The sequence below is a fragment of the Kocuria sp. CPCC 205261 genome, assembly GCF_040981025.1.
In the GTDB taxonomy this organism is placed as follows: Bacteria; Actinomycetota; Actinomycetes; order Actinomycetales; family Micrococcaceae; genus Kocuria; species Kocuria marina.
Window position 1 is genome coordinate 1 of the sequence record NZ_JAVKPU010000014.1, and the last position, 57,671, is coordinate 57,671.

General features: G+C 69.4%; 48 protein-coding genes, 4 tRNA genes and 1 pseudogene (1 of these 53 running past the window's edge). 30 read left to right on the forward strand and 23 right to left on the reverse strand.

The window, feature by feature from the left end:
- Positions 1–71 precede the first annotated feature (71 nt).
- Positions 72–1,082, reverse strand: coding sequence for an A/G-specific adenine glycosylase (locus RF646_RS11925; protein ID WP_186317223.1), 1,011 nt, complete (start codon positions 1,080–1,082; stop codon positions 72–74).
- Here RF646_RS11925 and RF646_RS11930 point away from each other — a divergent pair.
- The gene (locus tag RF646_RS11930) at positions 1,081–1,806 is read left to right on the forward strand and encodes a hypothetical protein (RefSeq protein WP_144998940.1); all 726 of its coding nucleotides are present in this window, start codon (positions 1,081–1,083) and stop codon (positions 1,804–1,806) included. The two genes, RF646_RS11925 and RF646_RS11930, sit on opposite strands and share 2 nt — an antisense overlap.
- A 144-nt stretch (positions 1,807–1,950) precedes the next feature.
- On the opposite strand, the gene disA is transcribed toward RF646_RS11930, so the two are convergent.
- The 3 genes from disA to RF646_RS11945 all read right to left on the reverse strand — a co-directional run bounded on the left by disA (position 1,951) and on the right by RF646_RS11945 (position 5,742).
- Complete coding sequence (disA, locus tag RF646_RS11935; protein ID WP_085108129.1) at positions 1,951–3,027, reverse strand: DNA integrity scanning diadenylate cyclase DisA; 1,077 nt, start codon at positions 3,025–3,027, stop codon at positions 1,951–1,953.
- A 108-nt stretch (positions 3,028–3,135) separates the two neighbouring features.
- Positions 3,136–4,527, reverse strand: a complete 1,392-nt coding sequence (gene radA / locus RF646_RS11940) for a DNA repair protein RadA (protein ID WP_064846324.1) — start codon at positions 4,525–4,527, stop codon at positions 3,136–3,138.
- 57 nt (positions 4,528–4,584) lie between these two features.
- A complete protein-coding gene (locus tag RF646_RS11945) occupies positions 4,585–5,742 on the reverse strand; it encodes an aromatic acid exporter family protein (protein ID WP_085108132.1) in 1,158 nt (385 codons plus the stop codon).
- 252 nt (positions 5,743–5,994) lie between these two features.
- Here RF646_RS11945 and pstS point away from each other — a divergent pair, with 252 nt between their 5' ends.
- The 4 genes from pstS (at position 5,995) to pstB (ending at position 10,135) form a co-directional block, all read left to right on the forward strand.
- Positions 5,995–7,107, forward strand: coding sequence for a phosphate ABC transporter substrate-binding protein PstS (gene pstS, locus RF646_RS11950; RefSeq protein WP_368836082.1), 1,113 nt, complete (start codon positions 5,995–5,997; stop codon positions 7,105–7,107).
- A 149-nt stretch (positions 7,108–7,256) separates the two neighbouring features.
- Positions 7,257–8,204 (forward strand): phosphate ABC transporter permease subunit PstC, encoded by a 948-nt coding sequence (pstC, locus tag RF646_RS11955; protein WP_064846307.1) that lies wholly within the window; start codon positions 7,257–7,259, stop codon positions 8,202–8,204.
- Positions 8,204–9,319 carry a phosphate ABC transporter permease PstA gene (gene pstA / locus RF646_RS11960; protein ID WP_368836083.1) on the forward strand — a complete coding sequence of 372 codons (1,116 nt, stop codon included), beginning with the start codon at positions 8,204–8,206 and terminating at the stop codon, positions 9,317–9,319. The genes pstC and pstA overlap by 1 nt, the downstream gene beginning before the upstream one ends.
- Positions 9,320–9,355: 36 nt before the next feature.
- Positions 9,356–10,135 (forward strand): phosphate ABC transporter ATP-binding protein PstB, encoded by a 780-nt coding sequence (gene pstB / locus RF646_RS11965; RefSeq protein ID WP_064846305.1) that lies wholly within the window; start codon positions 9,356–9,358, stop codon positions 10,133–10,135.
- Between the two features lie 205 nt (positions 10,136–10,340).
- Here pstB and RF646_RS11970 read toward each other — a convergent pair whose 3' ends face one another.
- The 4 genes from RF646_RS11970 to glsA all read right to left on the reverse strand — a co-directional run bounded on the left by RF646_RS11970 (position 10,341) and on the right by glsA (position 14,761).
- A complete protein-coding gene (locus RF646_RS11970) occupies positions 10,341–11,372 on the reverse strand; it encodes an inorganic phosphate transporter (protein ID WP_035959146.1) in 1,032 nt (343 codons plus the stop codon).
- Between the two features lie 6 nt (positions 11,373–11,378).
- Positions 11,379–11,996 (reverse strand): hypothetical protein, encoded by a 618-nt coding sequence (locus tag RF646_RS11975; protein ID WP_035959144.1) that lies wholly within the window; start codon positions 11,994–11,996, stop codon positions 11,379–11,381.
- 259 nt (positions 11,997–12,255) lie between these two features.
- Positions 12,256–12,876 carry a hypothetical protein gene (locus RF646_RS11980; protein WP_035959140.1) on the reverse strand — a complete coding sequence of 207 codons (621 nt, stop codon included), beginning with the start codon at positions 12,874–12,876 and terminating at the stop codon, positions 12,256–12,258.
- Positions 12,877–12,919: 43 nt separating this feature from the next.
- A complete protein-coding gene (glsA, locus tag RF646_RS11985) occupies positions 12,920–14,761 on the reverse strand; it encodes a glutaminase A (RefSeq protein WP_368836084.1) in 1,842 nt (613 codons plus the stop codon).
- 278 nt (positions 14,762–15,039) lie between these two features.
- Here glsA and RF646_RS11990 point away from each other — a divergent pair.
- A tRNA-Lys gene (locus RF646_RS11990) sits at positions 15,040–15,115 on the forward strand.
- 143 nt (positions 15,116–15,258) lie between these two features.
- Here the strand turns inward: RF646_RS11990 and RF646_RS11995 are convergent.
- Positions 15,259–15,657 carry an SRPBCC family protein gene (locus tag RF646_RS11995; RefSeq protein WP_085108167.1) on the reverse strand — a complete coding sequence of 133 codons (399 nt, stop codon included), beginning with the start codon at positions 15,655–15,657 and terminating at the stop codon, positions 15,259–15,261.
- A 100-nt stretch (positions 15,658–15,757) separates the two neighbouring features.
- Between RF646_RS11995 and RF646_RS12000 the strand changes: the two genes are divergently transcribed.
- The 3 genes from RF646_RS12000 to RF646_RS12010 all read left to right on the forward strand — a co-directional run bounded on the left by RF646_RS12000 (position 15,758) and on the right by RF646_RS12010 (position 20,768).
- Positions 15,758–16,798, forward strand: a complete 1,041-nt coding sequence (locus tag RF646_RS12000; RefSeq protein WP_206069148.1) for a hypothetical protein — start codon at positions 15,758–15,760, stop codon at positions 16,796–16,798.
- A gap of 598 nt (positions 16,799–17,396) precedes the next feature.
- Positions 17,397–19,553 (forward strand): ATP-dependent DNA helicase RecQ, encoded by a 2,157-nt coding sequence (locus tag RF646_RS12005; RefSeq protein WP_368836085.1) that lies wholly within the window; start codon positions 17,397–17,399, stop codon positions 19,551–19,553.
- Positions 19,554–19,634: 81 nt separating this feature from the next.
- A complete protein-coding gene (locus RF646_RS12010; protein ID WP_368836086.1) occupies positions 19,635–20,768 on the forward strand; it encodes a glycosyltransferase in 1,134 nt (377 codons plus the stop codon).
- A gap of 22 nt (positions 20,769–20,790) precedes the next feature.
- On the opposite strand, the gene RF646_RS12015 is transcribed toward RF646_RS12010, so the two are convergent.
- The gene (locus RF646_RS12015) at positions 20,791–22,293 is read right to left on the reverse strand and encodes a lipopolysaccharide biosynthesis protein (RefSeq protein WP_368836087.1); all 1,503 of its coding nucleotides are present in this window, start codon (positions 22,291–22,293) and stop codon (positions 20,791–20,793) included.
- Between the two features lie 10 nt (positions 22,294–22,303).
- A complete protein-coding gene (locus RF646_RS12020; RefSeq protein WP_368836088.1) occupies positions 22,304–23,425 on the reverse strand; it encodes a glycosyltransferase in 1,122 nt (373 codons plus the stop codon).
- A 199-nt stretch (positions 23,426–23,624) separates the two neighbouring features.
- On the opposite strand from RF646_RS12020, the gene RF646_RS12025 reads away from it, so the two are divergent.
- Together RF646_RS12025 and RF646_RS12030 are read left to right on the forward strand one after the other, a co-directional pair.
- Positions 23,625–23,713: transfer RNA gene (locus RF646_RS12025), tRNA-Ser, on the forward strand.
- Positions 23,714–23,892: 179 nt separating this feature from the next.
- Complete coding sequence (locus RF646_RS12030; protein WP_368836089.1) at positions 23,893–25,851, forward strand: S8 family serine peptidase; 1,959 nt, start codon at positions 23,893–23,895, stop codon at positions 25,849–25,851.
- Positions 25,852–25,992: 141 nt separating this feature from the next.
- Here RF646_RS12030 and RF646_RS12035 read toward each other — a convergent pair whose 3' ends face one another.
- Positions 25,993–27,483 carry an MDR family MFS transporter gene (locus RF646_RS12035; RefSeq protein ID WP_144998954.1) on the reverse strand — a complete coding sequence of 497 codons (1,491 nt, stop codon included), beginning with the start codon at positions 27,481–27,483 and terminating at the stop codon, positions 25,993–25,995.
- Positions 27,484–27,729: 246 nt separating this feature from the next.
- Between RF646_RS12035 and RF646_RS12040 the strand changes: the two genes are divergently transcribed.
- The gene (locus tag RF646_RS12040) at positions 27,730–29,733 is read left to right on the forward strand and encodes an FAD/NAD(P)-binding protein (protein WP_368836090.1); all 2,004 of its coding nucleotides are present in this window, start codon (positions 27,730–27,732) and stop codon (positions 29,731–29,733) included.
- Between the two features lie 140 nt (positions 29,734–29,873).
- Here the strand turns inward: RF646_RS12040 and RF646_RS12045 are convergent, their stop codons facing one another.
- Positions 29,874–30,809, reverse strand: coding sequence for a sugar-binding transcriptional regulator (locus RF646_RS12045; protein WP_035960564.1), 936 nt, complete (start codon positions 30,807–30,809; stop codon positions 29,874–29,876).
- 33 nt (positions 30,810–30,842) lie between these two features.
- The gene (locus RF646_RS12050) at positions 30,843–32,060 is read right to left on the reverse strand and encodes a NupC/NupG family nucleoside CNT transporter (RefSeq protein WP_368836091.1); all 1,218 of its coding nucleotides are present in this window, start codon (positions 32,058–32,060) and stop codon (positions 30,843–30,845) included.
- A gap of 179 nt (positions 32,061–32,239) precedes the next feature.
- Between RF646_RS12050 and RF646_RS12055 the strand changes: the two genes are divergently transcribed.
- From RF646_RS12055 to RF646_RS12065, 3 genes are all read left to right on the forward strand, one after another.
- Positions 32,240–33,535 carry a thymidine phosphorylase gene (locus RF646_RS12055; protein ID WP_144998988.1) on the forward strand — a complete coding sequence of 432 codons (1,296 nt, stop codon included), beginning with the start codon at positions 32,240–32,242 and terminating at the stop codon, positions 33,533–33,535.
- A gap of 100 nt (positions 33,536–33,635) precedes the next feature.
- Positions 33,636–34,292: a deoxyribose-phosphate aldolase gene (deoC, locus tag RF646_RS12060; RefSeq protein WP_368836092.1), complete on the forward strand. Its 657-nt coding sequence runs from the start codon at positions 33,636–33,638 to the stop codon at positions 34,290–34,292.
- Positions 34,292–35,992, forward strand: coding sequence for a phospho-sugar mutase (locus RF646_RS12065; protein ID WP_368836093.1), 1,701 nt, complete (start codon positions 34,292–34,294; stop codon positions 35,990–35,992). The genes deoC and RF646_RS12065 overlap by 1 nt, the downstream gene beginning before the upstream one ends.
- A gap of 40 nt (positions 35,993–36,032) precedes the next feature.
- Here RF646_RS12065 and RF646_RS12070 read toward each other — a convergent pair.
- Positions 36,033–36,338, reverse strand: a pseudogene (locus RF646_RS12070) (sortase); the annotation flags it as partial.
- A 444-nt stretch (positions 36,339–36,782) separates the two neighbouring features.
- Positions 36,783–36,870, reverse strand: a tRNA-Ser gene (locus tag RF646_RS12075).
- A gap of 182 nt (positions 36,871–37,052) precedes the next feature.
- On the opposite strand from RF646_RS12075, the gene RF646_RS12080 reads away from it, so the two are divergent.
- The 4 genes from RF646_RS12080 to RF646_RS12095 all read left to right on the forward strand — a co-directional run bounded on the left by RF646_RS12080 (position 37,053) and on the right by RF646_RS12095 (position 41,293).
- A complete protein-coding gene (locus RF646_RS12080) occupies positions 37,053–38,036 on the forward strand; it encodes an NAD(P)H-quinone oxidoreductase (protein ID WP_368836094.1) in 984 nt (327 codons plus the stop codon).
- Positions 38,037–38,153: 117 nt separating this feature from the next.
- Positions 38,154–40,439, forward strand: coding sequence for a carbon starvation CstA family protein (locus RF646_RS12085; protein WP_368836095.1), 2,286 nt, complete (start codon positions 38,154–38,156; stop codon positions 40,437–40,439).
- Entirely contained in the window at positions 40,439–40,657 is a 219-nt protein-coding gene (locus tag RF646_RS12090; protein WP_085108305.1) for a YbdD/YjiX family protein, read from the forward strand. Before RF646_RS12085 ends, RF646_RS12090 begins: the two co-directional genes overlap by 1 nt.
- A gap of 51 nt (positions 40,658–40,708) precedes the next feature.
- The gene (locus tag RF646_RS12095) at positions 40,709–41,293 is read left to right on the forward strand and encodes a hypothetical protein (RefSeq protein ID WP_368836096.1); all 585 of its coding nucleotides are present in this window, start codon (positions 40,709–40,711) and stop codon (positions 41,291–41,293) included.
- A 519-nt stretch (positions 41,294–41,812) separates the two neighbouring features.
- On the opposite strand, the gene RF646_RS12100 is transcribed toward RF646_RS12095, so the two are convergent.
- The 4 genes from RF646_RS12100 to tmk form a co-directional block, all read right to left on the reverse strand.
- Positions 41,813–41,888: transfer RNA gene (locus RF646_RS12100), tRNA-Thr, on the reverse strand.
- Positions 41,889–42,014: 126 nt separating this feature from the next.
- Positions 42,015–43,583, reverse strand: a complete 1,569-nt coding sequence (locus RF646_RS12105) for an alpha/beta hydrolase (RefSeq protein ID WP_239318816.1) — start codon at positions 43,581–43,583, stop codon at positions 42,015–42,017.
- Positions 43,584–43,597: 14 nt separating this feature from the next.
- Positions 43,598–44,725, reverse strand: coding sequence for a DNA polymerase III subunit delta' (locus RF646_RS12110; protein WP_098054304.1), 1,128 nt, complete (start codon positions 44,723–44,725; stop codon positions 43,598–43,600).
- Positions 44,722–45,378 (reverse strand): dTMP kinase, encoded by a 657-nt coding sequence (gene tmk, locus RF646_RS12115; protein WP_368836097.1) that lies wholly within the window; start codon positions 45,376–45,378, stop codon positions 44,722–44,724. Before tmk ends, RF646_RS12110 begins: the two co-directional genes overlap by 4 nt.
- 93 nt (positions 45,379–45,471) lie before the next feature.
- On the opposite strand from tmk, the gene RF646_RS12120 reads away from it, so the two are divergent.
- Positions 45,472–46,602, forward strand: coding sequence for a PLP-dependent aspartate aminotransferase family protein (locus tag RF646_RS12120; RefSeq protein ID WP_368836098.1), 1,131 nt, complete (start codon positions 45,472–45,474; stop codon positions 46,600–46,602).
- A gap of 9 nt (positions 46,603–46,611) precedes the next feature.
- Positions 46,612–46,959: a DUF2516 family protein gene (locus RF646_RS12125; RefSeq protein WP_085108320.1), complete on the forward strand. Its 348-nt coding sequence runs from the start codon at positions 46,612–46,614 to the stop codon at positions 46,957–46,959.
- Positions 46,960–47,040: 81 nt separating this feature from the next.
- Here RF646_RS12125 and RF646_RS12130 read toward each other — a convergent pair whose 3' ends face one another.
- The gene (locus RF646_RS12130) at positions 47,041–47,856 is read right to left on the reverse strand and encodes a class I SAM-dependent methyltransferase (protein ID WP_144998972.1); all 816 of its coding nucleotides are present in this window, start codon (positions 47,854–47,856) and stop codon (positions 47,041–47,043) included.
- 68 nt (positions 47,857–47,924) lie between these two features.
- On the opposite strand from RF646_RS12130, the gene RF646_RS12135 reads away from it, so the two are divergent.
- The gene (locus RF646_RS12135) at positions 47,925–48,683 is read left to right on the forward strand and encodes a phosphoglyceromutase (RefSeq protein ID WP_064846279.1); all 759 of its coding nucleotides are present in this window, start codon (positions 47,925–47,927) and stop codon (positions 48,681–48,683) included.
- Between the two features lie 195 nt (positions 48,684–48,878).
- Here the strand turns inward: RF646_RS12135 and phoU are convergent, their stop codons facing one another.
- Positions 48,879–49,577 carry a phosphate signaling complex protein PhoU gene (gene phoU, locus RF646_RS12140; protein WP_085108323.1) on the reverse strand — a complete coding sequence of 233 codons (699 nt, stop codon included), beginning with the start codon at positions 49,575–49,577 and terminating at the stop codon, positions 48,879–48,881.
- Between the two features lie 233 nt (positions 49,578–49,810).
- Between phoU and RF646_RS12145 the strand changes: the two genes are divergently transcribed.
- On the forward strand, positions 49,811–50,998 hold the full coding sequence (locus RF646_RS12145; protein ID WP_064846277.1) for a cell wall metabolism sensor histidine kinase WalK: 1,188 nt from the start codon (positions 49,811–49,813) through the stop codon (positions 50,996–50,998).
- A complete protein-coding gene (locus tag RF646_RS12150) occupies positions 50,995–51,675 on the forward strand; it encodes a response regulator transcription factor (protein ID WP_085108326.1) in 681 nt (226 codons plus the stop codon). The genes RF646_RS12145 and RF646_RS12150 overlap by 4 nt, the downstream gene beginning before the upstream one ends.
- Positions 51,676–51,843: 168 nt before the next feature.
- Here RF646_RS12150 and RF646_RS12155 read toward each other — a convergent pair whose 3' ends face one another.
- Positions 51,844–52,383 carry a hypothetical protein gene (locus tag RF646_RS12155; RefSeq protein WP_368836099.1) on the reverse strand — a complete coding sequence of 180 codons (540 nt, stop codon included), beginning with the start codon at positions 52,381–52,383 and terminating at the stop codon, positions 51,844–51,846.
- Positions 52,384–52,683: 300 nt separating this feature from the next.
- Between RF646_RS12155 and RF646_RS12160 the strand changes: the two genes are divergently transcribed.
- From RF646_RS12160 to glgX, 6 genes are all read left to right on the forward strand, one after another.
- Complete coding sequence (locus RF646_RS12160) at positions 52,684–53,169, forward strand: CarD family transcriptional regulator (RefSeq protein WP_064846759.1); 486 nt, start codon at positions 52,684–52,686, stop codon at positions 53,167–53,169.
- 18 nt (positions 53,170–53,187) lie between these two features.
- Entirely contained in the window at positions 53,188–54,036 is an 849-nt protein-coding gene (locus RF646_RS12165) for a 2-C-methyl-D-erythritol 4-phosphate cytidylyltransferase (RefSeq protein ID WP_368836100.1), read from the forward strand.
- Positions 54,029–54,562, forward strand: a complete 534-nt coding sequence (gene ispF, locus RF646_RS12170; protein ID WP_085108329.1) for a 2-C-methyl-D-erythritol 2,4-cyclodiphosphate synthase — start codon at positions 54,029–54,031, stop codon at positions 54,560–54,562. Before RF646_RS12165 ends, ispF begins: the two co-directional genes overlap by 8 nt.
- 135 nt (positions 54,563–54,697) lie before the next feature.
- Positions 54,698–56,140, forward strand: a complete 1,443-nt coding sequence (gene cysS, locus RF646_RS12175) for a cysteine--tRNA ligase (RefSeq protein ID WP_368836101.1) — start codon at positions 54,698–54,700, stop codon at positions 56,138–56,140.
- Positions 56,141–56,224: 84 nt separating this feature from the next.
- A complete protein-coding gene (gene rlmB, locus RF646_RS12180; RefSeq protein ID WP_085108335.1) occupies positions 56,225–57,193 on the forward strand; it encodes a 23S rRNA (guanosine(2251)-2'-O)-methyltransferase RlmB in 969 nt (322 codons plus the stop codon).
- Positions 57,180–57,671, forward strand: the 5' end (the start) of a protein-coding gene (glgX, locus tag RF646_RS12185) for a glycogen debranching protein GlgX (protein ID WP_368836102.1). The gene runs 1,653 nt beyond the window's last position; only the first 492 of its 2,145 coding nucleotides appear in the window; the start codon lies at positions 57,180–57,182; the stop codon falls past the right edge of the window. Before rlmB ends, glgX begins: the two co-directional genes overlap by 14 nt.

The following is a 57,671-nucleotide window of genomic DNA, read 5'->3' on the forward strand; positions in this document are numbered from 1 at the left end:
ACCGGCAGCCAGCGAGATCCTCACCGCCACCGGCACCGAATGGCCAACACACTAAATTGGCACGACTCGGGTCACCCCGGAAGGCTGACCGCGCCGTCGTCCGAGGTGGCCAGACCGTCCGCGAGCAGTCCGTTCAACGCACGCTCCCGTTGTTCGGCGGGCGCGGGCAGCCGCCACAGGGCCCCGAGCCGTTCGATCACCACAGCGGGCGGGGCCGCGTGCTCCCCGGCGATCTGTTCCGAGCCCGCGAGGTCCGTGAGCAGCAAGTGCGCGGGAACGGGCTCGTCCGCGGCGCGCAGCACCGCCATCATGGCCCCGCGGACCTGGCGGTCCGTGCCGTGCCACAACTGGCCCCTGGGCGTCTCCTGCGCGGGAGGGCTGCCAGCCGCGACCCACGCGCAGTCCCACCGCACGGGGCACTCGTCGCAGCGCGGGGAACGCGTGGTGCAGATCAGTGCCCCCAGCTCCATCACGGCCTGGTTCCACGCGACCGATTCCGCGACGTCCTGCGGCAGGACGTCCTGCGCCAACCGGGTCTCCGCCGCGGTGAGGGAACGGGACGGCAGGGCCCGCCCGGAGAACACCCGGGCCTCGACCCGGCGGATGTTCGTGTCCACGACCGTGTGGCGCTGACCGAACGCGAACACGGCCACTGCCGCCGCGGTGTACGCGCCGATCCCGGGCAATGCCAACAGCTGTGCGTGGTCCTCGGGCACCCGCCCGTCGTGCTCTGCGGCGATGTTCTGGGCAGCCGCTTGCAGCCGCAGCGCGCGGCGCGGGTAGCCGAGCCTGTCCCACGCGCGCAGGACCTCCGCGGGCGACGCCGCCGCGAGATCGCCCGGTTCCGGCCACTGTTCGAGCCACCGGCGCCACACCGGCAGGACGCGCCCCACCGGGGTCTGCTGCAGCATGATCTCGCTCACGAGAACCTGCCACGGTGTGCGTTCGGGCGCGCGCCACGGCAGGTCGCGGGACGCCCGCCGGTACCACTCGATCACGGCTGCGTGAATGCCGTGAAGTCGCTCGTTGCGGGCTGGTGTGCGGCTCGAGTTCATAACTGTCCACGGTAGCCTGGAGACCATGGCTTCCGGTTCCGAACAGCACGATCCCCCCACGTCCCCCGCGGAATCCGCGGACACCGGGGGCAGGCTCCCGGAGCACGTTTACCGGCGACGCCGCATGGTCGCGCTCGCCGTGATCGTCGTCCTGGTCCTGGCCCTGCTGTGGGCAGTGGTCTCGGGCGTGCGCGCACTCACGGCACCGGACGCCGACGACACGAATGCCACGCAGCAGCCCGACGCCGCGGCGCAGCCGAGCACGGATCCCCAGAACAAGTTCGCGGACTTCACTGCCCGGCCCACACCGTCCGGGTCTGGTGCACCCGGCGCGTCCGGCAGCCCGAGTGCGAGCAGTACGGCGGCGCCGGAATGCGGCGCGGATCTGGCGGTGAGTGCCGCGACCGACGAACAGAGTTACGCGGCGGGCCAGAACCCGGTGCTTGAACTGACCCTCGAGAACAAGGGCCAGCATCCGTGCCGCGTGGACGCCGGTAGCAATCACATGGCCTTCGTGGTGACCTCCGGTGCGGACACCGTCTTTGATTCACGGCACTGCGCGGCAGCCGGTGAGGACCGTCAGATCACCCTGGACACGGGGCAGAAGGAGACCGCACGGCTCACGTGGAACCGGGTGCGCACCGCGGAGGGCTGCCCGGCCGGCCAGTCCGAGGCGCTCGCCGGGTACTACAACCTCACGACGTCGCTCGGGGACGTCGCGAGCCAGCAGGCCGTTTTCAGCCTGCAGTAAGTGGGCGACGGGCGGCTCGCGCAGATCCACTGGCGACGGCGGTCCCGGGGCTCGCGCGGCCGGCTGGCGGCCCTCGAGGTGACCATCGGTGGGCGATGCCCGGGCGGTGCACGGGCCGCGTCCGCGACCGGGCCACCCGGACTGCTACATGAACCGTTCCAGCAGGCTCGTCTCGGCCATACGGGACAAGGACTCGCGTACGGTGCGGGCACGCTGCTCACCGATGCCCTCCACGGACATCAGGTCCTCGAGGTTCGCGGCCATGAGCGACTGCAGGCCGTCGAACTGGGCCACGAGCCGTTTCGCCACCGCACGCGGCATGGACTTGATGCCCTCGAGCAGCCGGTAACCGTGGGGGTGCAGGTCCACCTCCAAGTTGCCCTGCGGCCCGGTGAGACCCGCGGCCACCGCGACCCGCTGCAGATCGATCAGTTCTGTGGACGACAACCGGGCGAGCCGGTCCAGGGACTCCGCGATCACCTCGGGCGTCGTGGCCTCGGGCAGGTAGTCCCGCAGGACTACGCCGGGCCCCGGTCCCGTCCCGGCCGTGAGCTCCTCGAGCTGCAGGGAGATCAGACGCCCGTCCGAGCCGAGTTCCAGGACGTACCACCCGATCTCGTCCGAGATCCTGCGCACCATCTCCATCCGCTGCAGCGTCAGGGCCACGTCGCGGGCGGTCACGGCGGCTTCGATCTCGAGCGCCGAGAGGCTGCCCAGGACCTGCTCGAGGCGGTTGCTGTAGTGCTCCAGGGTCTGCAGGGCCTGGTTCGCGCGGGCCATGATGGCCTGAGAACCGTCGATCGCGTAGCGGTAATCGGCCACGTAGATCGTGATGACGCTCATGGACTGGCTGACCGAGATCACGGGAACACCGGTCTGCTTGGCGGTGCGCTCGGCGGAGCGGTGACGCGTGCCGGACTCCTGGGTGCGGATGGACGCGTCCGGCATGAGCTGGACCCCGGCCTTGAGGATGCGGGTGGCTTCCTTGTCGCACACGATCGCCCCGTCCATCTTGGCGAGTTCGCGCAACTTGGTGGGGGTGAATTCGGTGTCGATGTCGAACCCGCCCGAACACAGCGACTCCACGGAGCGGTCGAATCCGAGCACGATGAGCGCGCCCGTGCGGCCCCGGAGGATGCGCTCCAGCCCCGTCCTCAGTTCGGTACCGGGGGAGACCCTGGCCAGGGTCCGTCTCAGGGCAGTCTCGTGCGATTTCACCACGGCCTCATTCTATGTGCGCTCGCCCCGCCCGAAGGCCAACATGCCCCGCGTGGCATGTGTGTTCGGACTCGGCCTTGCCCCGGCGGACTCGGCCGTACGGCGTCGGACTCAGCCCTGCCGCGGCGGGAAGAGCAGCTCCATGGCCTGTGAGACGGTGGTGACCTCACGCACGGAGAAGCCCGGAGGGATCTTGCCGGGTCCGTTGGGGGATGCCGGGACCACGGCGTGGGTGAAGCCCAGCCGGGCGACCTCCTGGATCCTGCGGTTGATCTCGGGTACGGGGCGGACCTCACCGGCCAGTCCGATCTCCCCGAAGCACACGAGCCGCTGGGGCAGCGGTCGATCCTGGGCGGCGGACGCGAGCGCCATGCACACCGCGAGGTCCGTGGCGGGTTCGGTGAGCCGCACACCGCCCACGGTGGACACGTAGCAGTCCATGGTCGCGAGGGCCACGCCCGCCCGGCGCTGCAACACCGCGAGCAGCATGGCCACCCGGGAACCGTCCAGGCCGGAGGTGGCCCGTCGGGGTTGCGCGGTGCTGGACTTGTCCAGCAGGGCCTGGACCTCCGCGAGCAGCGGCCTGCGCCCCTCCACGGTGACGCTCAGACATGTTCCCGCGACCGGGACGGGGGTGCGGGAGACGAACAGGCCGGACGGGTCCGAGACCGAGCGGATACCGTTCTCCTCGAGATCGAAGCACCCGACCTCGTCCGTGGGGCCGAACCGGTTCTTCACGGCCCGCAAGAGGCGGATGCGCGAGTGTTTGTCCCCCTCGAACTGACACACGACGTCCACGAGGTGTTCGAGCAACCGGGGACCGGCGATCGAACCCTCCTTGGTCACGTGGCCCACGAGCAGGGTGGTCATGTTCCGGGTCTTGGCGGCGTGGATGAGGCTCGCCGCGACCTCCCGCACCTGGCTCACCCCGCCCGCCGAACCCTCGATCTCCGGGCTCGCGAGGGTCTGCACCGAGTCCACGATCAACAGTTCCGGTTTTAAGTCCTTGACCTGCGCGAGCGCCGCGGAGAGGTCGGTCTCCGCGGTGAGGTACAGCTTTTCCGAGAGTGCATCGATGCGCTCGGCCCGCAGTTTGACCTGCGCCGCGGACTCCTCCCCGGTCACGTACAACACGGTGCGGGGATCGGGCCCGCCCGCCACCTTGGCGGCTGCGTCCAGGAGCAGCGTGGACTTACCCACGCCGGGTTCCCCCGCGATCAGGATGACCGCACCGGGCACGAGTCCGCCGCCCAGGACGCGGTCGAACTCGGTGACGCGCGTGGGGGTGAAGCGGGCCACCGAGGAATCCACCTGGCCGATGGGTTGAGCGGGCACCGCCACGCTGGCCGCGGCCCGGGTGCGCCCGTGTTCCAGGTTCGTGGAGATCTCCTGCACGGTGCCCCAGGACTGGCACTCACCGCACCGGCCCACCCATTTGGCCGTGGTCCAGCCGCATTCCGTGCACCGGTAGGAGACGGACGGCTTCCTGGTCTTCGCGCTCATGCTGTCACCGTAGGGGGCGGATCTGACGCGCATAAGCGGCACGGATCCATGGCTCGGTCACCGACCGCCCAGCGTGGGCAGGTACCGGATCGCCTCCTCGTGGGTGAGACCGGTGGACTCCAACAGGTCCACGACCAACGGACGGATCAGCAGCACGAGTGCCTCGCCCTCCATGGTCCGCACCCCCATGAGCCCGGGTTCCAGGCGACCGGCCACGGAGATCAGTTCATTGCGCGTCTGGCGCAGGTAGCTTTCACGGGTCTGGGGATGACTCGCGGAGAACGTGTGATCCAGGCTCAGGATGGCGTCGGAGAGATCGGCGAGGGCCTCGGAGAGGGAGGCCACGGCGTCGTCGGACAGGGAGACGCGGTTGAGGACGGACGCGAGGCGGCGTGCGAACACGCGCGAGTTGCGCACGGCGAGGTCCACGTACCGGATGCTCTCGCTCAGGTCGTCGATCTCGCGGCGGTGCCGGCGGTGCAGAGGGGATGCGTGGGCGATCTCCCGGGAGGCCGTGAGCCCCGAGCGCACCGAGTCCACGAGCGGCTGCGTCTGACGAGCCCGCACGAGGGCGTGCCACGCGAGGCGCGAATCGGTGTCCGAGACCGCACGGGAGCAGTCCGTGAGCACCTGGGTGAACTCCACGATGAGCTTGCTGAGGTCCTGGCGCGGTTCGCGGCGCGGGTCTTGGGGAATCACGTACGCGAGGAGCAGCGCGCACAGGCACCCCACCACGGCGTCGAAGGACCGCGCGAACACGCCGTCCTGCGATGGCGGGAGGAGCACCACCAGCACGGACTGCAGCCCCATCTGCGTGGTGAAGATCGCGCCGTTGTCAAGGAACCGGGCGAGCAAGAGGGACAGGAGCAACACGAGGGCCGCTTGCCACTCACCATGGCCCAGGACCTGGATGAGCAGATCGCCCATCACGATCCCCAGGGTGCACCCGATCGAGACCTCCAGCACCCGGCGGTAGCGCAGCCCGCCCTTGGCGTACCCCAGGGACACGAGCGCGGCGGTCGCGGCGAAGATGGGGCCTTGATGGCCCAGCAGCCGTTCCGCGATCACGTACGCGCCAACGGCCGCCACGGTCATCTGCACGGCCTGGAAGAAACCGGACGTCATGCGTGCCCAGCCGGAGCGCCCGCGCTTGCCCACGACCTCGGGAACACGACGGAATCGGGAGCGGTACGGAGCTGCTTCCGAGGACGTCATGGCTCCCATCCTAGGCGGGCGCCTCGGACGGACGCGTACCGCGCGGGACGCGTGACCGGGCGGCGCCGTGGCCAGGGGTGGCGCCGGTCACAGGGGTTGTTAACCGCCAGTTCACCTTCCCGGCCGCATCTGTCAATATCGCCTGCCTACGGTAATTCTCGGGCGCGCTGCGGACGCAGCGGCGTTGGACTCCAAGATCCGGTTGTCCGCACCCACCGGGCTCCCCGGTTCACGCTTTCGAAGGGAAATACAGTGAAGGTTTCGCATGTCGGCCGTTCGGCCGCAGTCCTGGCCATTGGTGCCCTCGCTCTCACCGCTTGCGGTTCCGACAACGCCACCGGCAACACCAACAGCGGCGGGGGCTCGGGCGAGAGCAGCGGCGTGTCCGGAACGCTGACCGGCATCGGGGCATCCTCCCAGCAGGCCGCCATGACCGCGTGGCAGAACGGCTTCCAGTCCGCTAACAGCGGCTCCACCGTGCAGTACTCCCCGGACGGCTCCGGCGCCGGGCGCAAGGCCTTCCTGGCGGGCGGCGCGAACTTCGCCGGCTCGGACGCCTACCTCTCCGACGACGAGGTCGAGCAGGCCAAGCAGCAGTGCGGCCCCGACGGCGCCATGGACCTCCCGGTCTACATCTCCCCGATCTCCGTGGCGTTCAACCTGCCCGGTATCGAGTCCCTGAACCTGGACGCCCCCACCATCGCCAAGATCTTCAAGGGTGAGATCAAGCGCTGGAACGCGGAGCAGATCAAGCAGCAGAACCCGGACGCCGATCTCCCGGACACCCCGATCACGGTGGTGCACCGCAGCGATGACTCCGGGACCACCGAGAACTTCACCGACTACCTGCACGAGGCCGCTCCGCAGGAGTGGACCAAGGACCCGGCACAGGCCTGGCCCTCCGAGTACGCGGCGGAGAACAACAAGGGCACCTCCGGCGTGGTCTCCACGACCTCCGGCACCGAGGGCGCCGTGACCTACGCGGACTCCTCCGCCGTGGGCGATCTCGGCACCGCCGCGATCAAGGTGGGCGACCAGTACGTGACCCACTCGCCTGAGGCCGCCGCCAAGGCCGTCGAGGTCTCCGCCCAGGCCGAGGGCCGCGGCGAGCACGACCTCGCGATCAACATCGGGCGCGACACCAAGGAATCCGGTGCGTACCCGCTCGTGCTGATCTCCTACCACATCGTGTGCTCCCAGTACGACTCCCAGGAGACCGCGGACCTGGTCAAGGCCTTCGAGAACTACGTGATCTCCGAGGACGGGCAGAAGGCCGCTGCGGACTCCGCCGGTTCCGCCCCGCTGAGCCAGACCCTGCGCGACCAGGCCAAGGCGGCCGTGGACTCCATCACCGCGAAGGGCTGATCCGCCCCGACGACGTGTGAGTGCGGCGCCGGCGTGTCATCGCGCGTCGGCGCCGCAGCCACGCACGCGGTCATCTCGGACCGCCACGTCCTACGCTGGCCGAATTCACCGCTCAGCTCGTTCCACACCTTGATCGAAGGGACTGGTTCATGTCCACCACCATCAGCGCCCAGAAACCGGGGACCCGCCAGTCCTCGGCCGGACGTGCCGGTGACTCCGTCTTCTCCGGACTCAGCCTGGCCGCCGGCATCCTGATCTTCGCGGTGCTCGCGGCCGTCGCGCTATTCCTGTTGCTGCAGGCGCTGCCCACGTTCGCCGCCCCCGCCGAGGAGATCACCGGTGGGCAGGGCTTCTTCCACTACATTTGGCCGCTCATCGTGGGCACGCTCATCGCCGCGGTGATCGCCCTGCTGATCGCCACACCCGTGGGCATCCTGGTGGCGCTCTACATCTCCCACTACGCACCGGCCAAGATCTCCAAGCCGGTGGGCTACGTGATCGACCTGCTCGCGGCCATTCCCTCCGTGATCTACGGCGCGTGGGGTGCCACGGTGCTCGCGCCGGCGCTCGTACCGCTGTACAACTGGCTCACCGAGCACCTGGGCTTCATCCCCATCTTCGACGGGCCCGCGTCCCAGACGGGTAAGACCATGCTCACCGCAGGCATCGTGCTGGCCATCATGATCCTGCCGATCATCACGTCCATGTCCCGCGAGATCTTCACGCAGACGCCCAAGCTCCACGAGGAGGCCGCGCTGGCACTGGGGGCCACGCGGTGGGAGATGATCCGGATGGCCGTGCTGCCGTTCGCGCGCCCCGGGATCATCTCCTCGATCATGCTGGCCCTGGGCCGCGCGCTCGGCGAGACCATGGCGGTGGCCCTGGTGCTGTCCTCCGGGCCCATGATCGCGTCCCTGATCAAGTCCGGTAACCAGACGATCGCCGCGGAGATCGCGCTGAACTTCCCCGAGGCCTACGGCCTGCGGTTGTCCGAACTGATCGCGGCCGGTCTCGTGCTGTTCCTGATCACCCTCGTGGTCAACATGATCGCCCGCGCCATCATCGCTCGCTACAAGGAATTCTCGGGGGCCAACTGATGACCACGTCCACCCAACCCGGAACCTCACCCGTCCGCCAGTCAAGGCTCACCCGCGGTCAGCGCCCCAAGGGGCTCGTCCCCGTCATCGGCGTGGCCGCGATCGTGGCGGGGGCCGCGCTTGCCGCTCTGGTGGGGTTCAGCATCGCGCTGTGGGCCCTGTTCGCCACCGTGATCTTCCTGGTGGTCGGCCCGCTGGCCGTGGGCATGATCGAGGGTTCCCGCGCCGGGGCCGATTCGCTCATGACCTTCCTGGTCTATGCCGCCTTCATCCTCGCGGTGATCCCGCTGATCTCCGTGATCTGGACGGTGCTCGCCAACGGCATCCCCGGTCTGACCTCCAACATGTTGTTTACCTCCATGAACGGGGTCACGGGCTTCCACGACAACCAGGCCGATGCGCCCAGTCAGGTGATGGGCGGCGCCTACCACGCGATCATCGGTACGGTGTCCATCACGTTCTGGGCCACGCTCATGTCGGTGCCCGTGGGGTTGCTCACCGCGATCTACCTCGTGGAGTACTCCCGGGGCGGCTGGCTCGGCAAGGCCATCACGTTCTTCGTGGACGTCATGACCGGTATCCCGTCCATCGTGGCTGGTCTGTTCGCGGCCGCTCTGTTCGGCATGATCTTCGGCCCCTCGACCCGTACCGGGTTCGTGGCGGCGGTCGCGCTGACCGTGCTGATGATCCCCACGGTGGTCAAGAACACCGAGGAGATGCTGCGGATCGTGCCCAACGAACTGCGCGAGGCGTCCTACGCGCTGGGTGTGCGCAAGTGGCGGACCATCCTCAAGGTGGTCATCCCCACGGCCATCTCGGGTATCGCCTCGGGTGTGACCCTCGCGATCGCCCGTGTGATCGGTGAGACGGCGCCGCTGCTCGTGACCGCGGGCTTCGCCACGGCCATCAACTGGAACTCGTTCTCCGGCTGGATGACCACGCTGCCCACGTTCATCTACTACCAGATCATGACGCCCACCTCGCCCACGAACCCCGATCCGTCCCTGCAGCGGGCCTGGGCCGCGGCGCTGATCCTGATCGTGATCGTGATGCTGCTCAACCTCGTGGCACGCTTGATCGCCAGGGCCTTCGCTCCCAAGACCGCCGGCCGCTGAGTGCTGGCCGACCATTCGATCTAAGGAAACACACCCATGTCGAAACGAATCGACGTCGAAAACCTCAACGTCTACTACGGCGATTTCCTGGCGGTCCAGGACGTCAGCATGAACATCGAACCCCGCTCGGTCACCGCGTTCATCGGTCCCTCCGGTTGCGGCAAGTCCACGTTCCTGCGCACCCTCAACCGCATGCACGAGGTGATCCCGGGTGCTTACGCCCAGGGCAAGGTGCTGCTGGACGGAGACGATCTCTACGGCAAGGGCGTGGACCCCGTGACCGTGCGCTCCATGGTGGGCATGGTGTTCCAGCGCCCCAACCCGTTCCCCACGATGTCCATCCGCGACAACGTGCTCGCGGGCGTGAAGCTCAACAACAAGCGCATCTCGAGCAAGGACGCGGACGAGCTCGTGGAGAGCTCGCTGCGCGGCGCGAACCTCTGGAACGAGGTCAAGGACCGTTTGGACAAGCCCGGTTCCGGTCTCTCCGGTGGTCAGCAGCAGCGGCTGTGCATCGCCCGCGCAATCGCGGTCAAGCCGGACGTGATCCTCATGGACGAGCCGTGCTCCGCGCTGGACCCCATCTCCACGCTCGCGATCGAGGACCTGATCAACGAGATCAAGACCGATTACACCGTGGTGATCGTGACCCACAACATGCAGCAGGCGTCCCGTGTGTCGGACAAGACCGCGTTCTTCAACATCGAGGGCACGGGCAAGCCCGGCCGTCTGATCGAGTACGCGCCCACCACGGACATCTTCAACAACCCGCAGAAGAAGGACACCGAGGACTATGTGTCCGGCCGCTTCGGCTGATCCGCGTCCTCGCGCACGCGAACGGTGCCCTCCGTCTCGGAGGGCACCGTTCGCGTGCACGCCCGGGGGTACGACGGCGCTCCGGCCGGACCCGGGGTACGACGACGCACGCACCGGGAGCGCGCAGCGATCCGCACCGTGCGACGTCGTCAGCCTCCGCGTGCCCCGATCGTGACGCGTGCCCCGAGCGAACCGCGGGTACGGATCAGGCCGCGGGGACCTGGATCAGCGGGGAGGCCGCCAGGAACAGGATGGCGGAGACCAGGCCGCACACGGGGACCGTGGCGACCCACGAGGCGATGACCCGCAGCACGGTGGCGTGATACACGGTGCGGAACTTCTGGGCGGAACCCGCGCCCAGGATCGCCGCGGTGGTGGTCTGGGACGTAGAGAGCGGAATGGGGGAGAGGAACCCCCCTACGAACAGCAGGGCGCCGGACACCGTTTGCGCCGCCGCTCCGCGCAGGGGATCCAGCGTCACGATGCGTGCGGAGAGGGTGTAGGAGATCCGCCAGCCGCCCAGCAGGGTACCGAACGCGAGACACGCCCCCACGAGCACCGTGAGCCACACGGGGATGCTGTCCCGGGAGAGGTTGGGGTTCACGATCAGCAGGAGGACCAAGAGGATCCACAGCGTGCGCCGGGCGTGCTGGATCCCGTGTCCGAAGTGAATGGCCGCGGCACCCGTGGCCTGCACGACCCCGGCGCGGAAGTTCACGCGTCCCGGGGTCTCGTGGCGTACCAGGTACACGATGGGCACGACCAGCAGGAACGCGAGCCCGAACGCGATCACGGGGGAGATCAGCAGGGGCAGCAGCACGTTCCAGGAGAAGTAGGAGCCCATGGCCAGGTGCTCGTCGTAGAGCCCCGCGGCGCGTGCTCCGAGCAGAGCACCCACCACGGCGCCGCCGATCGCGGCGGTGGAGGACGTGGGCATGCGCCACCACCACGTGAGGAGGTCCCACCCGATGGCCGTGAACAGGGCGCACAACAGGGCCACCACGCCCGCGTCGTTGAGGGGGATGGGGATCTCGAACGAGATCAGCCGGTCCAGGACCAGCCCCACCAGGAGGGCGCCCATGAGGTTGAACACCGCTCCGGTCCACAGAGCCACACGGGGTGTCAGGGCGTTGAACCGTACGGGCAGGGCCACGGCGTTGGAGGCGTCGTGGAAACCGTTGACGACCGTTAAGACCAGGGTCAGGAGAATGCCTACGACGGCCAGTAACTCTGTCACGGCGAGTCAGGACTCTGCCACGAGGATCCGGCCCACCTCTGCGGAGACCTGGCCCAGGGCGCGTGCGGCATCGAAGAGCTGGCGGGCGGCGTCCATGCGGCGGATGGCCTGGGCCGTCTTGAACTGATCCAGCAAGCTCGCGCGGTACACCCGGTGGGTCCGTTCGGCCTGGCGTGTGAGACGGATCATCTCGAACCAGTAGTCGTCCAGCTCGTTCAAGCTGGTCAGCCGGCCCATGGCCTTGGTGGTCATGAGCGACATGTGCTGGATCACCGCGAGCTGCTCGGTCGCGTGCGAGGTGGGCCGCTCCAGCTTGTACAGCTGGTGGGTCTCGGCACTCGCCACGAGGCACTGGACGGCTCGCAACAGCCACTGCCCCAGGATGTAGACGTCCTGACGCGGGATGGGCACCACGTACGAGGAGCGCGTGGTGGTCATCAGGGAGAAGTAAAGGTTGGTGCAGCGGTCCTCGGTGTCCAGGAGGTCCGTGATGGGGCGCTGCCAGGTCTTGTCGATCTGCCCGATGTGTTCGGCGAGCTGATCCACCGCGGTGCCCACGCACTGGGACATCTGGACCAGGAGCTCGGTCACCCGCTCGTCCTCCGGGAAGATCCGAAAGGCCATCCGTTTCGTCCTCCCGTTGAACCGTTCACCTTTCGGCCGTCACTGTACCGAACGAAAGTTAACCGGGGAGACATGTGGATCTTGTTGAGGGGGGCGGTGCCGGACCGGGAGCGCCTCTCGGCGGAAGGCCGCTCGTAGCGGCTAAATGATGGAGCCCGGGGCTGCCACGGCCCGACACCTGCCTCCAGCATAATCCCCGACCCCGGGGGTGCCGCAAAGCGGTCCGTCCGGACGAGGACGCCCCGCGGAGGGCAGGCCCTTACTCGAGCGCACCCCTGCGCCACGCGGCGGCCGCGGACTCGAGTTCCTCCGCGGTGCGGATCAGGCGGGGGATGCGGCGCCACGGATCGCGCACGCCGAGGCTTGAGATGTCCAGCGTGCGTTCCTGGCCCGTGGCGATCACGCGGCAGAACGCGGCGGAGCGTTCGAGAGCGACGTCGAACTCGCCGTCGAACGCGCCGGAGAGGATGGCGTCCGCGACCTCGCAGATCTCCTCCGCGCCGGGCGGGTCCGCGACGCCCGCGACCACGTTGGACACCTGCGCGGTCTGCTTGCCCGCGGCGAACCAGCGGCCCATGCGGTAGGGGTCCTTGCGGGCGGCGGCGCGCAGCGCGTAGAGCCGCCACAGCGCACCCGGGAGGGACACCGCGGGGGCCTGCGCCCACATCTCCGCGATCCCCTCGAGACCCTGCTCGTCCGTGAGCCGAACGAGGCGATCGTGGACCACCGGATCCGCGGATTCCCGGCCCCGCGACACGAGCGCCTGCGCGGCCAGGTGGGCCGCCTCCGACACTCGGGCGGGGTCCGTGCCGCCCTCGTGGGCGTCGAACTTCTCGGGGGAGAACTTCACGGGCGAATGATGCGTGCGGCGTTCGGACATGCGCCCGAGTGTACGCCGCGCACCTTTCACGGGGCTCGGCGGATCAGTCGACCGTGTGCGTCTCCCCGGCCTGCTGACGCCAGCGTTCCTCGATGCGCAGCAGGGCCTGCTGGGACACCGCGCGCCACCACCGCAGGGCCAGCCGGGGGTCCTCCTCCTCGATCCCCTGGATCGCCTCCGGGGAGAGCCTGCGCGCGGAGACGTCCGTGAGCGCGGTGAAGCTCACCAGGTGGCGCATATTGGTACCCAGGGCGATCTCACCGAAGCTCATCCCCGGGCCGATCACCTCCAGTTCCACGCGGTCACCCTGCGGTGAGCGCCGGGAGACCTCCACGTTGCCGGACGTGACCATGTACACGCCGTTGAACTTCTGGCCCGTGCGCAACACCGTGGTCCCGGCCTTCCAGTCCACGGACTCGGTGCGTGAGCGGATGCGCTCCACGTCCTCCTCGCCGAGCGTGCTCAGCAGTTCGGAACGGGTGGAGTGCACCTTGTCCGGGGTGCACTCGGGGCCGCCGAAGCGCTCCAGGATCTGGTCCTCGGCCCACGTGAGGGCCTCGGCGCGCGTGGCGAAGACCGTGAGCGGGTGTTCCAGGTTCCGCGTGTTCTCACCGCTCTTCTCCGCGACGAGCACCATGTGGTGGCCCGTCTTCTCGATCTGTTCGGCGGTGCGGCTGAGCATGGGCAGGACGAAGCGGGCCATATCGTCCACCTGCCGGATGTCCACGAGCACGTAACTGGACCTGCGGGCGGCGTCGCGCACCGTGCGCACCGCGGTCTCGGCCCCGGCGAAGCGCAGATCGCCCTGCAGCTCGATGATCCGAGCGTCCTCGCCGTGCGCGTCGAGCACCTCGGTGGCGGCCTCGTTGCGCCGCACCAACGACGGCGCTTCCGCCAGGGTGTACTCGGAGCGCACCGTGGAGTGCCCGTTGCGTTCCGTGCGGGCGAAGTGCAGGTCCAGGTCCTTGGTGAGCCGTTCGCATGCGGCCACGCCGCGCACGGAGTTGCCGTGGCGGTCCAGGGGCGGGGAGAACACCGCGACCGCGAGCTGCCCCGGGAGCACGGTCACCACGCCGCCGCTGACCCCGGACTTGGCGGGCAGGCCCACGCGGATGGCCCAGCGCCCGGCGTCGTCGTACATCCCGCACGTGCTCATCACGGACAGCACGTCCGAGACGACCTCGGGGTCCAGGACGCGCTCGCCGGTCACGGGGTTGCGCCCGCCGGCCGCGAGCGTGGCACCCATGCGGGCCAGGTCCACGCAGTTGAGCATGATCGAGCACTGGCCGAAGTAGTCCTCGAGCGCGCCGGTGGGATCCCCCTCGATGATCCCCCGGGACGCGAGCAGCCAGCCCAGCGCGCGGTTGCGGTCCCCGGCCTTGTGCTCCTGCGACTGGATGTTCTTGTTGATCCGCAGCTGCCGGCCCGCGCATCGGGAATGCAACCGCAGGATCCGTTCCATGCGCGTGCCGTGGGACGTGTTGCGCACGAGGGACGTCGCCGCGATCGCGCCCGCGTTGATCATGGGGTTCGCGGGGCGTCCCGTCTCCGGCTGCAGTGAGATCTCGTTGAAGGCGTCACCGCTCGGTTCCACGTCGATCTTCTCGAACACACCCTCCGGGCCGCGGTCCGTGAGCGCCTGGGCATACGTGAAGGCCTTGGAGATGGACTGGATGCAGAATTCGAGCTTGGTGTCCCCGGCCTGGTAGAGCGCGCCGTCCACGGTGGCCACGGCGATCCCCACGATGTTCTCGTCCGCGGCCGCGAGCTCGGGGACGGAATTGTTCACCGTGCCGTCCGTCAGCGGGCGCAGGTCCTCCACCACGCGGCGCAGGTACTCGGTGACGGGGGAGGGGCCCAGCTTGGACATCGCAACGGTGCTCATGGGTCATTCCTCGAAGGCTCGGCGGGAACCCCGCGGCGGGCTGCGCACGCCCCGGGTGTCGTCTCCTCCCAGGGTCCCATATTGCGGACGGGCCCGGTCGACGACGACGCCGCGCGCTCGCCCACGGCGCGGTGGCTCGTCGCGCCGCGCGGTGCGGCCCGCTGGGCCCGCCCGTGGTTGCCGTCGGTGCCGCGCGGGAGGCCGCTTCCCGAACTGGAAATGCGCCCGCGCTGCGGTAGAGTAGCCGTGCTCGGTGGCGGGAACTCGCGGCTGGGCACGCGCCTTTAGCTCAGTTGGTAGAGCAGTGGACTTTTAATCCATGGGTCGTGGGTTCGAGCCCCACAGGGCGCACCACCTCCCGGAACCGGAGACCATGTGCCCCGTGGCGATCACGATCGCGCGGGGCATTTCCGTGTCCGCTCGCATTCCGGGCCCGGGGCAAGCGGCCTTCGGTGCCCCGGACCTGCCCGCGTGCAGCGCCTCTGGCCGAGTCGCGCTCAGTGCGCCGGGCCGACCCGTACGAGGCGCGCGAGCGCCCAGCCCATGAGCGGGCGGTAGGCCAGCAGGACGGGGGCGGGGCCCTGGATCCTGACGTCCGCGCGGGAACCGCCGCTCGGGGTAGGAGCGACATCGTGCGTGAGCTCCAGCGTCACGGGACCCACGCGCACGCGCCAGGACCACGAATGCAGGTTGGCGCGGACGCTCATCACACGGAACGCCGCGGGTACCACGCCGAGGGCCGTGACCACGCCCGAGGTGCCGGGGGCCAGGGTGGCGGAATCGGCGCGGACGTTCGTGAGGTGGGGAGCCCACACGGTCCACAGGTCGAGGCGCTCGTAGTGCTGCCACACGTCCGCCGGGCGAGCGGGGCCGGTGCGGGTCACGGTCATGTCCATGGCACCAGTGTGCCCGGGATCCGTGCGGACGGGGGCGTCACGCAACGGTAAGCCCACTGTCGATTGTGGGGCGAGCCGGCGGGCTGGGATCATGGGGCGCATGGACCCGGCCTATCGCGTAGACGTCTTCACCGATCCCGGGCTGTGCTCCGCGATCTTCAGTCGATTGCAGCAACGCCACGGCGGGGACGGCTTCGGGGACTACCAGCTCGTGCGCCGGGACAGGACCATCCCCCTGCGCCCCGACAACAGCCTGGACGTGGACGCCGTGCGCGCGTGGTCCCGCGAGGGCGAGGCCGATTTCCAGGTCGTGATCACGGAGATCCCCCGGCGGGCGGGCAAGCTGCCCAAGATGGCGGAGCTGCACTTCGAGGACGGGCTCGTGATCATCTCGCTGCCCGCGCTGGGCTGGCGGGGGCTCACGACCAAACTGGAACGCGCCATCTTCGACTCCCTGGACACCCTGGCCCATCAGGACCTCCCGGACGTCCAGGACCGGCGTGTGCGCTTCGGAGTGGTCCACGAGCAGGACGTGGACACCGGGCGTTCCGTGTTCATTGCGTCGCCGTGGTGGTGGCCAGGTCGCATCCGCCTGGTCCTGGGCATGGTGCGCACCAACCAGCCGTTCCAGGACGTCACCAAGCTCAAGCGCATGTGGGCGGCGGCGTCGGCCACCGGCGCGTTCGGCGTGTTCTACTCCTCCATCTGGCAGATGTCCCTGGCGTTGCCCTCGTGGCGGCTCGCCCTGATCTCGCTCCTGGCGGTTGGGGCCATGGTGGGGTGGCTGATGTTCAGCAACCGCCTGTGGGACCCGCCCCGGCGGCTCGGCAGTCGCGTGGAGGCCGCGATGTACAACGCCTCCACGATCGCCACGCTGCTCGTGACGGTTCTCACGTTCTACACCGTGCTCATGGCGGGGATCCTCGTGGCCGCTCTGGTGGTGATCGAAGTCGGATACATGCAATCCGTGATCGGAGTCTCTCCCTCGCTGAGCAACTACGTGGACATCGCGTGGCTCTCTGCTTCGCTCGGCACGATCGCCGGTGCTCTCGGGTCGAACTTCGACAGCCACGCGGACATCGAGCGGTTGACGCACGGTCAGCGGAACGCCGAGCGGGTCGAGAAGGACGACGACCACTGACACGGGTCCCCATGACGGGCATTTGGGGCGTCCGAGCTGTCCCCATTTTGCGCTACGAATCAGCGCCGCCGTCCGGTCGATTGCGCGCAATGGAAGCAGGGAATCGGCCTCCGACATGGGAGAACATACGCTTGAGTTGATTTGTCCACAAAACTGCGATGGGTCTTGCGCGACGCGGTGACCGCTGGAAATCCTGGAGCGGGCGTGCCAGCATATTCATGTCGCAACACGGGACATTCAGTGATGTGCGGTCATGACCGGGGGGAATACGGGCCGTACGTCCATGACGGATTCGTACGCGTTCCACGCTGGGGGGCGTGGTGTGTCCGGGTCACCCGTGAGGCGACGGTACGAGGTTCATGCCGGGGGGCATGTGCTTCGAGCGGACCTGATCCGCGCCGGTTCTCCGGCATATGCGTCCGCTGCGCCGCATGGACTCCTTCGGGGGAATGAGTCCTGGCGCAGCGGACGCAACGCGTTAAGGGGTCGTACGCCCGACCCGGCGCGTCATGGGGCCTGATGCAGAGGGCCGCACCTCGCGCCGTGGTGGGCGCTCCGGTCGCTTCTGCGTGTCCGAACCTGCTGGGACACTCGAGTCATGATCGCGCCTGCGCACGAGAACACCGCATCCCTCCGGGACCGAGCCCTGGATCACCTCCGTGAGCTCACGGGGAACCCGCACGCCGATTTCCACCCCGGCCAGTTCGAGGCCATCTCCGCACTCGTCCAGGAGCACCGGCGGGCACTCGTGGTGCAGCGCACCGGGTGGGGGAAATCGGCGGTGTACTTCCTGTCCGCGCTGTTGATGCGGGCCCAGGGCTACGGCCCCACGCTGATCATCTCCCCGCTGCTCGCACTCATGCGGGACCAGGTCGCGGCGGCCCAGCGCGCGGGTGTCCGCGCCGCGGCCATCTCGTCCGCCAATCCCACCGAGTGGGCGGAGATCTCCGCGGCCCTGGATCGCGGCGAGATCGACGTCCTGTTGGTGTCCCCGGAACGCCTCAACAATCCCCGTTTCCGGGACGAGCAACTCCCACAGCTCGTCTCCCGGCTCGGACTGCTCGTCGTGGACGAGGCCCACTGCATCTCGGACTGGGGTCACGACTTCCGTCCGGACTACCGGCGAATCAAGGACCTGCTCGCGGACCTCTCGGACTCGGTGGCCGTACTGGCCACCACGGCCACCGCCAATGAACGCGTGATCGAGGACGTCCGGGAGCAGCTTGGGGTGGGCTCCGGGTACCGCGGCGAGGTGTTCACCCTGCGCGGTCCGCTGTCCCGCGCGTCCCTGCGGCTCGGCGTGCTGCGACTGCCCTCCACCGCCACACGGCTCGCCTGGTTGCTCGAACACCTGGACCAGCTTCCGGGCAGCGGGATCATCTACGCGTTGACCATCGGGGCGGCGGAGGACACTGCCCGAGCGCTGACGGAGGCGGGCCATCCCGTGGCGGCCTACACCGGTCGCACGGACGCGGCGGAACGCGAGGAACTCGAGGTCGCCCTGAAAGAGAACCGGGTCAAGGCCCTTGTGGCCACGTCCGCGCTGGGCATGGGCTTCGACAAACCGGACCTGGGTTTCGTGGTGCACCTGGGAGCGCCGTCGTCCCCGGTGGCGTACTACCAGCAGGTGGGCCGCGCGGGGCGCGCGACCGACACCGCGGACGTCCTGCTGCTACCGGGCGGCGAGGACCGGGAGATCTGGGAGTACTTCGCCACCGCGTCCATGCCCACCGAGGAGAAGGCCACCGCGGTGCTCACCGCGCTCGCGGAGAACGGCGGCCCGTTGTCGGTCGCGGCTCTCGAGCCGCGGGTCAACATCAAACGCACCCCGCTCGAGCTGTTGCTCAAGGTGCTCGCGGTGGACGGCGCGGTGGAACGGGTCTCCGGCGGCTGGCAGAGCACGGGCCAGCCCTGGACCTACGACGCCCCGCGTTACGAGCGGGTGCGCAAGGCCAGGATCGCGGAACAGCAGGCCATGATGGATTACCAGTTCACGAGCGAGTGCCGCATGCGCTTCCTCACCCGTCAGCTCGACGACGCCACCGCGGAACCGTGCGGTCGGTGCGACGTGTGCGCCGGGCCGTGGTACCCCACCACCGTGCATTCCGACGCCTCCGCCGCCGCGGACGCCGCCCTGCACCGGGCCGGTGTCCCCGTGGAACCGCGCGCGCAGTGGCCCACTGGCATGGATCGATTGGGGTTGCAGGCCAAGGGGAAGATCCCGGAAACGGAACGCGCCGAACGCGGCCGCGCCCTGGCCCGGCTCACCGATCTCGGGTGGGGGCAGCGGTTGCGGGAGATCTTCCGATCGGACGAGCACGGCGATCCCGTGGATTCGGTGGTCACGGCGGACCTGGGACGCGCGAGCATCACCGTCCTGGCGCAGTGGGACTGGCAGGAACGGCCCACCGGGGTCGTGGCCATGCCGTCACTGTCCCGCCCACAGCTCGTGGACTCCCTGGCCCGCGGGCTGGCCTCCGCGGGGCACCTGCCGTTCTGGGGCTCGCTCGAACTGAACCCGGACGTCCCCCGCGGCTCCCACGGCGGCAACAGCGCCTACCGGCTCGCCGAGGTGTGGGACCGGTTCCTGGTCCCGGAGCCCCTCGCGGAACAGTTGGCGCGGGCGCCGCGGGCGAGCGTGCTGCTCGTGGACGACCTCGTAGACAGCCGGTGGAGCCTCACGGTCGCGGCCCGGCAGTTGCGCCTCGCCGGGGCGGACGCGGTGCTACCGTTCGTACTCGCCGCCCAGGGGTGAATCGGGCCGCCGCGGGATGGATCGGGCACTCTTAAGGGGACACCCAGGCGACGGGAAACGTGTGTAAATTATCCTTGCGACATGGTCGAACACCCGCAACCGCCGCTCGTGGACATCGTGATCCCGGTCCACTCCACCTCGCGACCTTTGCAGCGGGCCGTGTCCTCGGCATTGCGTGCGGCCCCCGGTGCGGCCCCCGGTCAGTGCCGGGTGACGGCGGTCGCGCATCATCTCACCGCCGAGCAGGTGCATTCCATGTTGAGCGTCGAGCAACGCGCCGTGGTGGACGTCATCGAGTCCGAGGACCGGGGGGGTACCGCGGCCGTGCCGCGCAACGAGGCGCTACGACGCACCAGCGCGCGCTACATCAGTTTCCTGGACAGCGACGACACCCTGGATCCCGGCGCGGTGACCCGGTGGCTCAGGATCGCCGAGCGGCGTGGTAGCGACCTGGTCATGCCCTTCCAGCACCACGAGAACCCGAGGGTGGACATCACCCCCATCGTCAGGCCGTTGCGCCGTTCGGATCTGGATCCCGTGAAGGACCGCCTGGGGTATCGCAGCACGGCATTCGGACTGATCCGTATGTCCGCGGTCAGGCGCACGGGGGCTCGCTTTGACGAGTCTGCGAGAACGGGTGAGGACCAGTCCTTCGTCATGGCCCTTTATACGGGGGCACACCGGATCGATCTCGCGCCCGGTCTCCCCGGGGTGCTGATGCATGCGGATGGTACGGACCGAATCTCGCGCCAGCTCCTCCCGATTCGAGAAACCGTGGCAGCCGCCCTGGATCTCGGTCGCGAACCCTGGTTCGCAGGGGTCCCGGACGAGCTGAAGCGGTCCTACATCCTCAAGTACATCCGCGTGAACTTCTTCCCCGCTCTGGAGCACGCCGTGCGCTCGGGGGCCTGGGACGCCCACTACGCGCGGTCGGCGAATGCCGTGTTCGAAGAACTGACGCAGTACGCGCCGCACGTGACGGACCAGCTCTCGCGCGCGGACCTGCGGGTCGCGCTGTTGTTGTCCCCGGGGGCGGGGGAGCGGGAGTTGCTCGCGGCCCTGGCCGAGCGACGTCGTTACACCACGCCGGGGGCGCTGCTCACCGAGCGCTGGACCCGGGTGCTGGGCCGGCAGGCACCCCTGCGGGTGGTCGCCGCGAGCGCCGTCCAGATGCTGCGTTACCGCTGGGCGCTCGCCGCGGGGTCGCGGAACTGAACCGACCGCCGTCGTGATGGGGTCAGGCGCGACGGAACCTGCGCATGACCATGGCCACACGCGGTGCGAGATCACGCCATGAGATCGCACACCACAGCGCCAGGAAAGCCACGGTCGCCAGGACGGTCACGAGCACGCCCTGGTGCGTGAACACGAGCCACAGCCCGGACAGGATCAGCACGTACCCCAACATCACCCGGAACATGAGACCGGACCATTTCATGCGGTCGTGGACCCACACAATGATCAGCGGCCCCACCGCACTGATGAGGCAGCCGACCAGGTACCCCATGGCCGCGGCCATGACACCGAGCCGCGGACCCCACCACAGGACGGTGGCGACGCCCAGGATCAGCCCGAGCGCGTTGCACGCCGCGAGCGCGCGGACCCCCCAGCTCTCTCCGCCGTTGAGCCGCGAGTTGGAGGCGTTGAAGCTCGTGGCGGAGACCGCGAAGAACAGGACGATGAGCAGGGGGACGGCCCCGGTGAACTCCTCGGCGCGGGCGTTGTAGAGCCCGTGGATCACGTATGGCGCCCAGAGGATGCCCACGCCGAACACGGGCAGGAACATGAGCACCATGACCCGCAGGATGGAGTCGAGCTGCTGTTTCATGCCGGCCATGTCCCCGGCGGTGAACATGCGGGCCACGGCCGGCGCGAGGGCCACGAGCATGGAGGAGGAGAGCATGCTGGCCGGCGTCGCGATGCTCACCGCGGCGGAGTACTGACCCACCGCGGCGGGGGTGTCGTAGTGCTTGCCGAGCATCATGGACAGCTGCAGCAGACCCGAAGCGGTGAGGATGTTGATGGACGCCCACGCCGTGAACGAGTTGATCTGCCGTTTGAGGGATGTGGGCAGCGGGCCGCCGGAACGGTGCGGCCAGCCCGGGATCGCGTAGATCAGGTAGCCCAGGCTCAGCGGCACCAGCAGCAGCGGTGTGAAACCACCCAGCAGCACCACGAGCAGGAGGGTCAGGGTGATCCCCGAGCTGATGCAGTCCCACACGGCCGTGGTCACGAACTGGTTGTTGCCGGTGCGCACACCGCGTACGAAGTTGTAGGCAGACAGCGCGATCACCAGCAGGCCCGCGGACAGCGCGTAGCTTGGGGGCAGGTGCAGGAAGTACGTGGCCACCACGACCGCCACCACGGCCAGCACCGCCGAGGCCAGGGCCGCGGTGCGTGACGTGTAGACCGCCACGGACAACTGCTCCTCGCGGTGTTGCTGACCGCGCGCCATGGCGATGAACTTGGCCGCCGCGTTGCCCGAGGCCTGCGGCCACAGCAGGACCAGGAACAGGGCCAGGGAGATGGCCAGGTTGACCCGCCCCAGGATCTCACTGCCCAGGATGTTGCCCACCAGCAGGCTGTATCCGAAACGGGAGAGTCCCTGCACGAACACGGCGATCACGGTTAACGCGAACGACGAACCGATGGGGTTGTCCCGGTTCTCGTGATTCGGTGGGGGGAAGAGGATTCCCCGCCACCGCCGAGAGGGGGAGCCTGAGGTGGGGGAGGATGTCACATCGTGGAGTTTATCGACTCGCGTGTCGACCGGACGCGTCCCGCGTCACGGCACGGTAGAGCCGGGAGAACTGCGCACCGATCTCCGCACGGGAGAACCGGGAGCGCACGGTGGCGGCGATGGCGGCCGGATCGGCCTCACGGAAGCGGTCCCGCGCGGTCTCGATCGCGTCCGCGAGTACGGAGACGTCCCAGCTGTGGGTGAGCACCGAGTTCTCGGGGGTGCAGTAGTCGTCGAACCCACCGCTCAGGGGGACCGCGGCGGGCCGTCCGGCCGCGATCGCCTCGGCAACCGCAGTGAAGAAGTTCTCCTGGGCGCTCGGGAGGAAGAAGATGTGCGCGTCGGAGAGCCGCTGGGCGATCTCCGCCGGGGGGACCGCCCCGGTCAGCTCGACCCGGTCCTCGATGCCCAGCTCACGGGCGGTCTCCGGGAGGGACTCCATGAGGGGGCCCTTGCCCACCAGGGTGTAGTGCACGTCCACTCCGCGGCGCACCAGTTCCGCGACGGTCTCCAACGCCAGGACAGGGCGTTTGCGTTCGATGAGTGCCCCCACGCCCACCAGTCGCAGGGGCGGGCTCGCCGGGAACTCGGCGGCCGGGTGAGGGTTCTCCACGACGCACGGCACCACGTGGGTCGCCCCGGGGCGGGAGAAGCGCGCCATCTCGGTGCACAGCTCGGCGGTCACGCCCGTGACCGCGTGAGGCAGTCGCAAGGCATGTCGCAGCCACGCCAACCGCTGCCACAGCGGATTCACACTCGCGGGATTGACCACTCCGTTCCAGTGCTCGGTGTGTACCCAGGGCAGCCGTCGCACGGCCCAGGCCGGTGCGCTCAGCAGGACCGCGGAGAACGCCATCGTGTGCAGCACGTCCGCGCCGCGCAGCCCGGCGGAGAGAACGCGGGTCACGTGCGCGTAGGAGCGCGGATCCGTCACGTCGAGCCACACGCGGGTGACAGGGATGCGCTGGTAGACCTCTTGCTCCGTGGTGCGCGTGCGTCGACCGATGTTCACGTGCACCACCGCGACGTCGTGGCCCGCGTCCTGCAGCGCCCAGCAGTGCTCCACGATGAAGGGGGTGCGGCTGGGGGTTTCCGCGTCGGGGAACCACGCGGTGACAACGAGTGATCGCACGGGACGAAGACCTTTCGGGCGGAAGCGGACGGAGCACAACGCCCCGCACTATGACTACCACGCCGGGGTGTGCTGCCGCTGCATCCCGGTGGGAACGACGCGCCCGCCGCTTTGACCGCTCGCGCACCGTGCCGATAAGCTGACGTCCGTTGTTTTGGGATGAGCTCGTTCTCATGGAACAGAGCATCACGAACGACACGGAGACGTGCCAGAGCGGCCGAATGGACTTCACTGCTAATGAAGGGTCCGGGTTAAACCGGACCGGGGGTTCAAATCCCCCCGTCTCCGCGAAATGTCGAGGGCCCCACACGTCATGTGGGGCCCTCGTTCGTGTCGGGGGTACCCTCGCGATATTTACATTGGTAAAGTCCGTGGCACTCGCAGTCCGGTGCTCCCGCCCACGGGCGTTAGCCACCTCGATCCGGTGCTGATCCCGCCTCCGCGAGCTGATTCCCGAGGGGGACATCATGCCACGACGCTCCGCACGAACACTTCTCACGTTGTCCGTCTCCGCGCTGTTGCTGGCCACGGCCGCACCCGCCTCGGCGGCACCCCCGGAGGGACCCACCCCGGAACAACAAGCTCAGACGAAACCCCCGACCGTGGGCGGCGTCGAATCCCTCGGAAGAGGAACGGGCGCCCAGGGCAAGGTCCTGGCGGAAACCGACCGGGTCGTGGTGAAGTTCAAGGACCACGTCCCCGAGGCGCAGAAGGAAGAGGTCCTGACCGAGGTGGAGACGGCCACCGAGATCGAGGACCCGGAGATCGTCAAGACCACGGGCAACGCCGAGCAGGTCGTGGAATCCGACACGATGCTCGACAAGGCGGAGCAGCAAGCGGTGGTCGAGACCCTCGAGAAGGACCCCGCCGTGGAATCGGCGGAACCGGACCTGATCGTGGTCAACGGGCTCGCGGCGCACACGGCGTCCGCCCCGAACGACCGCTACTGGAACTACCAGTGGGGTCCCCGCAACATCGGTGTGCCCTCCGCGTGGTCGCACGGCACGGGTAACGGCGTGGTGATCGGGATCGCGGACACGGGCCAGATCAACCACCCGGACCTCACTCAGCGCACGGTGCGCGGGTACGACTTCCTCTCGGACCTGTACCACTCGCGGGACGGCAACGGCCGGGACGGCAACCCGCAGGACGAGGGTGACTGGAGCCCCGGGCGGCCCAACTGGTGGCACGGTTCGCACGTGGCCGGGATCGCCGCGGCCCACACCAACAACCGCACGGGTATCGCCGCGGTGGCCCCGGACGCCCGGATCCAGCACGCCCGCGTCCTGGGAGCGGACGGCCGCGGGTACGTCTCGGACATCGCGGACGGTGTGATGTGGTCCGCGGGCATCGCCATCCCCGGGGTCCCGCGCAACACGACCCCCGCCAAGGTCGTGAACCTCTCCGAGGCGTGGGACGCTCCCACGTGCGCACCCGTCATGCAGAACGCGGTCAACCGCATGCACAAGATCGGGGTCCCGCTCGTGGTCGCGGCCGGGAACGCGGGCAAGAGCGCCAATCTCGCCGCCCCCGCCAACTGTGGCGGCGCGATCGTGGTCGCCGCGACGTCGTCCCAGAACCGGATCACCGGCTACTCCAACTGGGGGCCCATGGTGGACGTCGCAGCCCCGGGCGGGGACACCAACGCGCCGATCTGGTCCACGGTCAACACGGGGGCGTTCAGCCTGGGCGCTCCCTCGTACGGGGACCTGAGCGGGACGTCCATGGCGGCGCCGCACGTGTCCGGGGTGATCGCGCTCATGAAGGAACGCAACCCGAACATCGGCGTGGAGGCCATCCGCAAGACCCTGCGGGACACCGGCGTGAACGTGAACGGTTACCGCAAGGTGGACGCGGTGCGCGCCGCCCGCGCGGTGGCGCCCACCACGCGCGGGGCGATCGCCACGTACTACAAGTCCCACGGTGGGGCGGGCGTCTACGGCAATCCGACCACCGGGGAGCGGGACACGGGCGTGGGCGGCGTCGTGCAGCACTTCGTGAAGAACGGGCGCACCACCAAGCTCTACTGGTCCTCCCGCACTGGGGTGCGCGAGGTCCGCACGTGGACGGGCATCGGCTCGCGCCACGAGGGCCTGGGCGGTGCCCGCGCGGTGGGCATCCCGTTCAACAACGAGCAGCGCACCGCCACGGGAGGCTACTACCAAAGCTTCGTGGACCCGCGTTCGGGCAAGACCACCAAGATCCTGTGGAGCGCTCGCACGGGTGCGCAACCGATCGTCGAGAGCTCGGGCATCGGCCGGGTCTGGGTCCGCAAGGGGTACGAGACCAAGGCGGGGTACCCGATCTCCCCGGAGGTCCGCACGTCCACCGGCGCCTACCAGCGGTTCCAGAACATCAAGACGGGCGAGCGCACGCAGTACACCTGGACCCCGCGCGGGGGTGTCAAGGTCACCCGCATCAAGTGACCGCCCCGCGGTGATCCACCCGCTGCATTCCTGGCCCGAAAGGGCACGCCACCGATTGGCAGCGTGCCTTTTCGGGCCTCGGATGTTCTCGAGCGGTTCGTGGGCGGGGTACGACAGCGCTGCGGCATCCGCGCGCGGACATTACCGAGCGGCGTCGTCCCCCACGCGGGTCAGTTCCGTGGGGGTGGAGCGGCGCATGAAGCACGTGAGCACGAGGACGATCGCCGCGATCACCGTGGCGGTGACGAATGCCGCGTGGACACCGGGGATGGAATCGGTCACGGTGGTGCCATCGGCCTGTCCGTGAATCACGGTGCCGGCCTGCAGGACGCCCACGAGCAACGCCGTGCCCGCGCCGCCGGCCACCTGTTGCAACGTGGACAGCGTCGCGGAACCGTGCGAGTACAACTGCGGCGGCAGCGGGTTCAGCCCGGAGGTGAACGCGGGCGTGAAGATCAGCGCGAGCCCCACGGACATGGAGATCTGCAGGGTCACGATCCACCACACGGGGGTGTCGGACTGCAACCGGGAGAAGCCGAACATCACGAGGGTCAACAGTGCGGCGCCGGGAACAGCCAGGGGGCGGGGGCCGAACGCGTCGAACAACCGACCCACGAGCGGTCCCAGCAGACCCATGATGAGCCCACCGGGCAGCAGGATCAGGCCGGTCTGCAGGGTGTCCAGCCCGCGGCCCGTCTGCAGGTAGAGGGGCAACACGATCACACCGCCGAACAACGCCATCATGCCGAGCGCGAGCACCGCCACGGAGACCGTGAAGTCCCGGTGCCGGAACGTGCGCAGGTCCAGGAACGGTTGGTCCTTGCGTTGCAACCGGATCTGCCGCCACACGAACAGGGCCACGAGGACCACGCCCAGCGCGAGCACGGTGGCACCGCCGGCGGTCGTGGAAAGCCAGCCGGACTCGGCGCCGGCGTGAGAACCGGCGGCCCCCACCACGGACAGGCCCTGGACCAGGGAACCGAAGCCCAGCACGGACAGCACCACGGACAGCAGGTCCAGTGTGAGGCTCCCGCGTTCGCTCACGTCCCGCAACCGCAGCAGGCCGATCACCAGGGCCAGCAGGACGATGGGCAGTACGAACCAGAACACCGTGCGCCACGGGAAGTGCGCCAGGATCAACCCGGATAGCGTGGGACCCAGGGCGGGGGCCACCGAGATCACGATGGACACGTTGCCCATCACCACCCCGCGGCGCTGCTGGGGGACGAGCATGAGGATGGTGGTCATCAGCAGCGGGAGCATGATCGCCGAGCCGAAGGCCTGAATCACGCGCGCGGCGATCAGCACCCCGAAACTCGGGGACAGCGCGGCCAGCAGGGTCCCGGCCGCGAAACTGCCCATGGCCAGGGCGAAGACCGCGCGGGTACTGAAGCGTTGTAGCAGGAACCCGGTGGTGGGGATCACCACGGCCATCGTGAGCATGAAGGACGTGGTCACCCACTGCACTGTGGCGGCGTCCACGTGCAGGTCTCCCATGATGTGGGGCAGCGCCACGTTCAGGACGGTCTCGTTGAGGATCACCACGAACGCGGCCACGAGCAGCACCGCAATGGTCCCGGTGGTGCCCTGGGGGGCGAGCGTGCGTGGTTCGGCCGGAGCGGCAGAGGACATGGAGAGGTTCCCAGCGTTGGAGCGGACGGGGTCGGGCGGGCCTTCCGGGGCCGGGCCCCTGTAAGGGTAACGGTCACAGACGAGCGCGTGCACATGCGCATCGGGAGCGCTCCGCCAGGCCCGCGGCACGCCCGCGGGTGGTGTGCTGGTCGGTCCGTCGAGCACTCGAGCGCGACACCGGCCGGACGTCCACGTCGGATTCATGCCCGGCCCGAACGGGGGTCACCCTTCGTTATCCTGAAGGACGTGGTGATTCAGCAACGCGTGGTGGTGGTGGGAGCGGGTCCCAGAGGCCTGTCCGTGGTGGAACGGCTCGCGGCGCACTCCGCCGCCCATGGGATCCGCGTCCACGTGGACCTGGTGGATCCTTTTCCTCCCGGACCGGGGCACGTGTGGCGCACCGACCAGTCGGAGCTGTTCCTCATGAACACCCCTTCTCTTTTCCCCACCGTGATCGCCGCCGACGGCGCATTGGCAGTCCCCGCGCTGGAGTCCCTGCGGGGGGTGAGCTTCGAACGGTGGCGCCGCGGCGTCGTCGCCGGGGAGATCACCCCGGTGAGCCCGCTCACGGACGAGCAACGCGACCAACTCGCGCGGCTGACCCCGCAGGGGTACCCGCCGCGCGCCACGTACGGGCGCTACCTCGCGTGGGTCTTCGCGACCCTGCGGGAGAACCTGCCGCGCACCGTGGAGCTCACGGTGCACCGCGCCGAGGCCGTGGACGCGTGGGTCAGGACGGACGGGCGTCATCGCTACTCCGTGGAACTCGCGGGCGGTGTGGTGCTGCCCGCGGACGCTGTCGTGCTCGCGCTGGGCCACCTGGACGCGCACCTGCGTCCGTCCCAGAAGGAACTCGTGGACGGCGCCGCCGAACACGGACTGACGTACTGGCCGCCCACCGTGCCCGCGGACGCCGCGTGGCCCGATCTACCGCACGGCGAGACGGTGCTCGTGCGGGGCATGGGCCTGAACTTCTGCGACGCGCTCGCCCAGCTCACCGAGGGGCGGGGAGGCCGCTTCACGACCGATCTGGACAACCCTGAACGGTTGGTGTACCACCCCTCCGGACGGGAACCGAAGATCGTGGCGGGCTCGCGTCGCGGAACGCCGTATCGGGCGAAGCCGCGGCTCCGGGGGTACTACGCGGCGTCGTTGCAGACCCGCTTCTTCACCGTGGACGCGGTGCGCCACGTTGCGGCCTCGAGCCCCGGCGAGCTGTCCTTCGACCGGCAACTCGGACCCCTGATCCGCAAGGACGCCGTGTGGAACTACTACGTGGTGCTCGCGCGCACGGCACCGGACGCGTTCCTGGGGGACCCCCGGGCGTTCCTGGACCGGCTGGATGAAATCCTCACGGATCGCACGGACGTGAACTGGGCGCGCAAGAGCGATGCGCTGATCTCGGACTCGGTGGTCCCCGGGCGGCAACTGCAGCAGGCCCGGCTCGCTCGGCCCTTCGAGGACGTGAGCTTCGCGAGCCACGACGAGTACGCGGCCGCCGTGGTGCACTACCTGGACCGGGACGTCCACGGGTCCCTGCAGGGTGAGGACGATCCCGTCAAAATGGCGATCGCTTCCCTCAATGCCGCGCGCAGCGTGCTCAAGTGCGTCCTTGCGGAGATCGGCATCTCGGACTCGTCCTGGGTCCACGAGCTGCAGCGCGAGTTCGAACCCTTCGTGGAGGGGCTGGCCTCCGGACCGCCCGTGCTGCGGATCCAGCAGCTCGCCGCGCTGACCCGCGCAGGGATCGTGCGGTTCCTGGGTCCCGAACCGCGCTTCGTGGTGGACCGCTCCGAGGGTTACTTCGTGGCCGCGTCCCCGTGGGTCGAGGCGGCACCCGTGCGCTCACGGTGGATGATCGAGGCCATGTCCCCGAGCAACGACGTCCACCGCAACATCTCCCCGCTGCTCACGCACATGCACGAGCGCGGCCTGGTGCGCGCGAAACTCATGGAGACGCGCGACGGCGCGAGCCCCGAGACGAGCACGGGTCTGGACGTCTCGCGCGAGCGTCCGCGGGGTGCCCACGACGACGACGCCGCGGCCGGCTCGTTCGTCTACCGCGCCGTGGGGGACAAGGACGCGGTGGAACCCGGCATCCACGTGATCGGTCTGCAACTGTCCTCGGTGCAGTGGGGTGTGTCGATCGCGGCCGAGGCCGGTGCACCGGCCCACCTGGGTGCCCGGACCATCGCGGACGCGGACGCCATCGCCCGGGAGATCCTGGGGGAGCCGCGCGCGCGGCAGTGATCCGGTCCGGGCGGCGTCATACGGGGAGTGACCGTGCGCGGAGCAACCGCGCGCCATGGGACCGGGACGGGTGTGGCTCGGGCCGACACCGCCGGGATCACGTCGAACCATGCGGGTCCCACCACTACCGCGCCGCCGGCTCAGCCCAGGACGGTGCGGGCGGTGCGTTCGTCGGTGACGAGGTGGGACACGTACCCGGCCCGCAGTGCCGCGCGTAGGACCGGGGTCTTCGCCGCGCCGCCGGCCACGCAGATCCGGATCTCCTTGTGCCGCAGGGAGTCCAGGGGGATGGCCACGGTGCGGGCGTCGAGCTCGGGCACGGCGGGGTTGCCGGCGTCGTCAATGAAGTGCGAACACAGGTCACCCACCGCGCGCTGCGCGACCCCTTCCCGCTCCTCGGTGGTCAGGTAGTCGCGTGCGAGCAGGGGTGCGTCCCGTCCGGCGGAGCCCACGGTGAACACCGCCACCCGGGCGCTGCGGCCCAAGTCCAGGACGTACTCGATGTGCCGGTCCTGCGCCACGAGGCGTTTGACCTCGGGGCTGTCGAAGAGCGCCGGGAGGGGCAGCGTGTGGGGGTAGGCGTTGAACGCGGTGCAGAACATCCGCACGGTCTCGAAGTGCCCCGCCGCCGGTGAGGCCAGGCTGCTGCCGCCTTTGAGCTGGACCATGTGCACGCCGCTACGCGGTTGGGGGGTCAGCGCCTGGGCCACGGCGCGCATGGTGCGACCCCACGTGATCCCCACGAGATCGCCGTCGGCCACATTCTCCTCGAGCATGCGCGCCCCGGCGACACCTAGGTTGTGCAGCAACTCGTGCTCGGTCTCCGCATCGGCCACCACGGTAGCCTGGGCGAGCCCGAACGCGGAGCACAGCTCGCGCCCCACGTCCGTGGACACCGTGCGGGGGTCCCGGATCTCGATGCTCACGAAACCGCGCTCGCGCGCGTGCTGCAGCAGTTTGGACACCGTGGGGCGAGACATGGCCAGTGTCCGGGCCACCTCCGCCTGGGACAGGCCGCGTTCGTGGTAGAGCCGGGCCGCCTCCAGGGACTGGACGTCCCGCGCGGTCAGGTCCACGACGGCGCTCCGGTCACCGGCCGTGCAGCCACGTCACAGCCCCATGATCACGCCGACGAGCGCGGCGTTGAGCATGTTCGTGAGGAACCCACCGAGCAGGGCGAACAAGCCCAGCTGGGCCACGTCCGCGCGTCGGTCCGGGGCCAGCCCGCCGATGGAACCGATCTGGATCGCGATCGAGGACAGGTTGGCGAAGCCCGCGAGCGCGAACGTGGTGATCAGCACGGACTGGGGATCCAGGTTGGGGATCTCCGGGCCGAACGCGGTGTAGCCCACGAACTCGTTGAGGATGGTCTTCTGGCCGATGAAGTTGCCCACCTGTGCGGCGTCGTGCCACGGCACGCCCAGGGCCCACGCGAGCGGCGCGAAGATGATCCCGAAGAGCCCCTCGAGGGACCAGCCCTCGAAACCGAAGAGTGAGCCGACCCAGCCGAGCACGGCGGAGACCAAGGCGATCAGCGCGATGAACGCGATCAGCAGGCAGCCCACGATCACGGCGATCCGGCCGCCGCTGATGGCGCCGTTGCCGATCGCGTCGATCAGGTTTTTGGACTCGGTGTCCCGGACCTTCAGCGTGTTCACGGAGGCCACGGAGGTCTCGGTCTCGGGCATGAGGGCCTTGGCCACAAGCAGGGAACCGGGGGCGTTCATCACAGACGCGGCGAGCAAATAGGGCAGCGGTGCGCCCAGCAGGGAGTACCCCACGAGGGTCGATCCGGCCACGGCGGCGAACCCACCGGTCATACACGCGAACAGTTCGGAGCGGGTGAGCTTGCTCAGGTACGGCTTGATCATGAGCGGTGCCTCGCTCTGGCCCAGGAAGATCACGGTGGACGCGAACACGGACTCGATCTTGGACGTGCCCATGATCTTGTTCAGCGTCGTGCCCAACACGTGCACGAAGACCTGGATGACCCGCAGGTAGTACAACGCACCGATCACGGCACCCAGGAAGATGATCACGGGCAGCACACTGAGCGCGAACACGAACCCGTTGTTGTCACTGAGCAGCCCGCCGAAGACGAACTGCGTGCCCTCGTTCGTGAATCCGATCAGTCCCTGGACCAGACCGGAGAACCATTTCAGGGCCTCGTAGCCCGGACCCCACTTGAGGATCAGCAGCGCCACGCCCACCTGCAACAGCAGTCCCACCGCCAGGGTGCGCCACTTGATCGCGGTGCGGTGGCGGGATAGGAGAATGATGATGCCCAGGATGAGGACGATCCCCACCAGGCCCTGGAAACGGTCCACGGTGACCCCAGCTTTCGACTTCCGGCGCCGCGACGGGATCCGCCGCGGCGCGAACATTTGTCAAAACTATAATTGACAAATTTTCCGATACGCCGCCTAGGATTGCAGGACAGGTCGTGTCCTGGGACGCCCGGCGCCGACACGACACCGTGCCGCAGCTACACGAGGGAGTGATCACGGTGGTTGAAGCGTTCGACGCCGTCGACGTCATCCGCATGAAACGGAACCGCGAGACGCTGTCCCCCGAGGCCATCGACTGGGTGATCGACGCCTACACGCGCGGCGTGGTCGCGGACGAGCAGATGTCCGCGCTGGCCATGGCGATCTTCCTCAACGGGATGGACCGAGCGGAGATCTCGCACTGGACCCAGGCCATGATCGATTCGGGCGAGCGCATGAATTTCGGGGAGCTGTCCCGCCCCACGGCGGACAAGCACTCCACGGGTGGCGTGGGGGACAAGATCACGCTGCCGCTCGCCCCGCTCGTCGCGAGCTTCGGGGTGGCCGTCCCGCAGCTGTCCGGGCGGGGGCTCGGGCACACCGGTGGGACCCTGGACAAGATGGAGGCCATCCCCGGGTGGCGTGCGGATCTGAGCAACGCCGAGATGATGGACATCCTGGACACCGTGGGCGCGGTGATCTGCGCCGCCGGAACCGGCCTGGCCCCCGCGGACAAGAAGCTCTACGCGCTGCGTGACACCACCTCCACCGTGGAGTGCATCCCGCTGATCGCTTCCTCGATCATGTCCAAGAAGATCGCCGAGGGCACCGGAGCCCTGGTCCTGGACGTCAAGACCGGTCCGGGCGCGTTCATGAAGGCGGAGGAGGACGCCCGCGAACTCGCACGCACCATGGTCGAGCTCGGCAAGGACCACGGCGTGGACACCGTGGCCCTGCTCACCGACATGTCCCGCCCGCTGGGGCGCACCGTGGGCAACGCCCTGGAGGTGCGCGAATCGGTCGAGGTGCTGGCCGGGGGTGGCCCGAGCGACGTCGTGCGCCTGACCGTGGCGTTGGCCCGCGAGATGCTCGCGGCGGCCGGCGTGCACGACGCGGACGTCGAGGAGGCCCTGCGCGACGGCCGCGCGATGGACACGTGGAAGCGCATGGTCGCCGCCCAGGGCGGGGACCCGGACGCCCAGCTGCCGCAGGCGGAGCACACGCAGGACGTGCTGGCCGAGACCTCGGGCGTGCTCATCGAGATGGACGCGATGTCCGTGGGCGTGGCGTCCTGGCGACTGGGTGCTGGCCGCGCCCGGCAGGGCGACCCCGTCCAGGCCGGCGCCGGCGTGGAGATCCACGCGGTGCCCGGCGAGCGTGTGAGTAAGGGCCAGAAGCTGTTCACCCTGCACACCGACACCCCCGACCGCTTCGAGCGCGCGCTCGAGTCCCTCCACGGCGGCGCCACGATCGACCCCGATGCCGCCGAGGGCACCGGGGCGCGCGACGACGTCGTGCTGGATCGCATCGCCTGACCCACCGTCCGACCGCAACGACGACGCTCGGGGACCGGGCGTCGTCGCCCCACCGTGGTGCATTGTCACCGCGCCGCACCACCCCCGCGAGGAGAACCGCATGATCACCCGTGAAGAACTGGCCGCCATGGTCGACCACACCCTGCTCAAGCCCGAGTCCACCGCCGATCAGGTCGCCGAGCTCGCCCGGGAGGCGGGTGAACTCGGGACGTACTCCATCTGTGTCTCCCCGTCCCGGCTGGACGTGGACCTGCCTGAGGGGGTCAAGCTCGCGACCGTGTGCGGCTTCCCGTCCGGCGCGCACCCCGCCCAGGTCAAGGCCGCGGAGGCAGCCGTGTCCGTGGCGAACGGCGCGGACGAGGTGGACATGGTCATCAACCTGGGCCTCGCCGTCGCGGGGGACTGGGACAGCGTGCGCGACGACATCGAGGCCGTGCGCGCGGCGTGCCCCGCGCCCGCGGTGCTCAAGGTGATCATCGAGTCCGCGGCCCTGACCGACGATCAGATCGTGGCCGCGTGCCGCGAGGCCGAGGCCGCCGGCGCGGACTTCGTCAAGACGTCCACGGGCTTCCACCCCGCGGGCGGGGCGTCGGTCGAGGCGGTGCGCCTCATGGCCGAGACCGTGGGCGGGCGCCTGGGCGTGAAGGCCTCCGGCGGGATCCGCACGACCGAGGCCGCGCTGGCCATGATCGACGCCGGCGCCACGCGCCTCGGGCTGTCCGGGACCCGCGCGGTGCTCGAGGGGCTCGATTCCTGATGAGCGACCAGCTGCTCGAGCGGGTGCGGCAGTGGGTCGAGCACGACCCCGATCCCGCGACCCGCGACGAACTCACCGAGCTGTCGAACGCCGCCGCCTCCGGTGACGAGCCCGCGCTCGCCGAGCTCGACTCGCGCTTCTCCGGACCGCTCGTGTTCGGCACCGCCGGGCTGCGCGCGGCCGTGGGCGCGGGGGAATCGCGGATGAACCGCGCGGTCGTGATCCGCGCGAGCGCCGGGCTCGCCTCCTTCCTCACGGAGCGCGCGGGGCCCGCGCCCCTGGTCGTGGTCGGGTGCGATGCGCGCCACGGTTCCGAGGACTTCGCCGCCGACGCCGCTGCGGTCTTCTCCGCCGCCGGATGCCGGGCCGTGCGGTTGCCGTCCCGGCTGCCCACCCCGCTCGTGGCCTACGCCGTGCGACAACTGGGCGCGGACGCCGGCGTCATGGTCACCGCGTCCCACAACCCGCCCGCGGACAACGGGTACAAGGTCTACCTGGGCGGTCGCGCGGTGGGCTCCGACGACGAGCGCGGCGTGCAGATCGTGCCCCCGGACGACGCCCTGATCGCTGAGCACATGGCCGCCGCCCCTCCCGCGGATCGCGTTCCCCGGGACTCCTCGCGTGTTTCAGCCGCCGACGCCGATCTGGTCGCCGGCTACATCGAACGCGCCGGGTGCCTGCGCGACCCCGAGGCCCGTTCCGAGATCTCCATCGCGCTGACCCCCATGCACGGCGTGGGCCTGGACACCGCGCTCGCCGTACTGCGTGGCGCCGGTTTCGAGCGGGTCTCCGTGGTGGCCGAACAGGCCGAGCCGGATCCCGACTTCCCGACCGTGGCCTTTCCCAATCCGGAGGAACCCGGGGCCATGGACCTGCTCGTGGCACTCGCAGCGGACCAGGACGCGGACGTCGCGATCGCCCTGGACCCGGACGCGGACCGCTGCGCCGTCGCCATCCCCACGGGCGCGGGCACGGGCGATCCCGCACGTGACTGGCGGCGACTGAGCGGCGACGAGCTCGGCGCGTTGCTGGGGGAGAACGCCGCAGCGGATCCCGATCGCGCGGGGGACACCCTCGCGTGCTCGATCGTCTCCGGGCGGTTGCTCGGGCGGATCGCCGAGCACCACGGGCTCTCGTTCCGTCAGACCCTCACGGGGTTCAAGTGGATCGCCCGCACCCCCGGGCTGCGTTTCGGGTACGAGGAAGCCATCGGCTATTGCACCGATCCCAGCGCCGTGCGTGACAAGGACGGGATCTCCACGGCCGTGCGGGTGGCCTCCTACGTGGCCGCTCTCAAGGACCGGGGCGCCACGGTGCAGCAGGAACTGGACCGGCTCGCCACGCTCCACGGGCTCTACGCGACCGCGCCGTTGACGTTCCGGGTGGCGGATCTCTCGCTCATCACCCGCGGGCTGGACCGGTTGCGGGAGAACCCGCCGCGGGAGATCGCGGGCTCGTCCGTGGTCGAGTACACGGATCTGTCCAAGGGCGGGCCCGAGATGCTGCCCACCGAGGGGATCCTCATCCGCACCGAGGCCGATGACCGCGTGATCGTGCGGCCCTCCGGGACCGAGCCCAAGCTCAAGTGCTACCTCGAGGTCGTCCTCCCGGTTCCCGAGGGCGGTACCGTTCCCCGCGAGGAGGCCGCGGCGCGGCTCGAGCGGATCAGTGAACAGCTGCGGGAGGTCGTGGGGCTCTGAGCTCCGCGCCCGGACTGCACTTCGGGAACCGCTGGGTGGTTCACCTGGTGACGAGGGTCGCGCAGGCCACGAGATTCTCGTCTAAGGTGCCGGTGGCGGGGTCGTAGCGGTCGCACGTGATGAGCCGCAGTTGCGGGTCCGCCGTGTTCCCGTAGACGCGCATCGTGGGGAAGGCGTCCTTGGCGTAGCGTTCCGCGTGCGTGACCCGGAACTGGGCTTGCGTGCCATCTGCACGTTGCACGCGGATCTCGTCCCCCGGCGTCAGGACGGGCAGGTCCGCGAAGACGCCTGGCCCACCGCCCGTGGCGTTCACGTGGCCCAGCACCACGGCCGGTCCCGTCTGCCCCGGTGTCGGCGGGGCCTCCGGGCATCGCCATGTGCGAGGACACGAACTGGCCGCACGCGATGGGCACGTCCGTGGCCAGGGGCGGCGCGTGGTTCATCGGGTTCACGGCACCCGCGGCCGCGGGTGTGAGCGCCAGAGCCCCCAGGGTGAGAGTGGGAAGGGCGAGGAGAGCGGACCTCCTCATGAGGATGGCCTTTTGGCTGGATGGGTGCGGGCCGAACTGTGAGGCAACTCACGGCCTGCTGTCTATTTCGGAGGCGGCCAGGACCCTTGCAAACGACAAACCTTCTTTGACGTGGGGCGACCTTGGTGGACCGCCGTGTGCTCCGCCGCGCGCCCCATGAACCCGAGGGCTGGCGGGGCGACTGATCCGTGCCAGTAGGGCCGGACATACGAAGGCCCCGGATTCCTGACGGAACAGGAATCCGGGGCTTTCGAACTGGGCGGAAGGTAAGGGATTTGAACCCTTGGTACGGGGTTACCGCACACTGGTTTTCAAGACCAGCTCCTTAGGCCGCTCGGACAACCTTCCAGTGTCGCGCGCTCCCGCGGCGGCGCGGGTGAACGAATCGCCATTATTCCATGCGCCGCGCCCGGGGGGCCAATGCCCTCGGCGCGGTGCAGGGAGGGAGGGGTGCGGTGGTGCGCCCCTGGCGCGGGTGATGCCGCTGCGGGAGAATGGGGTACAACGCCGTCGTCAGAGAAGGAAGTGCCATGCGAGCAGTACGCGATGTCCGATCGGGGGGGCCGGAGGTCCTCGAGGCCGCGGAGACCGCCGAGCCACAGCTGATCCCAGAGGGGGTCCTGATCGCCGTGACCGCCGCGGGGCTCAATCGCGCGGACGTCATGCAGCGCAACGGCAACTACCCCGTCCCGCCGGACGCCACGGACATCTTCGGCCTGGAGGTGTCGGGCACGGTCGTGGAACTCGGGGCGGACGTCCCGGAGGCGGCGGGGCTCGCGGTGGGCGACAGCGTCGTCGCCCTGGTGGACTCGGGCGGCTACGCCGAACGCGTGGTCGCGCCGTGGCGGCAGGTCCTCCCGCTGCCCGACGGTGTGGACCCCGTCGCCGCGGCGGGGCTGCCCGAGGTGGCAGCGACCGTGTACTCCAACGTGTTCATGGCCGCCGCGGCCCGGGAGGGGGAAACCCTGCTCGTCCACGGCGGAGCGGGCGGGATCGGGACGCACGCGATCCAGGTGGCCCGCGCCCTGGGGCTCACGGTGCTGGCGACCGTGGGCAGTGACGAGAAGATGCACGTCGTGAGCGAGCTCGGCGCCACGCCCATCAACTACAAAAACGAGGACTTCGTGGAGCGGGTCCACGAACTCACGGACGGCCACGGCGCGGACGTGATCCTGGACGTCGTCGGCGCCAAGTACCTCGAGCCCAACCTCCGGGCCGCGGCGACGAACGGGCGCATCGTGATCATCGGGATGCAGGGCGGGATCAAGGGCGAACTCAACGTGGGACGGTTGCTCAACAAGCGGGCCGCGGTGATCGGTACGACCCTGCGGGCACGCCCGGCGGACGAGAAGGCGCGGATCATGGCGGCGGTGGGCGAATACGTGTGGCCGCTCGTGGCGTCCGGACAGGTGCGCCCCCTGGTCGCGCGCACGTTCCCGCTCGACCAGGTGCGTGAAGCGCACGAGTACTTCGACAGCGGATCGCACGTGGGCAAGGTGCTGCTGACCGTGTGATCGGGGTGCCCGAGACAGGGTGCCAATGCCGGGACAATGTGGTCCAGCTCGCATACACTCGTGCTAACAATCTCACGCTTCTGCCAGCGTGTTGGCACGAGATCCGGAGCCTTCCCCATGAGCACCACACATCAGCAATCGGCGGGCGCACCCCGGCCCGCGGGCGAGGGTCGCACCGACCTTCCCCCCAATCACGTGGACCCCGAGGTCCTGGAACACGAGCAGACTCGCTGGACCCCGCTGCGGATCGTGATCTGGGTGGGCATCGCCCTGCTGGGCGCGATCGCATGGGCCATGATCGCGTTCGCGCGTGGTGAGTCCATCAACGCCATCTGGTTCGTCTTCGCGGCGGTGTGCAGCTACTTCATCGCGTACCGCTTCTACTCCAAGTTCATCGAACGGAAGCTGACCCGCCCGGACGACCGTCGCGCTACGCCGGCGGAGTACAACGCCAACGGTAAGGACTTCATGCCCACCGACCGGCGGGTGCTCTACGGCCACCACTTCGCGGCCATCGCCGGCGCGGGCCCGCTCGTGGGACCGGTGTTGGCCGCCCAGATGGGCTACCTCCCCGGGACCATCTGGATCATCGTGGGCGTGATCCTGGCCGGTGCGGTCCAGGACTACCTGGTGCTCTTCTTCTCCATGCGCCGCGGTGGCCGTTCCCTGGGTCAGATGGCCCGTGAGGAGCTCGGCGTGGTGGGCGGGTACGCCGCTATCATCGCGACCTTGGCGATCATGATCATCATCGTGGCCATCCTCGCGCTCGTGGTGGTCAATGCCCTGGGCGAGTCGCCGTGGGGTGTGTTCTCCGTGGGGATGACGATCCCCATCGCGCTGTTCATGGGTGTCTACCTGCGGTACTTGCGCCCGGGCAAGGTCATGGAGGTCTCGATCATCGGGTTCGTCCTGCTCATGGCCGCGATCGTTGCCGGCGGCTGGGTCGCGGGCACGGACCTCGGCGCCCAATTGTTCACCTTGGACCGCGTGACCCTCGCGTGGTGCGTGATCGTCTACGGTTTCATCGCGGCCGTGCTACCCGTGTGGTTGCTGCTGTCCCCGCGCGACTACCTCTCCACGTTCATGAAGGTGGGCACCATCGTGCTGCTCGCGGCCGCCATCGTGGTGGTGCGCCCGGAGATCACAGTCCCCGCGGTCAGCGAGTTCGCGGGCCGTTCGGACGGGCCCGTGTTCTCCGGTTCTCTGTTCCCGTTCCTGTTTGTGACCATCGCGTGCGGTGCGCTCTCCGGGTTCCACGCCCTGATCGCATCCGGGACCACGCCCAAGATGATCGAGAAGGAACGCCAGACCCGGTTCATCGGGTACGGCGGCATGCTCATGGAGTCCTTCGTGGCCATCATGGCGCTCGTGGCGGCGGTGTCGATCGACCGCGGCATCTACTTCGCGATGAACTCCTCCCCGGCGGCCACCATGGGCACCGTGGAGGGCGCCGCGGCGTTCGTGAACTCGCTGGGTCTCTCCGGCGTGCACGTGACCCCGGAACTGCTGCAGGGCACCGCGGACGCCGTGGGCGAAGAGACCATCATCTCCCGCACGGGTGGCGCACCCACCCTCGCGCTCGGGCTGTCGCACATCATGCACCAGTGGCTCGGCGGGGCCTCCATGATGAGCTTCTGGTACCACTTCGCGATCATGTTCGAGGCCCTGTTCATCCTCACCGCGGTGGACGCCGGCACGCGCGTGGCCCGCTTCATGCTCACCGACACCCTGGGCAACTTCATCCCCAAGTTCCGCGACGCCGATTGGCGCGCGGGTGCGTGGCTCACCACGGCCATCATGGTCGCCGGCTGGGGATCCATCCTGATCCTGGGCGTCACGGACCCGCTGGGCGGTATCAACACGTTCTTCCCGCTGTTCGGCATCGCCAACCAGCTGCTCGCGGCCATCGCGCTCGCGGTGTGTCTGGCCATAGCGGCTAACCTGCACCGCTTCAAGTACCTGTGGATCATCCTGCTGCCGCTCGCCTTCGACGTCCTGGTTACCGTCACGGGGTCCTGGCAGAAGATCTTCTCCCCGGACCCCAAGGTGGGCTACTGGGCCAACCACTCCGCGTTCAAGGACGCACTGGCCCAGGGACAGACGAGCTTCGGGACCGCCAAGAACGTGGAGGCCATGGAAGCGGTCGTGCGCAACACGTTCGTGCAGGGCACCCTGTCCATCCTCTTCGTGGTGCTCACGATCATCGTGGTGATCATGGCCGTCGTGGAGGCCGTCAAGGCGTTGCGCGGGCACGAGCGCCGCACGCACGAGGACCCCTATGTGGAGTCCCGCTTCTACGCGCCGTCGGGCCTGGGAGCCACACCGTCCGAGAAGGCCCTGGTCAAGCAATGGGACGCGCTGCCGATCGAGCAGCGCACCCCCACCGGCGGAGGACACCACTGATGTCGGGCGCGGCGCAGATCCCGATGCTCGCCCGCGTCGGCTCGTGGTGGCGCGGCGCGTTGCGCTTCGGCAACGGGGTGCTCGGTGCGGACAAGTACGAGCACTACGTGCAGTACCACCGGGCCTCGGGGTGCGGGACGCCGCTCATGACGGAACGCGAATTCTGGCGGGACTACCAGGACTGGCAGGAGGCGCACCCCGAGGGCCGGTGCTGCTGAAGCGGTACCATGGACTGCTGCCCGCGGGTGGCGGATCGGAAAGGGGTATCGGTGGGTTTCTTCAGCGACTACAGGGCCACGCGCCGCGACGAGCGTGAACTGGGCGAGGGCGTCTGGCGCCGGGCCCACGACCGCTTCAAGCGCGGCCTGGACCGCTACCACCAGATCCTGGAATCCGTGCGCGACCCCGAACTGCGCGCCGCCGCCGTGCCGGTGGCCAACGACCTCGCGGATCTATTGCCCAGGGTGCGCGCCGTGTGCATGGAAGCGCACGTGCGCGCCCCATCGCGCTCGCAGGACATCCCGCACTCCACGGACGGTTACCTCTCGGACGTGCACCGGCAGCTCTCCCGGGCCGGCAATTCCATGGCCCAGGCCGCGGAGGCGCTCACCATGGCGCGGTTCGCCGCGGGTTCCCATGCCCATTCGTCCGCGTCGGGTGTGGCGGGGGAGGGGACGTCGGGTCTCGTGGGTGAGTCAGGTTGCGGGGGCGACGCCGCTGGGTCCCCCGAGCAGCTCTCGGCACCATCGCAGGGTGTGAGCGCCATCCGACGCCGCTCAACGGTCGTGACGGAGTACGTAACTGCGGCGGAGCGGCTGCTCGGTGAGCATGCGGAGCACTCGCCGGAAAATTGAGGGTCCCACCGGGTAACGGGTGTGTGACCGGACCCGTTACGTCTCTCGGGATGGTTGACGTTCCCCTGGGTGGTTGACGTTCACGTCGGATGAGCGGTGTCTCAGAGGTATTGCACCCTCAGCGCACCCGATGCCCGCAGGCAACAAATGCGGGTGTGGACGGTGGCGTCTCAGGCTCGGGAGGGGCTCCGGGGGTTCCCCTTGCCCGTCGGTCGTGGATCTCGGCCGATTGAAGGAACCCCCGGGGCGCCATGGTGTCCCCTGTCCTGGATCATTGGGCAGCCAGAGCCACAACGTCCTGACACATATGTTATGGAACAGCGTTGTGTTTAGGAAGTGTTGCGCGAAATCGTTGCCAATATGTCACCGGCGTAAGGACCCACAGGCCTGAAACCACAGATGCCGGCCGGCGGAGGGTGGGTGACAGGGGCCGGCCGCACTAGACAGGGAGCGGGCGCGGAAATGACGATCCCCGCCCTCCGCGCAGCAGGTCCTACCGGGGAGAACGGGGATGGTCCATGGAGCCGCCTGCCGGAATCGAACCGGCGACCTATTCATTACGAGTGAATCGCTCTACCGACTGAGCTAAGGCGGCGTGACCGGGACCATTGCGGCCCAGATGCACCCGGAAACAGTATCAGATCGGGCCGGAACACCACCAATCACGGATCACCCGGGTACAGGGGCCGGTGGCCGCGTGGATGGCACCCGGCGGCGGGCCTCAGTCACCGCACGTGGCACCCTCGTCCGGCAGGGTGCCGTCCAGGAGGTAGTCGTCCACGGCGCGGGTCACGCAGGGGTTGCCGGAGGTGTAGGCGGTGTGCCCGTACCCCTCGTGGGTGAGCAGACGGGCGTCGCCCATCTGCTGCTGCAGAGAATGGGCCCACGGATACGGGGTGGCGGGATCGTGGGTCGTGCCGATCACCAGGGTGGGAGTCTCCAGATCCGCCCGATACGTGTCCAAGGGCTTGACGGGCTTGTCCGGCCAGCCCTGGCACGCGGCCGCACCATAACCCAGGTAGGGACCGAACGTGGGGGCCTGCTGGGTCATCTCACGGGCCGCCCGGGCCATCTGTTCGTCCGTGACGTCGTTGGACACCGTGTCCAGGCAGGAGACCGCCGTGAACGCCATGGACACGTTGGACGTGTACTTCCCGGAGGGTTCACGCCCGTGATTGGAGTCGGAGAACGCCATGAGCGCGTCCAGGTTGCCGTCCAGGGCCTGCTGCAGGGCGGAGTTCAGCTGCGGGTACGAGGCGGTCGAGTAGAGGGGGACCAGGATCCCCTCGATCGCATTGGTCGGCGTCACGGAGCGTCCGTCCGAGACCGTGGGGCGATCCTGGGCCACCGAGCGCAACATGCGCTGGATGGTGGCCATCCCCGCGTCCACGTCCGCGCCGGCCACGGCGCAGTCGTTGTTCGTCTTCTGGCAGTCGGCCACGAAGTGGCGCAGGTTGTCCTCGAAGCCCTTGGCCTGCGCGAGCGTGGTGGCGCGATCGTCCAGGGTGGGGTCCACGGCGCCGTCCAACACCATGCGCCCGGCACGCTGGGGGAACAGGTGCGCGTACGTGGCGCCGATCTCGGTGCCGTAGGAGAACCCCAGGTAGTGGGTCGTGGGCTGGTCCAGGACGGCGCGCAGGACGTCCAGGTCCCGGGCCACGCTCTGGGTGTCCATGTGGGAGACCACGGCCGAGGAGTGCTCGTGGCACTTGTCACCGATCTGCCGGGAGCTCTGCCGCACCTCGTCCAGGGACTGCCGGCGCGGGTCGAAGGCCGGTTCGGAACGCCACTGGTCCATCTCCCGATCCGTGAGACAGCGGATCCCGTCCGAACGGTCCACACCGCGGGGGTCGAACCCCACGAGGTCGTACTTCCTGCGCACCTCCTTGGCCGTGAAGTAGTCTGCGGAGCCCATCATGTCCACGCCGGATCCGCCCGGCCCGCCGGGGTTGAGGAACAGGGCACCCACGGGGGAGGAACCGGTGGCCTTCAACCGGGCGATCTCCACGGTGGTGTCACCGGCGGAGGGGTTCGCGTAGTCCACGGGGACCGTGATGCCCGCGCACTCCAGACCGCTCGGGAACTGTTGCCGTTCGGAGGTCTTGGTGCACTCCCGCCACTGCGGCGTCTGGGTGTAGTAGGACGTCAGCGCGGAGTCCACGCCGGAGGTGACGTCCGGGTCCGCGCTGCCCCGGGCGCCGGACTCCCGGGAGGGATCGGCGCACGCGGTCAAGGCCAGCGCGGCGGTGCACAGCAGGACGGCCAGGCGGCGGGGGAGGGAACGGTTCACGGGGTCCTCTCGGCTCAGACGATGGCCACCATCATGGCCTCGAACGCGAGTTGTGCGCTGACGTTGGTGCGGATGCGGCGCCGGGTCTCGCTGATCACGTCGATCTTGTGCAAGGTGTGCTCGGCGGTGGTGTTGGTCGCGTACCCGTGGATCTGCTCACCCAGGTGCTGGTTGATCAGGGCCGTCCCGGTGTCGAGCTGAACGCTCAGCACGTCCCGGTAGAACGTGGTGAGGTCGATCAGGAAGCGGTCCAGGGTGTCGGTCTGGATGCGCCGGGAGCGTCGCTTCTGATCGGCTTCGAGGCGGTTGAGGGCACCCCGGATGGCGGGTGGCACACGGCCGGTTTCGGGGGCACCCATGGCAGCGAGCAACTGCGCACGTTCCTCGTTGTTGCGGGCCTCGGCGTCCGCGGTGGACTCGTCCACGGCGAGGCGGTGCAAGCGGTCCGCGGCCTTGACCGCCCGGGTCACCCCGTGCATGGACAGCGGCAGGGAGACGACCTCCTGGCGGCGGGTGCGGGCGTCGTCGTACAGGGCGAGTCGCGTGGCCACGCCCACGTGGCACTGGGACAACCGCGCGCACTCGATGGCGCGCTGCTCCGGGACCCCGTGCCGGGCCACGAGCAACCGGGCGACGTCCTCGGGGGACGGGACCTTGAGGGTCACGGGGCGGCAGCGGGAACGGATGGTCACGAGCACGTCCATGGGGGAGGGGGCGCACAACAACCAGATGGTGTGCGGAGGGGGTTCCTCGATGCTCTTGAGCATCACGTTGGAGGTGCGCTCGGTCATCCGGTCGGCGTCCTCGACGATCATGATCCGCCACGAGCCCACGGAGGGCCGGTCCTGCGCCTTGACCACGAGCTCGCGGGCTTCCTCGATGCTGATCTGCGGGTTCTCCGTGACGAAATGGGTCACGTCCGCGTGGGTCCCGGCGAACGCCGTGCGACACGCGTGGCACGCGCCGCAGCCCGTGCCGTGCTCGCACAACAGCGCTGCGGCCAGGGCGCGCGCGGCCGTGGAGCGACCGGAGCCCGGGGGCCCGGTGAACAGCCACGCGTGGGTCGGGTCGTTGTCGCGGGCCGCGCGTTGTAACTGCTCCACCACGCGGGGCTGACCGACGACCTCGTCCCACACGCTCACGCGGAGACCTCTGTGCGCTCGGCGAGGATCCCGGTGACCCGGTCCACGATCGCGTCCGTGAGCTCGGCCGCGGGCGCGGACGCGTCCAGGACCAGGTAGCGGGAGGGTGCATGCGCGGCGAGCTCGCGGAAGGCCGCGTTGACGGCGTCGTGGAACGCCCGCGCCTCGGACTCCATGCGGTCCGTGGCCAGGGCGCGCTCGCGGCGTCGGGCCTCGGCGGTGGTCTGGTCCACGTCCAACAGCACGGTGAGCTCCGGGACGAGACCCTGCACGGCCCACCGGTTCAGTTCGAGCACGCGTTCGGTGCCCAGCCCGCGTCCCGCCCCCTGGTACGCCACGGAGGAGTCCACGAACCGGTCGCAGATCACGACCTCCCCGCGCTCGAGGGCGGGGCGGATCCTGCGCGCCACGTGGTCCGCGCGCGCGGACGCGAACAACAGTGCCTCGGTCACCGCGGACACCGGCGCGTGGGAAGGATCGAGCACGAGCGCGCGCACCGATTCCGCGAGGGGTGTGCCCCCGGGCTCGCGCGTGAGCGTCACGGTACGACCGTCGCGGCGCAGGGCGGCCACCAGCGCCGCAGCCTGGGTGGACTTCCCGGCGCCGTCACCGCCTTCGAACACGATGAGGGCCCCGCCCGCTGATTGCTTCACGCCCCCACTGTAGCGATCGCACCCGACAGCTACAGCGGTGCCGTGGGCGTCCACAGGACGGGCCGCACGGCGCCGCGGGATTAGGCTGGAGCAATGCGTAAAGACACCGTGGTGGTCGCCGGCGGCCGCCCCGACCACGAACACGACGCGCCCGTGAACCCGCCCGTGGTGCTGACCTCCACCTACCGGGGCACCGGGGAGCTCGACCCCGCGGACCGCACCTACGCGCGGTTGACCAACCCCACGTGGGAGGCGTTCGAGGACGTCCTGGCCCAGCTCGAGGAGGCCCCGTGCCCCGCGCTGTCCTACGCGTCCGGGCTCGCCGCGATCACCGCGGTGCTCACCCTCGTGCCCGTGGGCGGCACGCTCGTGCTGCCGCGCCACAGCTACCAGGGCAGCGTGGCACTCGCGCACACATGGCAGGAGCGCGGCATCTTCACGGTGCGCACCGTGGACATCACGGACACCGAGGCCACCTCCGCGGCACTCGACGGCGCGGACATGCTCTGGGTCGAGAGCCCCACCAACCCCATGCTCGAGATCGCGGACGTGCCCGCACTCGTGCGCGCCGCACGGGAAAAGGGGGTGCTCACGTGCGTGGACAACACGTTCGCCACGCCCCTGCTGCAGCGTCCCCTGGGCGTGGGAGCGGATCTGGTGGTGCATTCCGCGACCAAGTACATCGCCGGTCACTCGGACGTGTTGATGGGCGCGGTGCTGTGCGCCACGCCCGAGTTGCGGCAACGGCTGCATTCCCAGCGATCTCTCGAGGGCGGGATCCCCGGGCCCTTCGAGGCGTGGCTCGCGCTGCGCGGCGTGCGTACCCTCGCGGTGCGCGTGGAGCGTTCCATGGCCACCGCCGCGGAACTGGCCCGCCGGCTCGAGGCCCATCCCGCCGTGGCCCACGTGCGCTACCCGGGCCTCGCGTCCGATCCCGGCCACGAGCGCGCTGCCGCGCAATTGCAGGGCGGTTTCGGTTCGGTGATCTCGGTGGTCCCCCACGGCGACGTCGCTGCGGCCGAACGTCTCCTGACGGACCTTCGCGTGTGGACCCCCGCCACGTCCCTGGGCGGGGTGGAGTCCTTGATCGAGCGGCGTCGTCGCCACCACGACGAACCGGAGACCGTCCCCGAGAACCTGCTGCGCCTGTCCGTGGGGATCGAGAACGTGGAGGACCTCTGGGAGGACCTCCGGGCCGGACTCAATGCGCTCGCGGATCGATAGACTGACCCCGTGACTTCCATTCCTTGGGCCATCGTTCTGGCGAACTACCTGGACTACGCCATCACCCTGGTGGTGGCCGTCCTCGCGCTGCTCGCGGTGCTCGACTGCTTGCGGCGTTCGGCGGTGCAGTTCGAACGCGCGTGGAAGCGGACCAAGACGTTCTGGCTCGCCCTGACAGGTGGCGCCGCGGTGGTGTCCGTGTTCAGTGCAGTGTTCTCCACCCTCACGCTGCTGGCCGTGGGTGTCCCGGGGACCGGGTCGTTGATCCTGATGCTGATCGCCGCGACGATCGCCGGGGTGTACCTCGCGGACGTGCGCCCCGCCGTCTCAGGTGAGTCCAAGAACCCCGGGTACTAGTAGTAGGCATTTACCGTTCGAGGTCTCTCCCGGAGCGCATGTCGAGCCACCGTGGGGTCGACCTCCCACGGGCTCGGTGGGTCAGCCCTCGACGCGCCATCCCGGTTCGTCCGGCGCGACCGCGGACCACGGCACCGTGAGTTCCCCGAGCCGCCACCGGTGGGGCCCGTGCAGTACGGGCCACCCGGCGGCGCGCAGGTCCCGGCACATCGCCGTCCAGCGCTGTCGATGACCGAATGGTGACAGGGCCGCGTTGGCCAGCCACGCGGCGTCGGCGGCCGCGAGGAATGCGTGGACCCGCTCGCCCGGGACGTTGCGGTGGATCAACGCCTTGGGCAGTCGCGCGGCCACGTCCGAGGGCACGGTGAACGCACCTGGGCGCATACTCACGGTGAAGGTGCGGGGGCCCTCCACGGTGCAACACAACCACGTGGCCAGGCGCCCGATCTCGTCGCACGTGCCGTCCATCAGGACCCCGTTCGGCGCGAGCCGCCCGCACGCGAGGTGCCACGCGGCGGGGACCTCTTCCACCGGGTACTGCCGCAGCACGTTGAACGCGCGTACGAAGACCGGGGAGCGTGACCCCGAGGGGATCTCGAAGCCCCCGCACCGGAAGGACAGCCCCGGGCGGGTGTTGGGTTGGGCCGCGGCCACCCGGTCCGGGTCGATCTCGATGCCCATGACCTCCACGTCCGGGCGCACCGTGCGCGCCCGCTGCCACAGCTCGACCGCGGTGATCGGGGCCGCCCCGAACCCCAGGTCCACGAGCAGGGGGTCGTATGCCCGGCGCACGAGCGGGCCCAGGATCCCGGTGAGGTACCGGTCCGCGCGCCGGAGGCGGTTCGGGTTCGTGGTCCCGCGGGTGATCGATCCCACGGGGCGGGGCTGGGTTGGCACACCCACACTGTAGTGCGCACGTCACGACACGCGTTCCCTCGGTGGCCCCGGGGTGGGACAATGGCCCCATGGCTAACGATTCCGCTACCCACAAGCTCATCCTGCTGCGCCACGGTCAGTCCGACTGGAACGAGAAGAACCTGTTCACGGGCTGGGTGGACGTCCCGCTCACGGACAGGGGCCGCGCCGAGGCCACCCGCGGCGGTGAACTGATCGCCGAGAACCAGCTGCTGCCGGACGTGGTGCACACGTCCCTGTTGCGCCGCGCCATGAACACCGCCAACCTCGCGCTCGACGCCGCGGACCGCCTCTGGATCCCCGTCAAGCGGTCGTGGCGGCTCAACGAGCGCCACTACGGTGCCCTGCAGGGCAAGAACAAGGCGGAGATCCGCGAGCAGTACGGCGAGGAACAGTTCATGGTCTGGCGCCGTTCCTACGACACCCCGCCGCCCGCCCTGGACGATTCCTCCGAGTGGTCGCAGGCCGGGGATCCCCGCTACGCGGACGTCGCCGACCTGCCCCGCACCGAGTGCCTCAAGGACGTCCTGGAGCGGTTCCTGCCGTACTGGGAGGAGCAGATCGTCCCCGATCTCAAGAGCGGCAGGACGGTCCTCGTGGCCGCGCACGGCAACTCGCTGCGCGCACTCGTCAAGCACCTGGACGGCATCTCGGACGACGACATCGCCGGGCTGAACATCCCCACGGGCATCCCGCTGTACTACGAGCTGGATCAGAACCTCAAGCCCGTGACCCCCGGTGGGCGCTACCTGGACCCGGACGCCGCCGCCGAGTCCATCAAGGCCGTGGCTAACCAGGGCAAGAAGTAACCCTTCTGGCACCGTGAAGAATCCCCGGCACACTTCGGTGCCGGGGATTCTCATTGTCGCCGTGTCTCGCGGGGCCGCGTGTACGCCGCCGTTCGGAGCCATCGGACGACGCCGCTCGGGCCGGTCCCCGGATGATCCCACCCGGGGCGCGCCGTCACGGGTCCCGGCGGCTCACGCCACCGGGACCCGCACCGCTCACTCGCCGGCGTCGGCGCCGATGTGTCCGTGGCCGGTGGGGTGGCTGTCGGTCGCGGGGGCCCAGTCGCCGGTCACGAGGTAGGAGACCTTGCGGGCCACGGAGACGCCGTGGTCACCGATGCGTTCGAGGTAGCGGGAAGCGAGCGTGACGTCCACCGCGGTGGGCACGGAGGAATCCCAGTTGGGATCCGCGAGCATCTCGAACACCTGCTGGTGCTTGAGGTTCAGCTCGGACTTCAGGGCGAAGATCTGGTCCGCCTCGGAGATGTCCCGGTCCTCGAGCACGGAGATCACGCGCTCGACCAGACGCGCGTCGATGTCGAACATCTCCTCGAAGTGCCCGCGCATGGCCTCGGGCAGGACGGGCTCGGGGAAGCGCAACCGGGCCAGCTGGGCCAGGTGACGGGCCAGGTCGCCCATGCGCTCGAGCGAGGCACTCATACGCAACGCGCCCACGATCATGCGCAGGTCGGAGGCCACGGGGGACTGCAGGGCCAGGATGTCGATGGAACGCTCATCGAGATCGTTCTGCAGGAAGTCGATGCGAGCGTCGTTGGAGATGACCTCTTCGGCCACCTGGATGTCGGCGTCGAGGAATGCGGTGCGGGCGCTGCCCAATGCCTGCTGCACGAGCGTGGCGATCTGAATCAGCTCCTCACCGACCTGGTGGAGCTCAGCCTGGAAAACCTTACGCACAGGGGGCGTCCTTTCGTTCATGGCAAGTCCTGGTCCGTAGCCTACGCGGGTTGAGTGGGCCGGGTGCCATCGGGATGTCATCGGGGGAGCGGCACGACGAATTCGCACGCGCCCGACCAGGTTCACAGGCTGCCGTGAACGAATCGTCATCCCCAGGTGAACGTTCGTTGAACCGGCCCCCACGGCGCGCGGATCACCGGGGTGCGTCCGGGCGGGCCGTCTAAGCTGACACCGTGAGCGATACGTCGATTGCCCTGCTGGCCGGTTTCATCGGCTTCTTGCTCGGCATCAGCGGGGTGATCGCCGTGCGGGTGAGCCAGCGGCGTCGTCATTCGCTGGCGGACGTCCAGGAACCCACGCTGCCCGAGGGCACCGCGGAGATCCTCGCGGCACTGGGCCTCGCGTACGTCGTGGTCGACGGCGTGGACGGCGTCGTGCGCGCGTCCCCCGCGTCCTACGCGTACGGGATTGTGCGCGGGCACACGGTGGTGCACCAGGACCTGCTGGAGATGATCCGCAATACGCGCCGCAACGGCGTCGTGGAGGAGAAGCGCCTGGAGCTGACCCGCGGGCAGTTCCAACACGGGTCGATCGTGCTGGACGTGCGGGTCGTGACCATCGCGGACGAGTACATCCTGTTGCTCGCGGACGACCAGACCGAGATCGTGCGCGCCCAGTCCATCCGCACCGACTTCGTGGCCAACGTCTCCCACGAGTTGAAGACGCCCGTGGGCGCCATCAGCCTGTTGTCCGAGGCCATCGAGGACGCTGCGGAAGACCAGGACGCGGTCCGCCACTTCGCCGCGAGCCTGCAGCGCGAGTCCATGAGGCTGAGTGCGCTCGTGCAGGACATCATCGAACTGTCCCGGTTGCAGGCCACGGACGTGGTGGCCAAAGGCACTGCCGTGGATCTCAACCGCGCGGTGCGTGAGGCCGTGGACCGGAACAAACTGGCCGCGGAGGCCAAGAACATCAGCATCAAGGTGGGCGGGCGGATCGAAACCCCCGTGTTCGGGGACCCGGACATGCTCGTGACCGCGGTGCGCAACCTGATCGACAACGCCGTGCGGTACTCCCCGGAGAACACCCGCGTGGGCATCGGCCTGCGGGAGCGGGAGGGGATGGCGCACATCACCGTCACGGATCAGGGCCCCGGCATCACGGAGACCGAGCAGGACAGGATCTTCGAACGTTTCTACCGGGTGGACAGTGCTCGGTCCCGCCAGACCGGGGGTACCGGTCTGGGATTGAGCATCGTCAAACACGTCATGGCGCAGCACGGCGGGGAGGTCTCCGTGTGGTCCCAGCCGGGCCGGGGGTCCACGTTCACCCTCGTGCTGCCGCCCATGGAGGAACCCGAGGACCAGGCGGAGCCCCCGCGCGGAGGGCTGCGTAAACAGCGAGTGGAGGAGCGCGCGTGACCCAGATTCTCATGATCGAGGACGAGGAATCCCTGAGCGACCCGTTGGCGTACCTGCTGGGCCGTGAGGGGTTCGAGGTCACCGTGGTCGCGGACGGGCTCGAGGCCGTGGCGCAGTTCGACCGCACCGGCGCGGACCTCGTCCTGTTGGACCTCATGCTGCCCGGCCAGTCAGGGACCGAGGTCTGCAAACAGATCCGGCAGCGCTCCACGGTCCCGATTATCATGCTCACCGCCAAGGACGCGGAGATTGACAAGGTGCTCGGGTTGGAGCTCGGCGCGGACGACTACGTGACCAAGCCGTATTCGTCGCGCGAACTCGTGGCGCGGATCCGGGCGGTGCTGCGGCGGCATTCCGAACCGGAGGAACTGATCACGGCCACGGTCGCCGCGGGTCCCGTGCGGATGGACGTCGAGCGTCACGTGGTCCACGTGGGCGGGGAGCCGGTGGCCATGCCGCTCAAGGAGTTCGAACTGCTGGAGATGCTGCTGCGCAACGCGGGCCGCGTGCTCACCCGGGGCCAGCTCATCGACCGGGTGTGGGGTTCCGACTACGTGGGGGACACCAAGACCCTGGACGTGCACATCAAGCGGCTGCGTTCCAAGGTGGAACCGGAGCCGTCCGCGCCGCAGCACATCGTGACCGTGCGCGGTCTCGGGTACAAGTTCGAGCCCTGATCCCGACGCCTCCACGGAGCGGCACCCGTATGACGTAAGAACCGCACCCTTAGCAGGGTGCGGTTCTTACGTCTGTACACCGGTCTGAGAAAGCGAGCGCCCGGACCCTCGTGTTCGGGGCCCGGGCGCTCGCTCGATCGCGCCGGTTGGCGCGGGTGGTATGAGAGGTCAGTGCCCGCCGTGCGCCTCGCCCGCGGGGGCCGGGGTGTTGGAGGGGTTGGCCGGGGTGGACGGTGCGCCGCCGGGGACGAAGGATGCGTAGCGCGGGTAGGTGTGGTCCAGGACGGGGACCTGGGTGGTCTGGTCCTGGTCGTCCGCGGTGAACGTGGTGTCCACCATCAGGCCGGGGTTCGCGCCGGCGCGGTCCAACAGCACGGGCCGGGACTTCTCGAGCACGACCTCCTGGTTGGCGGGGACCTCCACGCTCGCGCGGGCGCCATTGGCGTCCATGGTGACGGTCTCGGTCTGGTCGCCGGTGTTGATCAGGGTGCCCAACACGCGGCCCTCGGAGTTCTCGTCCTCGGCGACGACCAGGATGTTGCGCAGCTGGACGTCACCCAGCTCCATCTGGATCCCGTCCGTCGGGGCGTAGCTGTCCATGGTGGCCTGCGGGCTGATGTACGCGCACCCGCTCACACCGGTCAGGACGGCGAGTGCCGCCGCACCCATTCCGAGGTGCTGCAACTTCTTGTGGGCGGCGTTCTTCACGGCACGAACTCCTCGGGCTCTCTGACAGCGGGTGCAAAATCTGCAGTCAGTCTATCGGTTTGGCCACGGATCGTCTGCATCCGCGCCCCGTTCGTGGCGCGCCCGTGGGCCCGTGGTACGCGCGCTTATGGAGTGACGACGACGCCGCACGGCCGGGTCACGCACACCCGCCCGGGCGCTTCCCGGGTGGCCTCCATAAGGCCCCGTGATGCGGTTCGTGGAGCGGCCACGGACGGGGCTCGCGGAAAGGTGGGCAATCATACACCGTGGTAGACTTGGCGGGCTGAAAGGGGTTTGTGCATGGTTTTTGAGGTTGGCGAAACGGTTGTCTATCCGCACCACGGTGCCGCAACTATCGAGGAGATCAAGACTCGAACCATCAAGGGTGAGGAGAAGATGTATCTCCGGTTGAAGGTCACCCAGGGCGATCTCATGATCGAGGTCCCGGCGGAGAACGTCGATCTTGTGGGTGTGCGGGACGTCGTGGACGAGGAAGGCCTCAAGGAGGTCATCGCGGTCCTGCAGGCCAAGGACGCCGAGGAAGCCTCCAACTGGTCGCGCCGCTACAAGGCCAACCTCGAGAAGCTCGCCTCCGGCGACGTCCTCAAGGTCGCCGAGGTCGTGCGTGATCTGTGGCGCCGCGATCGCGGCAAGGGCCTCTCCGCCGGCGAGAAGCGCATGCTGACCAAGGCCCGCCAGATCCTAACCTCCGAGCTGGCACTGGCCAAGAAGATCGACGAGGAAGAAGCGGAGAAGCGCCTGGACGACATCCTGTCCGCGGCCTGATTCCCGTAGCACGTCTTCGTGTCCCAGATTTCCGACCTCGCGAGCCCGTCCGCCATGGACGGGCTCGCCGTCATTGTCGTGGCCGCCGGTTCCGGCACGCGGCTCGGGTACGGGATGCCCAAGGCGCTCGTCCCCGTGGCCGGTCGACCGATCCTGGAGCACGCGCTTGCCACGGTGTGCGGGACCCTGCCCGGTGCCGCGGTGATCGTGACCGTGCCCGCCGGAGACACGGACCTCACGGCCGTCGCGCGCGCCGCGGGGGCCGCGGCCGTGACCGGGGGTGCCACACGCGCCCAGTCGGTCGCGGCGGCACTGACCGCCCTGCCCGCGGGTGTCACCCACGTCCTGGTGCACGACGCCGCTCGCTGTCTCACTCCGCCCGCCGTCCTCGAGCGGGTGGTCACCGCCCTGCATACGGGTGCACAGGCCGTGGTTCCCGTGACCCCGGTGACCGACACCGTGCGCGGGGTGGACACCCACGGGCGCAGTACCGGGACGGTGGACCGGGCGGGGCTGCGCAGCGTCCAGACACCCCAGGGTTTCGACCGTGCACTGCTCGAACGGGTGAACCGCGCGGCCGGTCTGCTCCCGGACGGCCCACTGGACGCCACGGGGGAGGACCCCCGGCTCGGGCACAGTGTTCGAACGGCAGAGACGGCCACCACGGTGACGGGTTCCGCAGGGGATCCCGAAGGCATCACGGACGATGCGAGTCTTGTGGAACTGTTCGCCCCCGAACACCCCGTGGAATTCGTGGCCGGGCACGAGGAGTCCTTCAAGATCACCCGTCCCCTGGACCTGGTACTCGCCCACGCGATCGTGCGTGAGCGGGACTCGGCCTGTCCGGCACAATGGCCGCATGACTGACGCAACCCCAGGCCCCGCCGATCCATCGACCCCGGAACCCCGGCCGTTCCCCGTCCCGCTCGTGGGGATCGGGGTGGACGTGCACGCCTTCGGCCCGGAAGGCACTCCGCTGTGGATCGCCGGACTCATGTGGCCCGGCGAGCGGGGACTGAGCGGGCACTCGGACGGGGACGTCGTGGCACACGCCGCGGCGGACGCGCTGTTCTCCGCGGCCGGCGTGGGGGACCTGGGAGCACACTTCGGAACGGACCGCCCGGAGTTCGCCGGGGCCTCGGGGTGTCGGATCCTCTCGGAGGCAGTGCGGATCGTGACCGAGGCCGGCTTCCGGGTGGGCAATGTCTCCGTCCAGCTCGTGGGCGACCGACCCAAGTTCTCCCCGCGGCGGGACGAGGCCGCCGCGGTGCTCACGGAAGCGGCCGGCGCGCCGGTGCACCTGAGCGCGACCACCACGGACGCCCTGGGGCTCACGGGCCGGGGCGAGGGTCTCGCGGCGATCGCCACCGCGATCGTGTTCCCGCGCGGCTGAGCCCAAACGGGCGGCGACCGAGCCCACCGGCCGCAACCCAGCAGACCGGTCGAGTCCACCGGGGGGCGCCAGTAGTGCCGGCCGACCGAACCCGCCCGCCGCGAGCGTGCGGCGCCACCCCGTTAGACTGGCAGGGTGACTTTGCGCTTCTATGACACCGCTTCCGCGACCGTCAAGGACTTCGTCCCCGTGCGACCCGGCGAGGCGGGCCTCTACTACTGCGGTGCCACGGTGCAGGGCGCACCGCACATCGGCCACGTGCGTTCCGCGCTCGTGTTCGACATCCTGGCCCGCTGGCTGCGCTTCCGTGGCTACGAGGTCACCACGGTGCGCAACGTGACGGACATCGACGACAAGATCCTGGCCAACGCGCACGCCTCGTTCGAGAACGACTACCAGGGTGACCACCCGCGCGAACCGTGGTGGGCGCTGGCCTACCGGTTCGAGGGTGTGTTCGGGCGGGCCTACGCCGCGCTCGGTATCGAGGCCCCCACGTACGAACCCCGGGCCACGGGCCACGTCCCGGAGATGCACTCGCTGATCCAGGAGCTGATCGACGCCGGGCACGCGTACCCCGCACTCGACGATTCCGGCGACGTCTACTTCGACGTCCGTTCGTGGCCCCGCTACGGCGAACTCACCCGGCAACGCGTGGAGGACATGCAGGACGCCCCGGACGCCGATCCCCGCGGCAAGCGCGATCCCCGCGACTTCGCGCTGTGGAAGGGACACAAGGAGGGCGAACCCGCCACGGCGTCGTGGGATTCCCCGTGGGGCCGCGGCCGCCCCGGCTGGCACCTGGAGTGCTCGGCCATGGCCCACAAATACCTGGGCGCGCACTTCGACATCCACGGCGGTGGCCTAGACCTGCGCTTCCCGCACCACGAGAACGAGCTCGCCCAGTCCACCGCGGCGGGCCGCCCGTTCGCCAACTTCTGGTTGCACAACGGGCTCGTGACGTACGAGGGCGAGAAGATGTCCAAGTCGATCGGCAACACGGTCTCCCCGGCGAGCATGCTCGAGGAAGCACGGCCGCTCGCCGTGCGCTACTACCTGGGCCAGGCCCACTACCGTTCCGTGCTGGACTACCGGCCCACGTCCCTGCGGGAGGCCACCGCCGCCGTCGAGCGCGTGGAAGCCGTCCTCGCGGCCGCGCAGCATTCCAGACTCAGCGTGTCCTGGGAGCACATGGATGTGCCTGAGGAGTTCGTCGCGGTCATGGACGACGACCTCAACGTGCCCCGTGCGCTCGCGGTGCTGCACGAGACGGTGCGCGCGGCCAACACGGCTCTCTCGGGCCCGGAGGCCTCGACCGCCCAGCCGCTCGTCTCCGCGATCGCGGGCATGTCCGACGTCCTGGGATTGCTCCCCTTGATGAGTCTCGACGGCGCTCGGGACGCCGACGGCGCCGAGCACCGCGCGCTCGACTCCCTCGTCCAGGACCTGCTGGCCCAGCGTGCCGCCGCGCGTGAGGCGAAGGACTGGGCGCTCGCGGACCGGATCCGGGACCAGCTGGCCGCTGCTGGCGTCGTCGTGAAGGACGGCGCCCGGGGGTCCGAGTGGTCCGTGGGGGAATGAGCCTGGCCTAAACTGGAGCCAGATCGCCGACCACCCCGGGGCGGCCCGCGGGCCGTGACCCGTGACAGACACGGAGTATTGACCATGGCCCAGAAGAACCGACCCGGAGCCACGCGCAAGAAGAAGGGTCCGGTCGTGGGTAGCGGCGGCCAGCGCCGCAAGGGCCTGGAGGGCCGCGGCCCCACGCCCAAGGCCGAGGACCGCGTCTACCACAAGGCGTACAAGGCCAAGCAGGCGGTCGCGCGCAAGCAGCAGAACCTGCACCGGCGTCCGTCCCGCACGGGGTCCGGGCCCATCAAGGAGGACCTCGTCACGGGGCGCAATGCCGTGCTGGAGGCCCTGCGCGCCGGGGTGCCCGCCAAGACGTTGTTCGTGGCCACCAAGATCGAGATGGACGACCGCGTCAAGGACATCCTGCAGTTGTGCGCCGAGGCCCAGGTGCCCACGCTCGAGGCCTCGCGCGGCGAGCTGGACCGGCTCTCCGCGGACGCGATCCATCAGGGTGTGGTGCTGCAGGTCCCGCCGTACGACTACCAGGACGCGGACGAGCTCGCGGCCTCCCTCATGGCCGACCGGGGCGATGATTCCCGCCCGCCCCTGCTCATCGCGGCGGACGGGATCACCGATCCCCGCAACCTGGGTGCGATCATCCGCAGCGTCTCCGCGTTCGCCGGGGACGGGGTCATCCTGCCCGAGCGCCGCTCCGCCGGGGTCACGGCCACGGCGTGGAAGACGAGTTCGGGTGCTGCGGCGCGCGTCCCCGTGGCCAAGGCCACGAACCTCACGCGCACGCTCGAGAACTGCAAGAAGCAGGGCTACTTCGTGGTCGGCCTCGACGGCGGCGGGGATGTGGACCTGCCGCAGCTCGAGTTGGCCACCGAGCCCCTCGTGGTGGTCGTGGGCTCCGAGGGCAAGGGCCTGTCCCGCCTGGTGACAGAGCACTGCGACGCGATCGTGTCGATCCCCATCGAATCCGCGATGGAGTCCCTCAACGCGTCCATGGCGGTGGGGATCACGCTGTACGAGATCGCGCGCCGGCGTGCAAGCGCGTAGTTATCCGCTGGGCGTCCACCCCTCCCCGTCCGGGGACGGGACCGCCAACGTCGCGGTGTACGCCCCGGGACTGACCGAGGTGGACCTCATGTTCCGGCGCCCCGGTGAATCGTGGCAGCGGTTACGGCTCGCGGGGGAGAACCACGGGATCCATTACGCGACCGTCTCGCGCCCACGCCATGTGCCGGAGGTGGAACTCACCCCGGGCGAGCTCGCACGGGACGTGTGTCCCGCGATGCCCGAGGGGACCGAGTACGGATTCGTGAGTGCCCGGCCCGAGGGCAGTCCCGTGCCGGATCCGGCGTACGAACCGGTCCTGCTGGACCCCTACGGGCGGGGACTGACGCGTGTGGCGCCACCGCGCGACGTCGTCAATCCCGGTGCGGACGCCTACGGCGGGGAGTACGTCTCCGTGGTGGTCGCCCAGGACCACGAGTGGCGCGACCACGACCGGCCCCGGCCGGCGTGGCGCGAGACC

Bases quoted from the DNA above. Each gene is read 5' to 3' on its own strand.
- RF646_RS11930 (WP_144998940.1), top strand. From the start codon at position 1,081: ATGGCTTCCGGTTCCGAACAGCACGATCCCCCCACGTCCCCCGCGGAA.
- RF646_RS11925 (WP_186317223.1), bottom strand. From the start codon at position 1,082: ATGGTCTCCAGGCTACCGTGGACAGTTATGAACTCGAGCCGCACACCA.
- radA (WP_064846324.1), bottom strand. From the start codon at position 4,527: ATGAGCGCGAAGACCAGGAAGCCGTCCGTCTCCTACCGGTGCACGGAA.
- RF646_RS11945 (WP_085108132.1), bottom strand. From the start codon at position 5,742: ATGACGTCCTCGGAAGCAGCTCCGTACCGCTCCCGATTCCGTCGTGTT.
- pstC (WP_064846307.1), top strand. From the start codon at position 7,257: ATGTCCACCACCATCAGCGCCCAGAAACCGGGGACCCGCCAGTCCTCG.
- pstA (WP_368836083.1), top strand. From the start codon at position 8,204: ATGACCACGTCCACCCAACCCGGAACCTCACCCGTCCGCCAGTCAAGG.
- pstB (WP_064846305.1), top strand. From the start codon at position 9,356: ATGTCGAAACGAATCGACGTCGAAAACCTCAACGTCTACTACGGCGAT.
- RF646_RS11975 (WP_035959144.1), bottom strand. From the start codon at position 11,996: ATGGCCTTTCGGATCTTCCCGGAGGACGAGCGGGTGACCGAGCTCCTG.
- RF646_RS11980 (WP_035959140.1), bottom strand. From the start codon at position 12,876: ATGTCCGAACGCCGCACGCATCATTCGCCCGTGAAGTTCTCCCCCGAG.
- glsA (WP_368836084.1), bottom strand. From the start codon at position 14,761: ATGAGCACCGTTGCGATGTCCAAGCTGGGCCCCTCCCCCGTCACCGAG.
- RF646_RS11995 (WP_085108167.1), bottom strand. From the start codon at position 15,657: ATGGACATGACCGTGACCCGCACCGGCCCCGCTCGCCCGGCGGACGTG.
- RF646_RS12000 (WP_206069148.1), top strand. From the start codon at position 15,758: ATGGACCCGGCCTATCGCGTAGACGTCTTCACCGATCCCGGGCTGTGC.
- RF646_RS12005 (WP_368836085.1), top strand. From the start codon at position 17,397: ATGATCGCGCCTGCGCACGAGAACACCGCATCCCTCCGGGACCGAGCC.
- RF646_RS12010 (WP_368836086.1), top strand. From the start codon at position 19,635: ATGGTCGAACACCCGCAACCGCCGCTCGTGGACATCGTGATCCCGGTC.
- RF646_RS12030 (WP_368836089.1), top strand. From the start codon at position 23,893: ATGCCACGACGCTCCGCACGAACACTTCTCACGTTGTCCGTCTCCGCG.
- RF646_RS12035 (WP_144998954.1), bottom strand. From the start codon at position 27,483: ATGTCCTCTGCCGCTCCGGCCGAACCACGCACGCTCGCCCCCCAGGGC.
- deoC (WP_368836092.1), top strand. From the start codon at position 33,636: ATGATCACCCGTGAAGAACTGGCCGCCATGGTCGACCACACCCTGCTC.
- RF646_RS12065 (WP_368836093.1), top strand. From the start codon at position 34,292: ATGAGCGACCAGCTGCTCGAGCGGGTGCGGCAGTGGGTCGAGCACGAC.
- RF646_RS12080 (WP_368836094.1), top strand. From the start codon at position 37,053: ATGCGAGCAGTACGCGATGTCCGATCGGGGGGGCCGGAGGTCCTCGAG.
- RF646_RS12085 (WP_368836095.1), top strand. From the start codon at position 38,154: ATGAGCACCACACATCAGCAATCGGCGGGCGCACCCCGGCCCGCGGGC.
- RF646_RS12090 (WP_085108305.1), top strand. From the start codon at position 40,439: ATGTCGGGCGCGGCGCAGATCCCGATGCTCGCCCGCGTCGGCTCGTGG.
- RF646_RS12120 (WP_368836098.1), top strand. From the start codon at position 45,472: ATGCGTAAAGACACCGTGGTGGTCGCCGGCGGCCGCCCCGACCACGAA.
- RF646_RS12135 (WP_064846279.1), top strand. From the start codon at position 47,925: ATGGCTAACGATTCCGCTACCCACAAGCTCATCCTGCTGCGCCACGGT.
- RF646_RS12160 (WP_064846759.1), top strand. From the start codon at position 52,684: ATGGTTTTTGAGGTTGGCGAAACGGTTGTCTATCCGCACCACGGTGCC.
- ispF (WP_085108329.1), top strand. From the start codon at position 54,029: ATGACTGACGCAACCCCAGGCCCCGCCGATCCATCGACCCCGGAACCC.
- rlmB (WP_085108335.1), top strand. From the start codon at position 56,225: ATGGCCCAGAAGAACCGACCCGGAGCCACGCGCAAGAAGAAGGGTCCG.